Origin of the sequence: Ensifer sp. 4252 (assembly GCF_050434565.1) — a bacterium.
Classification (GTDB): domain Bacteria; phylum Pseudomonadota; class Alphaproteobacteria; order Rhizobiales; family Rhizobiaceae; genus Ensifer.
This window is the reverse complement of sequence record NZ_JBNDIU010000009.1, coordinates 115,344-173,014: the sequence shown is the minus strand read 5'-3', so window position 1 is coordinate 173,014 and position 57,671 is coordinate 115,344. Positions and strand designations below refer to the sequence as shown.

Here is a 57,671-nt window from a genome sequence, read left to right as displayed (position 1 = left end):
GGAAGAAGCGGAGAAAAAAAGCGCAGATGGTGCGTTCTATACGCCGATGTTCCTGGCCGACGTCGTCGTAAACCAATTGTGGGACGAGCTGTCGGACGAACAGCGAATGCGCGGCGTTTTCTGCGATCCGGCATGCGGGTCCGGGATTTTTCTCGTTCGGCTGTTCCAGCGCCTCGTTGCGCACCATTGCCGGACCGAGAATAAGCATCATGCGGCGTGGGGAGAGTTGAAGGCCATTGCTCGCCGGCTACATGGCAGAGACATCAACCCCTCGGCCGTTCGGGTTGCCGCTTTCTCCGTTTACATCGCGCTGCTCGAACAGTCCAATCCACCAGACCTGCCGGCGCTGCTTAAGGCCGGCAAGCTCCTGCCTTCGCTCTATGGCGATACGCTCCTGCCGGCCTCCGACTTTTTCGCAGCGGTGGACGAACCGCGGTATGACGCCGTCATCGGCAATCCGCCGTGGAAGGGCCGCAGCGGTCAGGTCACGACGGCTCAGACCTGGGCAAAGGGCAACGGATATCCCGATCCTGCGAAGGATATCGCGTGGGGCTTTGTCTGGAAGGCCTTGAAGGTCGTCAAAAACGACGGGCTCATCGCCTTTTTACTGCCGGCCATGGGCGTTCTTCACAACACCTCTAAAGAAGCGCAAGCAGCGCGACGGCGCCTCTTGCGGGAGACGCGGATAAGGCGGGTCATAAACCTGTCGGATCTTTGCTTCCAATTGTTCGATGGAGCGCAGCGGCCAACCACCTTCTTGCTCTACGCGCCGTCAAGCGCCGAGCAGCTGCCCTACCGCTTTGAATATTGGGTGCCAAAGGCAGATCTGAACCTGCGGCTCAAGCGCTTGATGACCTTGTCGCGGGCCGATCGCATTCGACTTCGTTCCGATCTGGTCGGCAAAGACCCGACACTGTTCAAGCGGCGACTGTGGACGCGAGGGCCAGAAGAAAAGCTCCTCCAATACCTGAGGACGATTCCTGCACTGAGTGCCTTCATCCGGGAATACAAAAGCGTCCAAAAGGCAAAGGCTACCATCAATCGCGCGACGGATTGGGTCATCGGGCAGGGGTTCAAGCCTGCGCAAGAGGATCGTATGGACGATCCCGAGTATGACACAAAAATCGCGCCGGTCGTTGAGCTCCATCCATATCTGAACGCGAACGCGTTTCGCGCCATTGCTCTTCGCGAGATCGAGACCGACCCTTGGCCAACATCTGTCGTCCATCGCGCCGGTTTCCCTGAAGGATTTAGCGCGCCGCATATTCTCATTCCGCAGGGTGTCGAGCGCTCCACCGGCCGCGCACGCGCGGCCTATAGCGAGCAGGGCCTGGTTTTCCAGGACTCTATCCAGGCTATCGCATTTCCGGAAAAGCAGACGCGTTCGGCAAAGGTTTTGACAGCTGTCCTAAATAGCAGTCTTGCCGCCTGGGTATACTTTCATGACACGGCCAACCTCGGCGCTGATCGCGCCAAGGTCCATCAGGCGGAATTGCTCAAGCTGCCGTTCGATGCGCCGGAGAACATGCCCGATCCCGCGAAAGCCGCAAAGGCAGAGGAAAAGATAGTCCAGTTGATCGATCGCGAAGTTGCAAACGCGAAAGCGTTGCTCTCGCTGCAAACCGACCCTCTTCGGGAAATCGACGAGCTGGTTTTCGAATATTATGGCCTCGACAAGCACGAAATCGCGCTGATCGACGATACTTTCCAGTACATCATTCCCGCGATGCAGCCGCGACGTAGCGCCGGAAGGCAAAAGATCTGGGACAACTGCAGGATCGAACACCGCTCAGAATACGCTGCAACGCTATGCGACGCGCTCCAGCCATATTTTCGGCAGCCGATCGAGGCTTCGCTCGCCGCCAAGTCGGGCGATGTCGGCGTCCTGAAATTGACGATAAACGCGCAATCAGGTCCCTACACCGAGGATGCCTTGGTTGACGTTGGGTCGTGTCTTCATTCTATACAGGCGAACCTGCCGGTTCGCCTGCCTGGGAATGTTCAGTTGGTGCCTGACCTCCGTTTCGTTATTGGAAGCGAGATGTATCTCGTGAAGCCCATGCAACTGCGCCATTGGCTCAGATCGACGGCCCTTGCCGATGCTGAACAGATTGCGGCTGAGTTCAGTGCAGCCGTCGCCCGCAACAGCCAGAATGGTGTTGAGCATGCTGGTCGGTAACTTGGATGCGTGGCTCCCCCAGTTTCGCGACCTGGAAGAGCGGATGGCCGTCGCGGTCGAGGCGGCGTGGCCGGTTTGCATCGCGCCGCTTCAAGCCATAAAAGATACGATGACTCACGAGGATCATATCACTGAGCACCTCGTCCGGTCGTTGATCCGAACAAAACTGGTGCCGGGGCGAATAGTCTATCAGTACACGCTGCTCGCCGAGGATGTGCACGGCAACGTTTCGATATCCGGCAACATCGATTTCGTCCTAACGATCGGCGATGACGAAGACGTCTACTTGGCTTGTGAATGCAAGCGATTGAACGTTCCCTACATGCGGGGAGTGCGGGGGCTCGTCGGTGAATATGTCGATGAAGGGTTGATGCGGTTCGTGACCGGTCAATATTCCAACGCCCTGCCGTCGGCGATGATGCTCGGATACGTTATGAATGCGAGGACGGATATCGCTCGCCGTGGGGTCAAGAGGGCTATGGCCGTGCGGAAAACCGCGATCGGGCTGCAGTCCGATCTGGACGCTCCTCTCGTCAACGGCCGACCGATCCGGTTTCATACCACGCACGACTGTCTGCCAGGTCATAGGATCGAGGTCGCTCATACGCTCCTCGCTTGGCCATAACAACTTCCAGCGTGCCTATACCCTCGGCGGCTACGGCGAGGATGCGCCTCTGTCGAGGTGGTATGCGAGACGCGGTTGGTCACCTTAATCCGGGCGCCATCGACCGCTTTTTGAGCGACGCATGGCCGTCCAACCGTCCAAAAAAGCTGCCTGAACGTTTAAGGCGCGGAATGCGCACATTCTCGTGAGAGGGCTACAAATTCCCGAAGCCTCTGTCATTATGTCCGGGTCTGTGAAGTCGAACGCTCAGACGCCGGGTCTCTTCCTGCTTGTTCGGGAAGAGGCCTTTTTCTTTCAAATACCCTTGTTGCTGACCTGTACTGCAACAGTGAACAAAACGGCTGCGAGGGTGACTGCGGCACCGTAGCGCGCAATCTTCATGCGGCGCCCCCGCACACCAGTCCAGTCATATCTCATCGAATACCTCCCCGCGATGAGCCTTGAACACAACTTGACCTACCCAACCGAGGCCGCAGACCAACCAGATTTCCGCTTTTAGTCTTGTGAAGCCCCGACATCTTGGAGCGGAAACCTGGAGCCTCATTGCCTATTGGCAAGTATGATGTGGAGCGCCCTGATAATATCAGCCGCATCGATCAGCGTGTCCCGGATGTCCTCATTCGACAGATCCCTCACGCGTGCGGACGCTACCCCCAAGTCTATCACCACGTCGTGCGCGCGCCTGGTTCCTACATCGCCAACCTGCTCGCGCATATCGCGGATCGTATCGACCGATCTGTCGAGGAGCCGACTAATTTCGTAAGGCGTCAGCTTCTCGATCTCATTGGCGGCTCTAATGAGCTCGACGATGAATGCGGTCGTTTGGGTCATTGTGGATCCGAGAAAACAATAAACGTATCGGCACGCGGCGTCTGTTTCGCACGTTGGGCCCTTCCTTAAAAGCATCATCAACAGAGCCGAGCAGCCAGGATTTTCCGACCCTCTTGCGCCATTGCTCGGCGTATAGAAAGAAACCCCGCCAATGAGGCGGGGCGAGCGACGCCTCCAGACGGCTCACTGGACGCGGGAAAGCTGCCTGACGAAGTTACTAAGGCGACACGGCATGAGGGAAGGTCTGTTTTGGCGATTCCGGTACAGTTTTGCATAAAATCTCGCCGGACCCGTGGATGGCGCCAAGCGTCGGACCATGATCAACCCGCCGTGGTCAAGGCCGAGAAAGCTGTCCCGGCGACCCGTTGCTCTTATCTCGTTTCCAGGTCGCCTGGTTCGGTCCTCTACGGTTGTTCCAGTAGACACCCATTGCGCCGCGCGAAGGCTTTATTGATTTCAAAAGAGGGCTCGCTGAAACGGATGCCCACTCGCTGCTCGAAAGAGCTTTCTCATTGCGCCACCTAAGTTTGGTGACATTAGAAAAAGCCCTGCCACTAAGGCGGGGCGAGCGCCGCATCCAGACGGCTCACTGGACGCGGGAAAGCTGCCTAAGGACGTTACTAAGGGGATAGGTCCGGAAGGAAGGTCTGTTTTCCCGATCCCGGTACGGCTTTGCATAAGATTTCGCCAGGCCCGTAGGGCGGCGCCAAGCGTCGGACCATGATCAATTCGTCCTGCTTCCCGTCATGGCCGATAAAGCCGTTCGGGACGCGACCGACCGTCAAGAAGCCTTGGTTTTCGTAGAAGCGTATTGCCGCTGCATTCTCCGCGTGCACGGCGAGCTCTAGCTGAAGAATGCCGTGCGCCAGCGCATGCTCGGTCACATCACGCAAGAGATTTGCGGCAATGCCAGTCCCACGGCTACATTTCTGGACATAGACGCTAACAAGCTTTGCGCGATGGGCCATTTTCCTGGGCGTCTCGAACTTGAGCCCCATCATACCGACGGGGCGGCCATCAACGAACGCCACAAAAACCGGTTGGCTCAAATGCTGGCGCCATTGGCGGTCGGAGAGATTGACCCAGTCCGCGAACACGCTCGCATAAGAAAAAGGTTCGTGTGACAGCGCCTCCAGGCGCAAGCGTCGAAACACATCGACGTCCCTGCCGGACAAGCGTCTGATGACCACTCTATCTTCTGTCGGCACGATCGACCTCCGAAAGACCGGTCGTAGTAGACGTAACCCATCCCCCGTACCGCTCTCATCCAGACAAACATTGCAATCACGATCCAGCCCACCGCCATTCGCTCGAGTGGGAGGGCGCGAGCCCATCGGCCAAATACTGCGATAGATGCGCCCAGTCCGGATCCCTGGTAAAGCTTGCGAGATCGCCGGCCGCCTGCACCAAAGGCGTCTCCGCATATTGCCTAAGGAGCCTGGTGGCATCGGTCAGTGCCGAAGTCTCAGCCGAAGGGTTGGTGCCCAAAGGCTTTAAGACGCGGTGCCCCCAAAGTCCGGGCCGATCGTCGCTTCGGAGGTCAGCCAGCAGGCCCAATTCACCCGATTGCGCAAAACCGATCGCAGCAAGGTGGCGCATCAGCGGGTAGTAAACGACTTGCCGGCATCCTCCAAGCACCCGCACACCGGGCAAGACGGAAGTCACCAGAAAGACGGTGTAAAGACTTGGAACCAACTCGCGCCGCCTCAGAGCCTCTGCGATCTCTTGCGGTATGTACCTGACCTCAAAGTTCGACGCGCTCTTCGCTTTGAGCACGCCGCTACAAAGGCGAAGCGGAACAATCCGGCCTTTGTCCAATCTCCAGAAGAAGTCAGTCGTTCGACGAACCCACCCCTTCCAGCACCCAGCATTCAGTCGATCCGTCGCCCCCAGAACACTCTCGGGAACCGCGCCATTCCCCACGAAATGGGCCGCCATCCATGACGACGTATCATCCAGGTGATCGGCAATCAGATCAGCGATGTCGAAATCATCGAGCTGCAGCAACTTGATGGGCGAGGGAAGGTCGCGACGCCACAGTATCTGATTGGCGTGCCTGATCGCATCTGCAGCCGATCGAAATTCGCCAGAGGGAAGCACGGCAAGCAACTGGCTTGCGGAACGGTTCGGCGCCGACACGCCCAGAGCATTCGAGAAAGCGAAGCGATAGGGGCCATTTGAACCGCACATGCTGAATGAATCCATCCGCCTTCGAGGCAGCCCGAATACGTTCAGGGCTTCTCCGTCCAATCGGACCCAGCCGGGGCCCTTCTTTGCCTTTTCCGAGAAGCTGACGGTCGATGAGTGGTAGGAGAGGTACCACTCGTGCTGATGAGCATTCAGACCCAAGACGCTGAACAAGTGCGTGTAGAAGGCGTCCGGCTCGATCAGTAACAGGCAATGCGGGCCGGTCTGAAGCACAGGCGCCGTCATCATTTGGCCTATTGCCCTTCGGCCTTCCTGAACGCTGTAACCGGACCTCCGGGCTGCCCGCTCCAGGCATCGGCAGAGCAGCTCCATCGCATGATGTCGGACGGAGCTCTTCGTCTGAAATGCACCCGCATCGTAGGCGGCTGCCGCGTAGTCCTTCAGCGGCCGTTCCCAATAGGGGACGAGATGCGGCATCAGCCCGGATAGCGCCTGGCGCACGTCCGTTGCCTTGCAAAACTGTCCGTCGGCCGGGGGAGCGCCCATCTCAGGATCCCAGGCCTTTTGGCACCGGCGGGATCATGGTGTTGGCGCTTCGCCACTTTAGATCGGGAGACAATGGTTCAAGGTCGGTGTCGATGATGGCCGCCGGCAAACTTTCGTAGCAGTAGCCGGGCGGGATCGCCGGTTTCGGCATGGACGAAACCAGCTCCAGGATGGCGGCTCGGGAGTTGGATGAGACGATGGTGTAGAAGTTTCCGCTGTTCCAGGTCATTACCGAGTAGCGAAAAAACATCCCGAGAGCGGCGACCGTCGTCGTCCGGTCGACTTGAAGTCCCGTCATCGTATTCAGGACTTCGTCCTTCTTCCTGGAAATGTCGGCCGTCGAGAAGAAGCGGGATTTGAAGAGTTCGTCCTTTTGGCGCTCTCTTTCTTCATAAGCTACGAGATCATCCTGCGCGAGCTTTTGGACCTGCACGAGGATGCCGCCTGGACGAATGCGGGGGACAACGAACTGCAGCTGTTTTGTCCGGTCACGATCGTACATCTGAAACGTCGTGTCCTCGAAGAGGAGGTCAAATCCCCCCCGGAAAGGAAACAGGTTCGGATCCGTCGCGTATCTCTCATCGGTGAGCTCGAAAAAGGGCCCATGGAAAAAATGCGCATGCTGACTTCCACGCTTTGCGTCAAACGAGATCCGATTGGCGGCCGTTGGACTGCAGCAAAGCGCATCAATGCGCCCATTCCCGAGTGTGGCAAGCGTGCGGGCAAGGCAGCCTGTTCCAGTGCCGAGTGTGTACAACGATGCCGGTGCGCCGTTTCGTGCCCAGGTCCGCAGGGCAAAGGCGAGTATCGCCGCTCCCAGACGGCATTCCTCTTCCAGCCTGTAAGGGATGCTCGCGAAGTAGTGGCTGTCGAAGTGTCCCCAAAGATGCCTATGGGTATCCGAAAACACGGTAGCATCGAGGTCGAAGTCGAGCAGACTGAGGTCGAGTTTTGGTTCAGAAAGGTCCGGGGCTCCGATCTCACCGCTTGCGGTTCTCTCAAAGAAACCGGCAAACGAGGTAAGCCGCGGCGCGTTGCGCCAGTGTTCTATCGTTGGCTGATCCACCATGGCCACCTCCATGACCGCGGACTGCGCGAGCTCTTGTCATTGCGCAGGTGCCGCTCGTGAGTTTCAGATGGCCATTTGTGAACCGGGGGGAGGGGACAGCCAATCTACCGATATCGGTAGGCGAAGGATTGCGGGAATGGGGCCAAGGCTGCGCTTGCGCCGGAACACGCTCAGACGTCGATCAGTTCCAAGAGGCTTGCCTTGGCCACGGCGTTGTGGCTGGTAACAGCGCCAAGCTTAAGCCTTGCCGATCGAAGGTACAGTTTGACGGCGTGTTCTGAAATTTGGAGATCCGCCGCTATCTGCTTGGAAATCCGACCCGTCGCAAGCAGTTGAAGACATTGGGTCTCGCGCCCCGAGAGTTTGCGATAGCGGTCAATCCTCCGATAACCCGTGACATGAAACACAGTCTCGTGAAGGTAGTGGGAAAGGACCTGCAACTCGTAAATGCTGGCATCGCGCAGCCGTGCCCATTCCCGTCTCGGTAGCGTCGAGGCCACGGAAAAGAGGCAGCGTTCGCCATTCGATCCTCGGATCGGGATCGTCAAGCCTTGAGAGCCCACTCCATGGGAACGTGCTTCATTAAACAATCGGTGGGCCTCACCTGACTTTCGGTCGAGAGATGACCAGTCGACCGGGAGAAAACCCCATCGGATGACATCAATGACCGGGTCTATGTCGAGATAACCGCTATCGAGGTATGTCGCGGTCCACGCATCAGGATATGTCGTGCAGTAATAGGGGAACGAACTCGAAGCGCCTCCGCTACGAACGACAAGGAAAGTCATATGTGACATGTCGTATCGAGAACAAAGTTCGTTCAATGCGGGGCGAACGTCTTCGCGATGCTTCGCGGAGCGCAACGCGCTTAACGACAGGGACAGTCTGCGATGATTGACTTTAGGCGGGCAGCTTCGGTCGTTTGGCATCTTGTACTGCGCTTTGGATCGGACGCTCAATCCTAGCGACAACATTTTCGCAGCGTAGTTGTAGGATTCACCAAAGAGGGGGCAAGCGATCGCAAGCGCAATGGCGACACACAGCCATCAGGGGCAACGACGCGCCGGGCTCAGCCCCATGAGTGCCAAACGCACCACAGCGCATGGCTGGTGCACGTCTCGATGCAGTCCACGTCTCTCGCGCCTGGCACCCGAGCTTAGTCTTACTCGCTTGATGTTGCCCCGAGTGTTTGCTTCGCCCGCTCTATGCAATGCTCGATCTCGACTATGCTTTTTCCCAGGAGAAGCGCGATTTCCCTGACGTCCTTGCCGCGTGAGAGCCACCAAAGACTTGCCCGCTCAAGTGGAGAAAGTACCCTGTTTTCCATAGCCACGTTCAATCTTTAATATCAGCCGCAAGCGCTTGCGAGCCGCTGGGCCCTTCGCAACCGTCTCATCCGCCGAATTCAACTTGGATACACGTTCGTGGAAGGGCAGTGGCGTGTTGCAATACACGCTTGCCCGGGGGAGACGTTCAATCAGGAAACGGTTCCCGGCCTCCAAAGGGCATGACCATTCCCCGCACAAACGTCGTCGCAAACCGTAACGCCCGTGTTGGGCTAATCCACCGCTATCCGATGGATTGCTCCATTCTTTCAGCCGCGGGCACTTCAACGACGCGAACGCACGCGCAAAAACGAGCACACGATTAAGCGTGCGAAGGGTTCAATCCCATAGGCCAAAAGGCGCCGTGGTTTGCCGCAGCATCGGAAACACCAAGCACTAGAACGCAATGGCTAGTTTGCCCGGATTGTCGACCCATTCCGCCGCACCAAGTTTCAGCCCGACAGCGGCTCCGCCTTCCAACTCCAAGGCGACGGCTTCGCCTTCATTGTGAAACCCATTGGCGAGTGCAATCGTACCGTGATTGTGATCTACGATTGCCAGTTCCGCAGCGTAGGAGAAGGGCCTGACCGTCGATGGGTCGGCAACAAGAACTCTGTCTCCTACAGCAACCAGGTCAATGGCCGACCAGATTGTCCACCATCTCCCTTCCCAGTGTTTCAGTCTTTCTGTTGGCGTTCCTGCTTCCTCAAAGCGATGCATTATGGAGACGATGCCCTCCGCCCAGTCGTCAGCAGGCCCATCGATCGCATTGGTGACGACCGAAATGCTGACGTCCCATTCGGGAACCAGCACCGTTCTGCTGATAAAACCGGGGAATGCGCCGCGATGGCCAACGATCGTGTGGCCGTCAACCTCCGCAATCGTGAGACCGTACCCGTAATATAGAGCTGCATTCGTGTGCTCAATTGATCGCTGCGGACGCAACATTTCACGGCGGCTTCCGACCGACAGCACGCTGTTCTTGGCCGAGGGCGACAGGCTTGCGAAAAAAATTGCAAGATCTCGGGCGGTACTGACGAACCCTGTCGCAGCAGACAGCGCATGTGTCGTGTGAGAGCCGTCGATGGCGCCACGTCCTTTGGCCAGCCGCCCGCTGTGTCCAGCGGCCAATGGGTGGCAACTGGTGGCGTCAATCAGATCCGGCGTAGTGTTCTCCAGACCCAGTGAACTTACAACTTCCCGGGCAGTCCAGGCGTTGTAGGTCTCTCCTGTGATCGCCTCTATCGCCATCCCAAGGAGCCCGAAACCCAGATTGGAGTACTTGAACTGAGTATTGAGTTCGATCGCAGGCGGCTGCGTGAGCTCAGCTGCCAGATCGACGGAGCTGAAAAACGGCGCGGCCACCTGCCAATGCGGCGCACGGCGACCATCCCGCATCAGCCCCGCGCCATGGGAGAGCAATTCCGCGATCGTGGCGTCGGCGACTTGCGGGTGCAGTCCCATGACATACGACCCTATCCGATCATCCAAATGAAGCCGGCCCGCTTCCCACAACTTCATTATTCCGACAGCCGTAAACGTCTTTGAGTGCGAGGCTACCCGAAACCGATGTTGAGGGGTGAGGGGTTCTTCTGTGCGTAAATTGGCAACTCCAAATGCGCAATCAAACACCACGCTTCCAGCGTGACAGACCGAAATCACACAGCCGGGCAGCGCCGTCTGCTGCATCTGGTAGCTCATCCACTTTTCAACGTATTGAAGAGCGGCCCCTAACCACTTTGTCATCTGAACATTCCTATTTCCGATTATCGGTATTGCAATGCGCGTTCATGCGCTGGCGGCAAAGCAGGCGACCGTGTGACCATGCGGAAACCTCACGTCCGCCGGTTCTTCCTCGGCGCATCGTGCTGTCGCGATCGGGCATCGGGTCCGGAAACGGCAACCAGATGGGAGCCGGGTTGGGTCGGGGGGGTCTCCGAGCTTTGGCAAGGGATCGTCACGCTGAGCCAAATCGATCGATGGAACAGCGGCCAGAAGTGCCTTTGTATACGGATGTTGAGGATTCTCAAATATAACGCGCGTAGGACCAGCCTCCACAACGCGGCCGTAGTACATAACAGCGACACGATCAGCGATGTACTCAACGACCGCCAGGTTATGAGATACAAAGATCATCGCGAGTTCAAACTCGTCTCTCAAGTCCTTCAGCAAATTGAGGATTTGTGCTTGAACCGATACATCCAGAGCCGAAACTGGTTCATCGCATACCAGAAGGCTTGGTCTCAAAATCAAGGCTCGCGCGATCGCAATCCGCTGCAACTGGCCGCCCGATAGCTCGTGTGGGTATCTCGAGCGATGTTCCGGCCGCAATCCCACCTTCAGAAAGATGTTCGCGACTGCTTCGTCGCGCATGCGCGGGTCAAGGTAATTCTGGATATCAAGTGCCATCCTCACCGACGAGCCTACGGTTCGACGAGGATCGAAGCACGTCCGAGGGTTCTGGAATACGAATTGCGCTGACCGACGTACGCGCTTCAGGTCGGGCCTCGACAAGCTGAAAAGGTCTTGACCTTGAAACAGCACACGGCCCCCATTTGCTTCCTGGAGAGCAAGCAGCGTACGCCCAAGCGTACTTTTCCCGCACCCAGACTCCCCAACCAACCCGAGCGTCTCGCCCCGGTTAAGGGCGAAGCTCACCCCATCGACGGCATTCACATAGCCCGTCCGTTTCCCGAACGGTCCTTCATACACCGGGTAGCGAACACGCAGATCGTCCACCTCAAGCAGCGCTTCCGGATTCATGCGGCCCCCCTTTCAATCCCTGTCGGCGTTGTGCCTCCCTCCGGGCGGCCCTCGTCCAATGGTCGCCAGCAGCGCGCATACTGATTGTCGCCAAGCGCATGCATGGGAGGCATCAATTCAGTGCACTCGGGTACCAGAAGTCGTACACGCCGTTCGCAACGCGGGGCAAATACACATCCCGGTGGGCTCTCGGCCAGGTTCGGAATGGTGCCAGGGATATCGCGCAATCGACTGCTTTTGCTCATGCCGAGATGAGGCGCGGCATTCAGCAGACCACGCGTATACGGATGTTGAGGATGGCGGAGTATTGCCTCGACCGGGCCATGTTCGACAATCTGGCCCGCATACATCACCGCGACCCTGTCCGCCAGGCGCGCGACAACTCCCAGATCATGGGTGACAAGCAACAATGATGTGCCATCGCGACGACAGCGATCACGAAGGAGATCGAGGATCTGAGCTTGAATTGTCACGTCTAGGGCTGTCGTTGGCTCGTCGGCAATCAACAGCTTGGGCTTTAGCGCCAACGCAATTGCAATCATCACTCGCTGCGCTTGTCCGCCTGACAGCTGGTGCGGATAGGCGAATGCCTTTTCCTCAGGTCCTGGAATGCCAACAGACTTCAACAGGGCCACTGCTTCGGTCCATGCTTCGCCTCGACGCATTCTCTTCTGCTGCATCAAAGGCTCCGCCACTTGCCAGCCGATCCGTTTCACCGGATTGAGACAACTCTGCGGTTGCTGAAATATGATGCTTATCGCCCTGCCGCGAATGTTCGCGAGGTTGCGTTCGGGCATCTGCAGCAGATCATTTCCTTCGAGTAGAATTTCACCCGCGACAATGCTGCCCGGCGACTGAACCAAGCGCAAAAGCGAAAGGGCCAGCACGGATTTTCCAGATCCGGATTCCCCAACTAAGCCAACGATCTCCCCTTCGCCGATAGTAAGATCTACACCGCGTACAGCATTTATCGTCTTGGCACCCGCCCGAAACTGCGTGTGCAATCCTCGAATTTCGAGCACCGGGCGTCCTGGCATCGAGCGGTTTACCTTCTGCGAAATTTGCATTTTTAACCTCAACCGCGTGGATCCAGTACGTCTCGCAAACCGTTCCCGAGCATGTTCATGCTGAAGATCGAGATGAACAACGCGATCCCCGGCGCGGCAACGGCCCACCAGGCGGAGAACAAATAGTTTCGAGAATTTACAAGCATAACCCCCCACTCAGGAGCAGGCGGCTGAGTACCAAGCCCCACAAATGAAAGCCCAGATGCAAGTAGCGCGGCCAGCGGCGTCGCGAACGAGAGATAAACTATCAACGGTGAAGATATATTGGGCAGAATGGTCCCAAACAGGATTTGGGTTTCGCTTGCCCCAAGCGCTCGCGCGCTCATGACATAGTCCTCTCCCTTCACCGTCATCGTGATGCTACGCACCAGTCTCGTGTATCCCGGGATTCCGGCTATGCCGACCGCGACCATCCCAGTCCAAAGGCTAGGGCCAAGGATGGCCACCACGACAAGCACAAGAAGTATGTATGGGAATGCGAGGAGGACATCGATGAACCGCATGATAATTCCGCTCCAGAGCGCGGAACCGAAACCGGCGATCAACCCAAGCAACGTCCCCACCGAGGCCGAAACCGCGGCGCTGACCGAACAAATCAAGAGAAAGTAACGTGTTCCGTAAATCACCCGGCTGAGCAGGTCTCTTCCCACTTCGTCCGTGCCAAGCCAATGTTGGAAACTTGGAGGTTTCAGGCGCTGTATCGGATTGATCTTGAATGGATCGAAAGGCGCGACTAATGGAGCGAAAATTGCGATGAGAACAATCGTCAATAATATTGTCCCGCCGATCAATATCGAAGGGCTCGATAATGCCTTCGACGCGCAATCCCTCCAGCGAACACGCACCAGTGCCTTGTCTTGGCTTAAGGTTGCCGCCGTCATGATTGTAACTCCACACGTGGGTCGAGCCAGGCGTAAAGGATGTCAGCGACAAGGTTGACCAGAAGATAGGTGGCTGCGCTGATCAGAATTATTGCTTGGGTGAGCGCGAAGTCCCGCCATTGTATGGCTTTGACGGCAAGCTCTCCGATCCCATGCCAGGAGAAGATCGATTCGATGATGAAGGCGCCACCCAGAAGGTTTCCGACTTGGAGTGCTAACATCGTCACTACGGCGATCAGGGCGTTTGGAAGCGCATGACGAAACACGAGTGCGCTTTCGCTGTTACCGCGCGCCCGAGCAGCCACAATGAAGTCTCGGCGCATGACATCCACCATGTTGCTCCGCACGATTTGTGAAATCGGAGCGGCCTCCACCAGCCCCAAGGCCAGTGCCGGCAATATGATGGCTGTGGGCCCTTGGGGTACAACTGGCAGAATTTTCAGCCAGACGGAGAAGAACAAGATCAGAAGAAGACCGAAGAAGAACGCAGGCATCGAGATACCGAACAGCCCGACGGTCGTCGCGGTCACATCCAACCATGAATTTCGCTTGAGCGCCGCCAGGATACCTGTCGTGAGCCCAACCGTGATCGCGATAAACAGGGCGGCGGCGGTCAAAAGGACTGTATTAAGGTATCTGTATCCGATCTCATCGATAACCGGCTTACGCAGGCGTATCGATTCACCTAGGTCACCTTGCACGAGGTCACCAATGTAGATGCCGAATTGTTGATACCAGGGCAGATCAAGATGGTACTTCGCACGAAGGGCGGCGATTGCCTGATCCGCGGCTTGCCCTGTCACCTGTCCCTGATAGATCGCGGTCACCGCATCCGTGGGGATCATCACCTTCATCAGGAAGGTGATAATGAGGATACCTGCTACCACCGGAACAAGCAGTGACAGCCGTTTCACTATGTAGCCCAGCACGTCAGTCAGCCTTCGAGCTTGAAATCGGAAGAGTAGACGAACCCAAGATAATCAAAGTGGTAACCTGAAAGATTACTCTGGACAAAAGTGATCGGCCAATCGGTTACCAGGGGGAGAATTACACGATCTTCGAGGATCGCCTTCTGGGCCTCACTTACGAGTGAAAAGCGTTTTGTTGGGTCGGACTCTGTGTCGGCCGCATCCAACAACCGATCGATCGCGGGGTTATCGGGCAAGAGTTGCCGGTGCCCGGGCGACCGAAATAGTTGCGACAAGACACTCGGGTCTGACCAGGTCCAACGGTTGAGAGCCATGTCCCAATCAGGTGTCAGAAGACCCGGGTAGAACGTGCCCCAGTCGCTCGTACTAACCTCGACAGCAATGCCGATGTCCGCCAAATTCGCCTGGATGACAGCAAGAGCTCTTTCCGTGACGCTGTCGGCGTAGCTGCGCACCGTGAACCTTGCTGGCTGCCCGTCCTTTTCTCGTTGCCCATTGTTGTCGTGCCAACCAATTGCATCCAGCAGCGACTTGGCCTTTTCCGGATCGTATGGCGTCCCATACTTGTTGGCCACCGCGTCGTCATACCCGGGAATCCCGCGCGACAGCGGGCTCAACGCGATTGCCCCATGACCACCAAAGGCTCCCGCCAGCACGGCTTCGCGATCGATCGCGTAGCTGATGGCCTCACGAAACGCTCGATCATTGAAGGGCGGTTTCTTATAATCGAACTCCAGGAACATGAGGTTCTTGGCGTGCTCGTTGGAGATCGTGACAAACTGCGGATTGTCCTGCAGAGGTGCTGCGGAATCAGCGGTGATGCCCGCCGCATCAAGTTCACCTGTCAGGAGAGCGGACGTAACAACCCCTTCCTCCGCAATGACGTTCAGCACGATTTTTTCGGCATAGGGAAGTGCTTTGTTTGTCGCGTCCGGCCGTTTCGGCTGGTACTTGTCAAACCGCTTCAATTCGATGCGCGTGCCAGGCATCCACTGATCAAAGAGAAATGGTCCCGTGCCGATGGGATGGCGACCATAGGCATCTCCTGAAGCCTTTACGGCCGTTGGCGAATTAAAGCCAAAATAGGGCTGCGCCAACAAATTGATGAACGGCGCATAAGGGCGTGAGAAACGGAAAACGACTGCGCCGGGTCCCGCCACCTCTACCTTCTCGAGCGGACCGACGATCGCCTTGGATGGAGAGACTTTGGCTGGATCAAGAACAGCGTCGAAGTGGAACTTCACTGCGTCCGCGTCGAACGGAGTGCCATCGTGAAAGACGATCCCATCCTTCAGCTTGAACGTCAGAACCTTGCCTTCTTCTGAATATTCCCAGCTATCGGCGAGCCAAGGCTGAGCCTTACCCTGCGGATCCAAATAGACCAGAGATTCAAGGATATAGCTTCCCAGCACGTCGCTTACATCAAGCGACATGGTCTGAACGTTGTAAAGGGTTTCGGGGTCAACGCTTAGTCTGAAGCGGCAAAGCTGTTGCGGTCCGGCAAAGGCCTGCCTTCCCCCCAGCGCAAGTACACTCACAGTGATCGCTGACGCAATCGTAAACTGACGGCGGTTGAGCATTGTCTGGTTCCCTCGGTTTTGTGGGGGCCTATTTACGCGCCTCTCTCCAGCGCCTGACCCCTTAATCCGAATGATTGCTCGGATTTGTGGCTTGCGCAATAGGGAATTTTTGAGATAGCTGATTATAGACCTGACCAACGGCACAAGAGGCATTGGAGACGACCTGATGGACGCAGCGAACCCCGCATCTAAGCGGACCCCCGTTCAGGAGCGGTCCCGCAAAATCAAATCGAAAATAAAAGCCAGCGCGCACCGCGTGATGCGTGAAAAGGGGATACGCGCAATAACGACGAATGCGGTCGCTGAAGCCGCTGGTGTCAAAGTCGGATCGATCTACGACTACTTTCCCAACAAAGAGGCCATTATTGCTGAGTTGTACGAGGAAAAGCTCGCCGCAGTTCGCAAATTTCTGGAGGACGGCTCAGAACAGATAACTTCCGACGAATGGCGCGAGGGGCTAGCCAGCCTTATACGCGATACGTGGAAGTACCAACTCGGGATCGGCCTCGACCTGACGATCGTTAACGCTGCCTACTATTACGAGAGTCTTTTCCCGATTGCGCAGGATCACGCAAGGCTGTTTGCCTCAAACTATGTGAGACTTCTGAAACGCTTAGGCTCACCATGGCAGGACGCGGAGCTCTTCGATCTGGGTATAACACTCTACACGCTGGTCAATGCAACGTGGAGTTACTGGCGACTTACGGAAAGCGCGAAAAATGTTGCGGTTGAGCGCCAAATCGCGCTGACAATCACGCTCATCGAACCCGCGCTACGGGCACCGGAAACGACATGATCTCTGCCGTCGGGAGTGATCGACACAAACTATCCGCCCAGGGCCGTCTGAGCTGATGATAGGTAATCACGGCGTTCTGAATGGTCTGTGCTCCGCGCGATGTGTTCCGAGCGATGCCGGGCAGACCTTCTGCGCAAAATGGGGCGCGCGCTAGGCGTGCGCCGCACCCCGCTGGCTTTGTCGCGCCTGCATGCCCTCCCACGGCGATATCTCCCGAAGTCTGAAGGCGCCCTCAAGTTGCCAAGCCGCCCCCCCAGGAATGCCGTTTGCCAGCAAAGGGAACCGCTGGCAAAAGGTTCGGCCATCAGATGAGACTGATGTAAGCTTTCGAAGCCCTTTCCACTGCGGCCGTGTTCAACTCAAATCCAAGCCCCGGACCGTTCGCTACGGATATCTTTCCCTCTACCGGTTCAAGGTTCGGTTCACGTACCAGATCCTCCTCCAGCAGCTGCGAGGTAATCTGGTTCGCATCGTCCAGGTTGGGAATACACGCGGCCGCCTGGATGAAGGCACAGCTGGTTATTCCACTTTCAAATACGGCGTGGTTACATATGTTTACTGTCGCTGCTTCCGCGATACTCGCTGATTTGATGAAGCCGTCGATACCGCCGGATTCATGAATGCCGAGAACAATGAGATCCGCCGCCTCGTTCCGCACAGTGCGGTAGATGTCACCAAGCGTAAAAACGGCCTGATCAGCGGCAATCGGGATAGGGGAGCCGCTACGCAATTGCCTTAGTCCCTCCGGTCCGGAAGCTGAGGAAATGGGTTGCTCCATCATTTCGATATCATAGGGCGCCAACAGCTTGATCATCCGGCTCGCCGTGAGCATGTCCCACTTCTCGTTCGCATCGAGACGGAGGCGGCGATTTCCAATCGCGTGACGCACCGCCTTGACGTTGCTGATATCGGCATTTTCCCCGCGACCCACTTTCAGATAGAGCGTTGAGTAACCTTTGTTGCAAAGGCTTTCAGCACAACGAGCAAGGTCATCGGTGGTGCTTCCCTGTATAAAGCCGAAGTAGGAAATTGACTCACGTAGTGCACCGCCAAGAAGTTTATGCGCAGCCACGCCATGCTGTTTGCCAAGCGCGTCCCAAAGAGCCATCTCGATGCCGGCAAAACACTGGGCAAAAAATCTCGGTGCGCTTCCGGCCCCTTGGGATATGAAACCCAATTGGTGACAAAGCGCGGATAAGCGCTTGATATCATATGCAGATGATCCGACCAAAAAAGTTCGCCAATAGTCGACAACCGCGATCTTCGTCGCATTGTTTGGAGTTCCGAGGATCTCCCCAAACCCCGTAACACCGGTGTCGGTCTCAATCTCGACAAGAACGATTTCCGCGCCTTCCTTGATGCCATGCGACCAGTGGTATGGCTCAGCCAGCCTGCAGTAGAGCGGGGTCGTGCGGATGCTTTTGATCTTCATGAAACGAACCTCATTGGTACAAACGAAAATGATACCGCGCCGCGTTGTTCACAAAGACCCGAATCCACTAACGGGCTAGCGAAAAGACCAAACGTGATACGGACATTGACCACAGGCGGAACTGGCGGACGCCGAGGCGCTCGCGCATCTCTCCCACGCCCGCTTACTGCGTCTCTCGTAAGTGAGCAATTCACCGCCACTCCACCGGCGGTCCACGGATGAATTTACATTTGTAATCCGGGAAAAGTCTCTTCTATCTTAGCGACACTTACCGCGAAGTTCGGTTAATTTTTCCCGATATCCTTTGAATATCGGCACTATCGACCGGTAAAGGCGGTTTCGTTGAGGCGGGCGGTTCTCCTCGAATATCAGCGAAAAGACGTGGGAACGAGTCGGCGCACTCGCATTGGGGTTGGCGGTGATCGTTTGAAGCAACGAAAGATGCACCGTCTCCTGATGCCTTCGACGAAACCACAATCAATGGGACGACGAAAAACGAAGGGCATCGGGGCTCCCGAAAAAGCCAGGCAATCCGCCGGTATGTAGGAAAACCGTGCGCTCTCCGGGCCGAACGACACCGTCGCGCACAGCTGCCATGAGGCCCGCGAAGGCGCGGCCCGTGTATGTTGGATCGAGAACGATTCCCGCCTGGCGTGCCACCATTTTCAACGCATGCTCCACTGGCTCTGTCAGGTGTTGGTAGCCTTGCCCAACCTGATCCAACACAATTCTCAATGGTGCGCTGAACTCCTCCTGCCTCATGTCCGAGAGCAGCCTCCTCACCCGGGTCTCCGGATCAGAAACGGCGCCCGTGTCTACTCCATGAACGCGATCCGAACCGAGGGCGTGAACAAGACCTGCCATTGTGCCACCCGATCCAAGCGCGACAAAAACGTGCTTCAGATCCGGCGCTTGTTGCATGAGTTCCTCCCCGCAATCCGCATAGCCCAAGGCAGCCACTGCGTTTGTCCCGCCGAACGGCACATACCCGACAGGCGAAGCACGCTTTTCAAGGCTGCGGATTTCCTCGCTCGCACGCTCTTCCAGTGCGGGAACATCGACGTCCCCGGCCCAGACGATTTCCGCTCCCAGCAGGCCGTCGAGCGCGAGGTTTCCGGTACTTTGAGGCGGTGGGTCTCCGGCTAGCACCAAACACACTTTCAAACCGAGCCTCGCCCCTGCCGCGGCGGTTAATCGCGCGTGATTGCTCTGGGCAGCTCCGACCGTTACGACAGTCTTGGCCCCGCGCGCGACTAAATCAGCGAGTGTATACTCTAGTTTGCGGATTTTGTTGCCGCCGCCAGCAAGGCCCGTCAAATCGTCTCTTTTGAACCACAGGTCGTCTTCGTCCAGGCCCAAGGCCAAAGAAAGCCTAGGTAACGGCTCGAGCGGAGTGGGCCAATCTTCGAGTTTGATCTTTGCAGGCTTCGACATTTTTCCTCACTTAGACAGTTTGCACGATTGAAACAAAAGCTCCAGATGGCTCCGCCCACCCCGGTCGCCCCTTGCTCGCGACACGACCCTTCAACTAAAAGGGCGTTGAATCTGCGCCTATGGAGGGAAGCCTCTCTGGCTCCCCTCCACGATGTGTGGCAGAGTTTTCGTTTGCCGCCTAAGCGGCAAACGACGTTTTTATCTGCTCCCCAATGATTTCGGCCGTAGCGCACGATAGGGTCCAACCCAAATGTCCGTGCCCGGTGTTGTAAAACACATAGGAACGCCGGCCTTGGCCGACATGAGGGAGCATGTTGGGCATCATCGGCCGCAAGCCGCTCCAGGGAACGACCCGACTCGTATCTATTGCGGGAAAGTGCCGGCGCGTCCAACGAACGAGGGGCTCTATCCGATCGGCGCGGATGTCGAGATTCAGGCCATTGATTTCCGCTGTTCCCGCGACACGGAAGCGATCTGGACCAAGTCGGCTGGTTACAATCTTCGCATTGTCATCAAGAAGGCTGACCCAGGGCGCATTTTCTCGGCTTTTCGGGCCATCCAGGTGCACCGTGATCGAGTAACCCTTTACCGGATAAACGCTCACCCTATCGCCCAGCATTGACGCGAATTGCCGGCTGGCGACACCGGCGCAAATGACAACCCCGTCAACAGCTATCTCCTGCAGACCTGCTCCTCCTTGGCTTCCAACTGAGGACGACCACCGAACGGTGGTACCGCTTCCATGCGGCCGAAAACCCACGACATTCGCATCAAACTGGAAAGTCGCACCCTTCCCCAGGCAAACCTTCGCGAGCCCGCGGCTGAACTTATGTATGTCTCCAGAAAAGTCTGACGGAGTGAAGAAGCCACCATAAAAGTCGCCCGTAAGTGCGGGTTCAATGTCGCTAATTTCGGAAGGCGTCACCGACCTACGATCGAGCCCGGCCGCGGTGAGGAGACCGTTGACCTCCTGTGCGTGGCGAAAGCTTTTTTCGTCACGATAGAAGTGGAGAATACCGCGCTTCTCCAGATCGAATTCAATGCCCTCTTTCTCCGCGATATCGCGCATATGGCGCCGGGCCTCGATCGCCAATTTTGCAGTATCTATAGTATTCGCTTTATAGTTTGGTACAGCCGCTATGAACTTAGCGATCCAGCTGTACTTTGCCCAGGATGGTTTGGGGTTGAGCAGAAGCGGAGCATCCTTTGATAGCATCCATTTCATACCCTTGAACAAGGTGGACCAGTGATTCCAAACCTCTGCGTTGCTGGCCGAAAGCTGGCCGCCGTTAGCAAATGAGGTTTCCATCGCAGGGTAGCTTTGACGGTCGAATACTGTGACCTTGTACCCCCTTTTCAACAGGGAATACGCCGTTGTTATGCCAGTAATACCGGCGCCAATTATGGCTACGTGAGGCATGCTATGTCTCCTTGGACAGTTTCGTGAGGCCATCCGGCCTGTTACGTCCCCATCTGTCCTCGGTACCTGAGAGCTTCCCGTATTAACGGTATCCCCTTCGGTGGGCATTGCTGCCACTCTCCAGATTTTCCAGCCACACGGTCCTTTTGCCTGAGAGTTTCTTGGGGAATTGCTCCGTCGGCGCCGTCCCCGGTCTCTCCCGAGTGGCTTATAGGAAATTCATTGTTCTCCTCTGCGGACGCGGCATCGGCGTCTACACTTCTCCCAATGGCATTTGCTAACACAGGGGATGGTAAAGTAAAGCTGCTTTCTCAAGCTCCCGGCTACCAAATTCGAGGCGCGGCTCAATGCGTGGGTGGGAAGGACGCCCTCGGCCTTGTACTGGCGGAACTATGGCGAAACCGGAGCATCAGGCGGAAAGCGCTTGCCCAGGCTCGCCACGATTTTGAAATCGTCTATCCCAAACCCACGAGTGATATGGCCTCACTGGAGTGCTTGTTGAGAAACACAGGAGGCGTCCTAGCGGATGTGTTTATAGACTGTGGTTCGCGACAGTTTGAGTATGCGCGCGGTTTTTGAGATGTTCTCGCCGGTCATGCGAAAAGTTGAGCGGATCTCGCGGCATTTGTTGCTATCAAGGGGGTGGGATTGGCAGCTGACACAGGTATCCTCGTCCCGAGTTGCGCCTGAGGCGATGTTATCGAATGAATGCTCATCAACATAGTCCATGTGGCGGCGAACGAGCGCACGCTGCAATGTCGCCTTCAGTTCACGGATATTGCCCGGCCAGGAATGCATGGAGAGACGCATAATAGCCGCGTCGGTGATTGGCGTGTCGGGTGCCAACTCATGCATTAAGTGCCTGACGATACCAGCGAAGTCCGCGCGCGCCTTCAGCGCCGGCAGGCGAACTGTATAGGCGTTGAGGCGATACAGTAGATCGGCTCGAAACAGCTTGGCTGTCACCATTTCTTGCAGGTCACGGTTTGTTGCCGACACGATCTGAACATCGACTTTGCCGGTCTTCTGTCCGCCAATCGATCGCACCTCCATACTGTCGAGAAAGCGCAGGAGCGAGGTCTGGGCAGCGAGCGGGATGTCCGCGACCTCGTCGAAAAACAGCGTTCCTTTGTCGGCGGCGCGCGCCAGGCCAGGCGAGCCATCGTTGCGTGCATTGGTGAATGCCCCGCGCTCATGGCCGAAGATTTCGGCAATGAAAAGGCTCTCTGGCAACGCACCGCAATTGACCGCAACAAACTCGCCTTTCCGGTTGCTCAAAGTGTGCACATGCCGCGCCATGAGTTCTTTTCCGGTCCCTGTTTCACCGGTAATGTGAACCGGCATTCTCAGAGTTGTCGCATCGGCAATTTCCGACATGGATCGCTTGATCACCGGGTCGTCGCATACGAATTCGGGAGCGCCCACAGGGCGCACAAGAGAAGGCAGTCTGGCAGCGGGCTTCGCGTCGATCACCGCCTTGCGCAGACCAATCTGGCGGCAGACCATGAAGACGCCGCTTCCAGCTTTGTCCCGGATGCGGATCACGCCTCCATTGAGGAGCCCATCCATCGCCGCACCAAAGCCTGCTTCAAACAGATCGTCGAAGTGATTGCCAATGATTGCCGGAAGGCCAGCCAATAGTGCCGTCCCGGGCCGATTGAGCGAAATTACGGCCCCCTCCCGCGATACGGACAGCAGGCCGGCCGATAAAGTATCGAGATACTCCACGCGTGGGTGGAAAGCGAAGATGAAGCTCTCGGCGCACTCCTGGTAGATGAGCCCGTTTTCGATCTGCGCTGCCGCCATGCGTACGAGCGCGTGCGTATGCTCCTGCCTCGCTTCATTGGCGCAGGAGGCATCCAGGAGGCCGATCGTCACCCCGCGGGAGTTGAGGATCGGGGCGGCCATGCAGCTCAAGTGACCATGGCAACTGAAATAGTGCTCGCGACCGTAGATGGCGACGGGTTTGTGACTTGCCGCAGCCAGTCCGAGCGCATTGGTGCCGCGCAGGCGTTCGTCCCAAAGACTGCCCGGTATGATCGCGCGCCCTGCAGCACTTTCCGCGAAACGCTCGTCGCTGATTGTGTCGAGCACGACGCCCTCGGCGTCGCCAAGGGCAATCATGAAGTTTGAACCAGCAATCTGCGAATGAAGAAGCTGCATTTCGGCAAGCGCCAGCCGACGCAGTGCCGCAGTCTTCTCGCGGCGAACGTTGACATCGGCGAATGGAATAACGCTGCTGCGCGGCTGCGAGCGTGGATCAAGCCCCAGATCCCGGCATCGCTGCCAGCTGTCGGCCACGACAGCCGGCAAGCTGCCCACCGGTAAACGGCTGCCACCTTCGAGCGCGCTGCGAGCACGATCGATCCCTGAAAGATGCTGCATGTCTCCTCCTCATGCGCTTCCGTCCCGATACATAGGGGTGGCCCGCCGAAGATTGCAATAGACAGAAACTGAACAGTTTGCGACGGACACACGTCCACCACATGTACATTTTTTCCGGCACACCATCCAAATAACCAATTGATTTTACTAGATTATGTTATCTGGCACGCGCCTTGCTCTTCATAGACCGGAATGCGGACGAGTGGTTCGCAAGTGCACGGAGAGAACGCATGAAGGCACAAGTGCTGACGCAATATGACGACAACCTCAAAGCGGACCAGTGGGTGTCGCTGCAGGACGTTCCCGATCCAAAGATCACCAAATCGAGCGATGTGATCGTGCGGATTGGTGGCGCAGGCGTTTGCAGGACCGATCTTCACATTATCGAAGGCGTATGGCGCCCGCACATGGATCCTGACGGAAACAACCTCCTACCGCTCATCATGGGCCACGAAAACGCAGGCTGGGTGGAAGCGGTCGGCAAGGAAGTCGAGGGAATCAAGGTCGGCGACCCGGTCATCGTCCATCCCAAGATTTCCGGTGGCACATGCCTTGCCTGCCGACGCGGCTTCGATATGCACGGTCCAGGCAAATTTCCAGGCCTCGACTGCGACGGCGGCTATTCCGAGTACCTCTGCACGTCTGAGCGCAACATCGTGCCGCTGCCAAAAACGCTCGCGCCCAAGGAAGTTGCCCCTTACGCCGACGCGGGCCTGACCGCCTATCGCGCCGTCAAGAAGGCAACAAGGCATCTGCTGCCCGGAGAAAGCTGCGTCGTGATCGGTGCTGGCGGCCTCGGCCACATTGGCATCCAGTGCCTGAAGGCGATGTGCGCAGCCGACGTCATCGTGGTCGACATTTCTGACGCATCGCTCGCACTTGCCGGCAAGATCGGGGCGGACAAGCTCGTCAAGGCAGACGGCAACGAGGTCGAGGCCGTGCTGGAACTGACCGGCGGGCAGGGGGCGGAAGCCGTGATCGACTTCGTCGGGGAAAAGGGAACGACGCTGAAAGGCCTCGCCATGACCCGCCCGATGGGGAGCTATTACGTCGTCGGCTACGGCGAGGATATTCGCATCCCGACCGTCGATATGGTCATCACCGAAAAGAACATCATCGGCAACCTGGTGGGCACCTGGGCGGAACTGACCGAGCTGATGGCGCTTGCCGATCGCGGTCTCGTGGATCTTACCACCGTCGAATACCGGCTGGCTGACGCCAATCAGGCTCTTCGGGATCTTCGGGATGGAAAGATTCATGGGCGCGCCGTGCTGATCCCCTGACGCTAATTCCGCCGTGCGTTGATACAGCGCACACGGGACGCTCTACCGCTCTGATTCTAGGACATTTTTCTGCCCTCAAGTGATCCCGTCTGAAGGCGGGATGCTCTCGGTCGGGAGACCAGAACCTGGTCTCCCGAACCGCTCATTCAAACAAGCTTTGATCTCAGCAACCTGTGGGAGGAGACCACTCATGAGACACAAGAACTTCTTGTACGCGACGGTTTGCGCCTTGGCGACAACGATCGCATCGGGCGCGCAAGCGGCTGAAATCGACTACAGCCAGTTTGGCGACTACGCGAAATATGGAAAGGCCGAGGACGTACGGGGCGCATGCTCTTATGAGACGATCGACAAGAAGGACTATTCCGGACGCACGCTGAAGATCATCAGCCATGCCGTTCCTGTGATCGGAGAGCCGACCGACCTGCACGCCAAGCAGTTCGAAGCTCTGACAGGTGCAACGGTGGATGTCGTCCATATCCCCTTCGGCGACCTTTACCAGCGCATCATGATCCCGTTCCAGACGCAACAGGCCGCCTACGACGTGCTCTTCTACCCGTCTCTTTGGATCGGGGACCTTCACAACTTCCTCGCCCCCGTTCCCGCATCCTACCAGGAGCTCAGCGGTCTGGATGACGTGACGACAAACTACAAGGACGTTGCGACCTGGGGCAACGAAATGGTGCAGTATCCGGTCGATGGCGACCGGCACTACATGAAGTACCGTTCGGACATCTTCGACAATCCCGAGATGCAGGCAAAGTATAAGGCCGAAACCGGACAGGATCTGAAGGTTCCGGAGACCTGGGAAGAATATAACGCGATTGCGAAGTTCTTCTCGGGGTGGGATTGGGCCGGCGACGGCCAGCCGCATTTCGGCAGCGCCGAGGTGACCAAACGCGACGACCTGATGTTCTCCGCATTTATCAGCCGTGCCGCCGCCTATGCGAAGAACCCGAACGTCAAGGGTGGGTTCTTCTTCGATCTCGAAACCATGGAGCCGCAGATCAACAATCCGGGCTGGGTGAAGGCTCTCGAAATGTTCATTGATGCGCAGAAGGCGTTCCCGCCCGGCGGCGCGAATTTCGGCCTCGGCGACGAAATCTTCTCGTTCGGTGGCGGTCAGACTCTGATGAGCTATTCCTGGGATGACGCCTTCATCCAGGCACAGGAAAAAGACAGTCCGATCCGCAACAAGGTCGCCGCCGCTCCGCTTCCCGGCGCAAACGAAGTTTGGAACCGCACGACCAAGACCTGGGACAAGTTCGAAATGCCGAATGCACCGCCGTACATCACGTGGGGATGGACCTCCGCCGTCGCAAAAGCATCGAAAAACCAGGACATGGCCTTCGACTATCTCTGCTTCTTTTCGAATGAGGCGAACACAACCCTCGACCTACAGATCGGCCGTTTCGGCGTTAACCCCTATCGCAGGACCCATTTCGATCCAAAGTTCTGGCAGGACAAGCTCGGCTGGGAACGGAAAGTGGCCGAAACCTACGTCCAAACACTCAGTGGCATGGATGAGAGCACCAACCGCGTCTTCGATTTGCGCGTGCCTGGCGTCAATCAGTTCATGTCGACGCTCGCCAACGGTGTGTCTGAAGCCATGGCCGGACAAAAGAGTGCGCAGGAAGCGCTCGACGGTGTGGCTGTGAAATGGACGGAGATCGTTGACAGGGTTGGCGTGGACAAGGTGCGCGAGGCCTACGCCAACGTCGTCGCACTCGAAGACCGCGGTCGCTGATCCACTTCGGTTGGATGTGACACGACAGGCGGGGCGGCGTGCCGCCCTGCCTGTTTTCGAATGCCTGAAAATCTATGGGGACAAGGCGCATCATGGTTCACACCGGGTTTCGCTTCTACAAGCTATCCTTCCTGCTGCCGGGGCTGCTCGTGCTGCTGGCGATTATTCTCTTTCCACTGCTCTTCACCGTCCGCGTATCGCTGTCTGGCTGGGACGCGATCTCGCCCGGACTTGGCTGGGCGGGGATCAAAAACTACACAAACGTTATTGGCGACCGACGCTTCTGGGAGGCAATGTTGCGTCTGTCGGGCATGGCCGTCGGTTCCGTCTTGGTCCAATACACACTCGGCTTCGCGCTGGCACTTCTGGTTTGGCGAGAGATTGCCCTGCGGCGCTTCTTCCGCGTCCTTTTCCTGGTCCCGATGATGACGACCCCCGTCATCATGTCGGTGATCTGGCGCACGATCTTTCACGAGTCTCTTGGTCCCGCCAACGATGTGCTCGGGGTGATCGGCCTTGGGCCCTATCCTTGGTTGACGTCTGCCAACTACGCGATGGCGGCAGTCATGATCGTTGAAATCTGGCAGTGGACGCCATTCATGTTCCTGCTCCTCCTTGCCGGCCTTCTCAGTCTTCCCCGTGAGCCGTTCCTCGCAGCCGCCATCGACGGTGCTGGTCCGATCCGGACCTTCTTCAATGTGACCTTTCCGCTCCTGGTTCCCGTCTCGATCGGCGCCGTCGTGATCCGATTGATCGAGGCGTCGAAGATCATGGAGACTGTCTACGTACTGACCTCTGGCGGACCGGGAACGGCCACGGAAACAGCGGGCTACTACATTTACATCAAGGGTTTGCGCGATTTTGAGATTGGTTATGCCGCATCGCTGTCGATCACGTACCTGGTCATCATGATCGTGCTACTGACGATCATCGCCAAGCTCCTCGTTCGTATTTTCATTGGAAGGAGCGCCTGATGCTCTCGATCCTCAAGTATCTGGCCGTGACGCTATGGAGCACGTTCGTCGTGGCGCCGTTGCTCTGGGCACTGACCACAAGCTTCAAGACGGCCAACGGCGTCACCGGCGGTCCAACCTATCTTCCCTATGTCGGGTTTGAGCCTTCGCTTGACGGCTGGCGCAGCCTGTTCGGCGGGTCGGGTGGCATCGATATCGTCAAACCGTACATGGACAGCCTGATCGTGACCGGCAGCGCCAGCCTGATCTCGATCATTCTCGGCACGCTCGCGGCCTATGGCCTTTCGCGGTTCGACTATCGCGCCGGCATCGTGAAAAACACCGACATCATCTTCTTCTTTATTTCCCAGCGCATCATGCCGCCGATCGTTCTGGCGATCCCGTTCTTCCTGATGCTGCAGTTTCTGGGATTGCTCGACACCAGGATCGGGCTGATCCTCGTCTATGTGGCACTGTTGCTGCCGATCGCTGTGTGGATCATGGTCGATTTCTTCGATGGCGTGCCACGCCAGATCGATGAAATGGCGATGCTTGATGGTTGCACACCATTCGAGGCTTTCTGGCGTATCGTATTGCCGAACTCCAAGCCCGGCATTTTGGTGGCGAGCATGTTCTGCCTGATCTTCGGGTGGAACGACTTCTTCTTCGCTTTCACGTTGACCTTCACGGACACACAGCTTCTGCCTGTTGCCGTGGTTTCGTTGAATTCTTCGGTGACGCCGTGGTGGAGTCTATCGGCCTCGGCGCTCGTTTCCGTAGCACCGCTCATCCTCATTGCCATTTTCGTCGAGCGGCTCCTTTCGCGCGGCACGCTTGCCGGCGCGATCCGGTAGGGAGACAGAGATGACCCTTGTTCTCGATAACCTTCGCATTGCCCGCAATGACGAGATCCATCTTGATAACCTGTCAGCGAGTTTTGCTCGCGGCAGCCTGACGACGGTGCTTGGCCGCACACTGGCCGGCAAGACGACCTTGCTCAGGGCGATAGCCGGCCTCCAGCCGATAGATAGCGGCAAGATGGAGCGGGATGGACAGGAATTCGGCATGCTGCCCGCATGGCAACGGGATGTTGCCATGGTCTACCAGCAGTTCATCAACTATCCACATCTAACCGTCTTCGAAAATGTCGCGTTTCCGCTGCGCAAGCGCCGTGTGCCGGAAGCCGACATACGCAGTCGCGCCAACGCGGCTCTTAGCATGGTTGGGCTTTCGAATTTTGCGGCACGCAGGCCGTCCGCGTTATCGGGGGGACAGCAGCAACGTGTGGCGCTCGCGCGCGCGCTGGTCCGGCGCGCTGATATCCTCCTGCTCGATGAACCGTTGGTCAATCTCGACTACAAGCTGCGCGAACAATTGCGGGAGGAATTCCGCGGACTGCTAACGAGCCAGAGCGAAGGCACGGTGATCTACAACACCACCGAACCGGCAGAGGCAATGATGTTGGCCGACCGGATCATCGTCATGCACGAAGGTCGCATCCTGCAGACGGGAGCGCCAGCGGATGTCTTTGAAAGGCCCGCCAATGTCGCTGTCGCCGGCATCATCAACGATCCGCCCATGACTATCCTTTCGGGACGGTTGGACGCGGGCCGGATGATCTTCGACGGTGGCGTAAATCTTCCTGTGTCCCAGCACCTGGAAAAGTTGCCTCCCGGCTCCTATCGCTTCGGCATCCGCGCGACTGAAATCGAACCCATCGAGACCGGCGGCGTCGCCGGGCGTGTGACATTCTCCGAAGTCTCGGGATCTGAGACGTTCCTTCATGTGGAGACGTCGTTGGGGGAGGCGGTTTTGCAGCTCGAAGGTATTCATCAGCTTGCCAACGGATCGGAAATTGGCCTGTCCTTCAGCCCTGAACGGCTTTTCGCTTTTGCCCCTGACGGTGATGGCAAACTGGTTCGCGCACCTGGAAGAGGAGAAAATTGATGGCTGCTATCCATCTCGATCAGATTGGTCATTCCTATGGCACGGCCGTCTATGCACTGGAGAAGACTGACCTTCACTTCGACGACGGCAAGACCTTTGCGTTGCTTGGTCCATCCGGGTGTGGCAAGACGACGATGCTGAACATTATCTCCGGATTGCTCACGCCCTCGGACGGTAGAGTGCTACTCGGAGGGACGGACGTGACCCGCGTCAAAACCGCGGAGCGCAACATAGCCCAGGTCTTTCAGTTCCCTGTTGTCTATCAATCGAAAACCGTCTTTGAGAACCTCGCTTTTCCGCTTCACTGCCGTGGCTGGGACAAGCCCCGCATTACACGCCGGGTAGGGGAGATCGCGGAACTCCTCGGCCTGTGTTCGCGCCTCGATCAATCCGCACGAAGACTTACAGCTGACGAGAAGCAGTTGATTTCGCTCGGGCGAGGGCTCGTGCGCGACGATGTGGCCGCGCTCCTTATGGACGAGCCTTTGACGGTCATCGACCCGCACATGAAATTCGACCTTCGCCGCAGGATCAAACAGGCAAATGATCAAACGCGTCACACCGTCGTCTACGTCACACATGACCAGAACGAAGCAATGACGTTTGCGGACGAAATCCTCGTCATGAATGCTGGCCGCGTCGTCCAGCGTGGCACGCCGCAGGAATTGTTCGAAAGGCCGCGCGACCTCTATGTCGCAAACTTCATCGGTTCACCCGGGATGAACTTCGTGCAGGCAGAACGCGGTGATGGCGACCTCAGACTCGCCGGTGTGCCAGTCGTGGCGGGCAGCCGTTGCGAGGTAATCGCGCCGCGTGACGAGGTGGTCCTTGGTATCCGACCTGAGCACATTGTGTTCGCAAAGGGAGAGGAACGAGGCATCCCCGCATCAATTGTCTCTGTCGAGGATCACGGCAGTTTGAGGGTTGTGGACGTCACCGTCGGATCGAACCGGTTGCGAATGAAGGTTGGCCGCGACGTTGCTCTGCCGTCAGAGCAAGTGCGTATCCGCGCGGCCGCCGCCCGGATCCGTCTTTATGTCGGTGGCCTCATGGTTAGCTAACGACGGTTCATCCTTCGTTCGCAAGGCTGCTTCCACGAGCAATCCCAACGCGGTAACAACGCGCTTCAATATTGATGGGTGCTGCGCAAGCCGTGGCACCCACTCAGATCATAAACGTGCGGTTGCATCCACTGGAACGTTGGAAAAGCGACCATGATAGCGTCCGGTCAAATCTCCAGATCAATCTGACGGGCGGCGCTCGGCGATTACTTAGAGCTGGCTCGGTTTGTCTTGGCCCTCGATCAGCAGTATCCGCTAAGGAGCATAGGACGGACCGGACGCAAGTTGTCGAACTGATGAGCGCGCTGAAGCTCTACGGCATGCGCAGCGCTTACGACGAGGTCATGGGCAACGGCATCAAACGGCAGCCCGAACCGCCGCGCATTGTCGGCGATCTCTTGCAATCGTAGATTGCCGAGAAGCAGCCATGCTCCATTCGCTACCAACTCAGCATCGCCACGCTGCCCCTCGCCAAAGACATCGACGACTTCGACTTCGCCGATATGGTCTAGCGGGCGAGGCTGTCTCGCGTAACAAGCAGGGGGTCGCCCGGCTTTAGCTCCTTCTTTCGATACCGGATCAATACTCCCCAGAAGCGGAATGTTCATCGGCCGATGACAGATTTTGACCCGGTGGGTGATGCGATCGAGCAGAGCACATCTCGCCGTCCTCTTTGTCCTGTGGCCTACCCCACATCATCTTGGCACATTGCGATGCCGTTGGGGAGGACGGGTCCACCCCATCTGCTCTTGTCCTGACCCCTGGTTGCCGCCCTGACGCGACGCGTAAAGGGCACACTGATTTGCCGGGACGGGCAGCCCCGAGAGGATACAAAATATCAGAAGCGCCGAAATTAAGAATCAACTAAAATATTGGTTTTGCTTGCGAAATATTGCGTCGTTAACATTTCATTATCCAGTATGGCGGCTTAATGCTCGCAACCTTATGGCCCATGAGGGGCACCCCAATCAATTTTTCAGTGTGCTAAGATGACCAGGATTCTTACGAATGTGGGAGCAATTTCTGCGCTCCAAACTCTGCGTTCGATAAATTCCGATATGTCAATGACACAGGGTCGCGTGTCGTCCGGGTTCCGTGTTCAAACTGCTGCTGACAACGCCGCTTATTGGTCGATCTCAACTACAATGCGCTCCGATAGCAAGGCGATCTCGGCGGTTTCCGATGCACTTGGTTTAGGCGCAGCGAAGGTCGATGTCGCCTACTCTGGTATGGAAGCAGTGATAGCTGTTCTCTCGGAGTTCAAGGCTAAACTAGTCGCATCGAAGGAACCTGGCGTAGATCAAGAAAAAATTCAAAAAGAACTTGATCACTTGAAGCAGCAGATTGTGAGCATAACCAAATCGTCGGCTTTTAATGGCGAAAACTGGTTAGATGTTGATGTTGACCTCCACACCTCGAAAACCTCTTTAGTTTCGGCTTTCGTCAGGAAAAGCGATGGCACCGTTTCGACGGAAATGATGACAGCCTTGTCCTCCGAGTTTGCACTTTTCAATCGAACCGGCGGCGCGATTTTGCAGGCGCGATACGATGTGGGCGATCCGGGAGGAAACCCCATCCGGTCATCACTGGGGGATGTAGGCGGGCTGCTAAACTCGTCGATAATGGCGTTCGCACATAGCAGCATTCGTTATCCTGGCGTTTTTGTCACTTGGCCAGTCACGTTTAGTTCGGCGGATAGTTTGTCTTTTGAAGTCACCGCGAACGCGAGCATCTATGGTCCCGGCCGCACTGAGACAATTGTCATTGATCAGGCGACAATCAACGCCACGCTCGGCCGAAGTGACGGATCCATTGATAACCGTAACGCACTTAAGTCAGTCATTGATGCTGCGCTTCAGGCGAAGTCACTTCCGATAGCTAGCAACGCAGCCGAGTATAATGGGACGGTTAGCCTAGATTTTATCTCTACGTCGTCGACAGATGTTGGGGAGAGCATCGCGATAAACAATGTTTCATCAACCCTAGCGGCGGGCTTTTCTTTTGGTTTGGACTATTCTCCAATCAAGGAGAATAACAACTCCTACGCAAAGGAGAAATTTAATTTCACCGGACCATTTATGGTGGTTGATGGTGCTAGTTTTAATTTCGACCTGAGTGCGCCGATGATCGGCACGAATATGATAACCTACCATAACTACTCGGTGACACATGCTGATGTCATTGCCGCTCTAGGTGGTTCTAGTGGGGTTATTTCTAGTTCAACTGCCTTCGCATCTGTTTTGAACTACGTAACTGCGGGAGAAGGGCTTAATTTTACTGCTCAAGGAAACTCGATTGAAATAACCCCGGATGTCGCGATTAGGCCTCATCAGGGCATTAACTCATGGTTTTCTATCGACAACGTACATAAGGTCGAAGCCGGGACATCGCCCTCTTTACCGTCTGACGACACGACGACATTTGATTTTTTGGGAATCGATGTCACGGCTGGTGTGGCATCGCCTGATGCTTACATAGCAAGCATTGAAGACATGTTGTCTAGATCCACAGACGCCGCCGCAACGCTCGGGAGCCTGCAGTCACGTGTTTCCTTGCAGTCTGATTTCGCCCAAAACCTCATGGATGTAATCGACAAGGGTGTTGGGCGTTTGGTTGACGCGGATATGAATGAAGAGTCCACCCGTCTCAAAGCACTCCAAACGCAGCAGCAACTGGGGATTCAAGCACTCCAAATTGCGAACTCCAACTCGGAAAACGTAATGGCGCTGTTCCGGTAGATAGTTCGCTGGTCACGGTTGCTTAGCTGAGGAAGGCAGAAAATGCGGCGCCGAAGTCAAAGGCTTTGGAGACGCGTGTCTTCGACGGCTGAAGATCGTGCACGTTCCGGTGTGCGGGCGTGCCTACCAAGGCCGTCAACGGGCAAGTGGCAACGGACAAAGCCATTTCCGGTTTCATGAACGGGCGGACGTGTGTCCGCGCAGACGCTGCCGGGCTGGCGCGGACAGCGCCCAGCAAAGGGACAGCCGATCCCAGGAACTGCCTTAAAGGTGGGCGCTGCCGGCGGCCGGGAGACGTGCCCATCCTTTCTAAGACCAGGGGCCGCCTCCAGCAACATTTCCGTATACGGGTGGAGGGGCGTGCCCAACAGTGTGTTGGTATCGGCCAGTTGCATCAGTTCGCCGCGATAAAGCACCGCGACCCGGTCGGCGAGCTTCTGTACGACGGCGAGGTCGTGCGAGATGAAGAGCATCGCGACGGCGTGTTCTTCCTTGAGGGAGCGCAGAAGTTCGACAATTCGAGCCTGCACCGATACATCGAGCGCCGACAGGATTTCATCACAGATCAAGACCTTGGGATTAACTAGTAGCGCGCGAGCAATGGCGATGCGCTGGCGTTCGCCGCCCGAAAGCTGCTCCGGAAATCGATCGAGATATCCGGCATGCAGGCCGACGTGTTCCAGCACAGTTTCGAGCGTCTTTTCATTCACTTGGCGCCCGAAATGATCCAGCGGTCGAGCGAGGGTTACACGGATGCGACGACGGGGGTTCAGCGACGCGTCGGGGTTCTGGAAAATGTACTGGATCTGCCGCAATTGCTCGACGGTGCGGTCTTTTAGCGCCGGAGCGAGTAGGCTGCCGTCAAGACTAATCAGACCGGCGAGCGGCGGCAAACGGCCGCTGATCGCCCGAGCAATGGTCGATTTGCCACTTCCGGATTCCCCGACGAGCGCAACCACCTCACCAAACCGCAGTTCGAGGTCAATGTCGCGTACGACGGGCGGGGGCGTTTTGCGGAAGAACCGATCAAAAATGCCGGGTGACCTATAGGATAGATTGAGGTCGGCGATCGAGAGCAGCCTCTCGGGCTTTGCCGCAAATTTGGGGTTCGGCCTTGTCTGGTTATCAGCCGCTTGATGAGCCGCAGCTACTTGCCATCTCATGCACGCGACCGCTCGCCTGTCCTCAAGCGGTTCTAGCAGCTGCGGAGTGGTGCGGCAGGTGGTGGTTGCCAAGTCGCAGCGCGGCTCAAACTTGCAGCCGGTAGGCATCTGGTCGCGGCGCAACACGCCGCGCAATCCCTGGGTCCGCCTATTGGTATCATCCACGGTCGGGATCGAAGCGATGAGACCGCGCGAATAGGGATGGGCTGGGGCAGCCAGCAATTGATCACACGGCGCGACCTCGACGAGCTGGCCGGCATACATGACGCCGACCCGGTCCGCGATCTGGGCGAGCAGCGCAAGATCGTGCGTTACGTAGAGCATCGCCATGCCGATGCGGGCTCTGAGATCGGAAAGAAGCTGGATGATCTGGCGCTGAGTGGTGACATCGAGGCCGGTCGTCGGTTCGTCGAGCACTAGCAGGTCCGGATTGCAGGCGACTGCCATGGCGATTGCCACGCGCTGCTGCTGGCCGCCGGACAGTTCGTGCGGATATCGGCGGCCGACATCAGGCAATCCGACGAGGGAGAAGAGCTCGACGATGCGGCGCTCCATCGTCATGCCGTCCGGCAGCGCCTTGTGCGTCGCAATCATCTCGCGGATCTGTGATCCCACCCTCATGCTGGGGCTGAGTGAGGTCGTCGGATTTTGTGGCACGACAGCGATGCGGTTGCCGCGCAGACGCCTCAGCGAGGTCGCGTCAAGCTTGAGCAGGTCCGTGCCGTCGAACAGCACCTCGCCGGTCTGCACCAGGCTGTTGATGGTGCCATAGCCGAGCAGGCGGTAGGCGACTGTAGATTTGCCGCAGCCGGACTCCCCGACGAGCCCGAACGCCTCGCCCCTGGCAATCTCGAAGCAGACGCTCTGTACGACATTGGTCCAGCCGGACGGGCCGCCATAGGCGATGTTAAGATTGCGGATCTCGATGAGCTTTTTCATATTACGCTCCGGCGACGGGCCGCTGGCCGAGCATGCGCGACAGGCCATCGGTGAACAGGTTGAATCCGATGACAAGTGAGGCAAGGCCGAGGCCCGGCCCGAACACCGTCACGGGTGAGGCGATCAGAAGATTGCGGTTCTCGCTGATCATAAGGCCCCATTCCGGCGTCGGCGGACGGATGCCGAAACCCAGGAAGCCGAGCGCGCCGATCAGGATCGGCGCATAGCTGAGGCGCAGGGAGAACTCGACGAGCAGCACGTTTGCGGCATTGGGAAGGATCTCACGGAAGACGATGGACCAGGTGCCTTCGCCGCGCAGCTCCGCCACCGCAACATATTCGCGCGTGGCAATTTCCATGGCTGCGACGCGTGCGATGCGGGCGATGCGCGGGGCATAGACGAGGCCGACGACGAAGACGATGAGCACCGGCTCGCCGGCAAACGCCGGACCTGCGGCGATGATCATCACGAGGGCCAGCGCCAGGAAGGGAATGCTGATCATCGCCTCGACGATGCGCTGAACAATCTCGTCGAACCAGCCGCCGATATAGCCCGAGAGCAGCCCGAGCGTGGTGCCGGCAACCATGCCCAGCATAGTGCCGGTGAAGGAGAGCAGCAGCACGATATGTGCGCCATGCATGACGCGGCTGAAGACGTCACGGCCGATCTGGTCGAGACCCATCGGATGCTGAAAGGACGCGCCGGAAAGCGGCAGGCCGGCGCCCATTTCAGCAAAACCATAGGGCGTCCAGAAGGCGCCCGCGATCGCGAACAGCACATGGGCGACGAGAATGATCGCTCCGACCTTGAAGGGGCCGGGCGTCGCACGCCAGAGCGCCTTGTCGAACCAAGCGGATCGTGCAGGCAGATTGGACGTGGTCATGGTCATCGGTTTGTCCTCAGGCGGGGTTGAAGCAGGACGGCCAGGACGTCCGCTACCAGGTTGGCGGCTACATAGACGGCCGCGCTGATCATCACCGTCGCCTTGATGAGAGGAATGTCGCGCAATTGAAGCGCATCGATCAGCAACGTACCGAAACCCGGATAGGAGAATACCCGCTCGACGATGACCACGCCGCCGATCAGGAAGCCGAGGTTCAGCGCGGTCACGTTGAGCGCCGGAACAATGGCGTTTGGAAGAGCGTGGCGAAAGAGCACGGCGCTCGGGCGGAGGCCTTTCAGCTCGGCGAGGCGCACATAGTCGGAGCGTAGAACTTCGATCAGGCTGTCGCGCAGCACGCGGATCGCATAGACGGCCATTATGATCGCGAGCGTCACTGCGGGCAGAACCATGGCGCGCAACGTCTCCTGCCAGGTGCTGGTCTCGGAGATCGTCGCAAGCGCCGGTAGGATCGGCACGGCGACTGCGAACAGGAAGAGCAGGATCGTCGCGAGCAGGAAGTCCGGCAACGAGAGCAGGAGCAGCGTGATCACGGAGATGACGTTGTCGATGGCCTTACCGCGGTTGACCGCCTGGATGACGGCCGGAACGAGCGCCAGCACCAGGTAGATCGCAAACGCGAGGAGCGAGAGAGCTAGCGTGTTGAGGATGCGGGGCGCGAGAACGTCGGCGATGGGCCGGCCGGTTGCGATCGACACACCGAGATCGCCGCGCATAAAATCGCCGAACCATTGGAAATAGCGCACGAGTGCGGGCTGATCGAGGTTTAGTTGGCTGCGCAACACCTCCAGCGCTTTGGAGGTTGCGTCGCGTCCGAGAATACGGGTAGCAACGTCTCCCGGCAGGGCCTCGAGGATCAGAAAGATCAGGATCGAGACCAGAAGCAGGGTGAGGGCCGAAAACAGGATCCGGCTAAAAAGAAGGCGGGCTACACTCATTTCGGGTTCGCTCCGACTGAGACGAGGGCCGCCTTGGCGGTCAGCGGATCGGGAATGAAGGCCGCATCCGTCTCCAGATCGCCTTCCCAAATGTACAGAAGAACCAACGACCTGTCGGCCGAGAGCGTAGCATGCGGCACCCATGGTGCATGATGGATGGTTTCGGCGATGCCACGCATCTCCCAGTCGGCATCTCCCGCCCGCCAGAACGAGGGGCCGGTGACCGTGTAGTACAGTTCATCTGCGGGATGGTGGTGAAGCGGATAGTGGGTTTCCGGTCCCAGGAACATTAGCCCGAACGCGATCTCCGGATCCTGGATCAGGGCCGGCACGCCATTGTCCGGTCCGCAGATCACGCCGTATCCGTAGTTTTCGCCGAAATCGTCGCTTGGTGGATTGGCCAGATAGCTCTTGCTGCGGGTGATATGGATGGCAGGCAGCAGGGCGCCAAGTGCGCGTGCAAGCGCGGAAGTCTCGCCATAGGCGGCGAGTTCGTGCTCGCAAGCCGCCTGGATCGGCACGCGCCCCTCCGGCACGGTGGCGACCGGTGGCAGGTGTTCGGCAATCCGGCGCAACCGGGCGGCATGTGATCGAGATACGGCTCGCAGATCGCGATCCAGCGCATCGGCAAAGCAATTCACAAACGTCATCAGGGCGGAAATCGTCATGCAGCTATCCTCTTCCACGGCACGGGGCGTGCCGCGGACGGTTTGTCCCGTGGATGGGTTGTCGTGAGAGGTGGGGCGGCGGCTTTAGTCGCCGCAGGTCAATTCCGCATAATCGATGCGGTTCACATCGACATTCGGCCGGTAGCCCGAGCAGCCCTTGCGCAGGCCTGCGACGACCGAGGTGAAGACCGGGAGGATCATGCCGCCTTCATCGGCGACGATCCGCTGGGCGTCGCGATAGAGCTTGTTGCGCTCCGTTTCGTCCGCCGTCTGCCCGGCCTTGACGACGAGCGCATCGAAATCGTCACGCTTCCAGTGCGTCTCGTTCCATTCGGACTTGCTGTTCAGCGAAAGCGTCAGGGCTTCCGCCGCCGGACGGGCGCTGGTGTAGGAGATGACCGCCGGCTTCTTCAGCCAAACAGTATCCCAGTATCCCTCGGCCGGAGACGTGATGACATTGACGCGGATGCCGGCTTCGGCGGCCATCTGGGCATAGACCTGCGCCAGCAGCATCATGCCCGGATAGGAATCCGACGTATAGAGATCGAAGTCGATACCGTCAGGGTGGCCGGCTTCGGCGAGAAGTACCTTGGCCTTCTCGACATCGGCCGCCTTTGCCGGCACACCGAGGCCGACCGGCGAGGAAAGCGGGATCGGTGTATCGCCGCCAACCTCGCCATAGCCGAGCAGCACAGTATCGAGAATCTTCTGCCGGTCCATCACCAGCCGCAGGGCTTCGCGCACTTTGACGTTGTCGAAGGGCGGCGTGTCGGTCCAGACGGCGAGATAAAGCGAGGTCGCACCCGGTGTGGCGACGAGTTCGACTGCCGGATTATCCTTGAGCGTGATCAGGCTCGGCGGATCCACGGTCAGCGATAGATCGACCGTGCCTGACAGGAGTGCGGAAAGCCGCGAGGTCGATTCCAGACTGGTGGTGATCTCAAGGCACTCGGCCTTCGGCAAGCCGGAACGCCAATAGTTCGGATTGCGCCGCATCACCCGGACCGCACCGTTGATGGCGAAGGTCTCCTGCACGAAGGGGCCGGTGCCGTTGCCTTTGGTGCGTAGATCCTCGGACTTAGCGCCATCTGTTACCATCAATGCATATTTGGTTGCGATCAACATCGGTAGTTCGACGACCGGTTCCTTCACCTTGAAGAGCACGGTGTAATCGTCAATAGCGGTGATACCGTTTGCATCGAGGAAAGCGAGGGTTGAGAAGCCGCCGGGCGAGATCGCCGGGTCAAGCAGGCGCCGATAGGAGTAGACCACGTCCTTGGCGTCGAAGTCGGAGCCGTCGTGGAACTTTACGCCTTTGCGCAGGTGAAACGTCCATTCCGTGGCATCGGCATTGGACTGCCAGGATTCGGCCAACACAGGTACGGGCTGCATCGTGTTGCTGCGATCGACAAGCGGTTCGTAGACCGAACGGATGTGGTAGACGCTGTCGGTGCCGATCAAGGCTGCCGGATCCATCGTCTGCTTCTCGCCGTCGGATTCATAGCCGAGCACGCGCACGCAAGCTGGCTCAGCGGATACGGCGGTTGTGAAAAGCGAACAGCCGGCCATTGCCACGGCAAGGGCCGTGGTTTTCATAAGATCCCGTTTCATTTCGGTTCCCCATTTTTAGGTTATTTAGGGAGTATGAAAATGGGGCCAGCTCCTTGCAAACGATTAGAATTAACGTCTACATGAGCAAAATTCATGTGGGTTCAGAGCATGGTCCGACGCACGTTGCCTCCCTTGACGACGCTCCGGGCATTCGAGGCTGCGGCGCGGTTGCTGAGCTTCAAGGCGGCGGCAGAAGAGCTGCGCGTTACCCAATCGGCGATCAGCCATCAGGTGGCTTCGCTCGAGCGCAATCTCGGCACACCGCTGTTTCTCAGGCTTCCCGGTCGCGTGGAACTCAGCCAGGACGGAGCGGTCTACTTTCCCGTCGTGCAGGATGCACTCGACAAGGTCGCGCTCGCCACCGATCTCATTCGTCAGACGAACACGCCAACCTCTCTGACGCTGCAGGTCTATGTCACCGTTGCCGTCCGATGGCTGATACCGCGCCTGCAGACCTTCAAGGCGTCCTCGCCAGAGATCGCGGTCAATCTCGACGCGAGCCTTCTCGATTGGGAGTTCAACGCGGACCGGGCCGATATCGGCCTCATCTATACGCGAGCACCGAATCGTCCGAACCAAACATACACGCTCCTTCGCCGCGAGCGACTGGTCGGCGTCTGCTCACCGGCCATAGCCAAGGTCATCAAAACGCCCGAAGACCTAAGACATTTCTCATTTCTGTCGGTCAGCGGGACAACTGAGGATGCCGCAATCTGGGCCTCCAGCGTCGGGGCGAGCAACCTCTCGCAAAAATCCTCGCCGCTGTTCGACAGCAACCTGCTTGCGATCGAGGCGGCGGCCAACGGACAGGGGGTGGTCGTCGTGCCGCAGTTCCTGGTCGAGTCAGACATGGCAAACGGTACCCTCGTGGCCCCACTTCCATCAGACGTCATGCAACCCGGCGGGTGGTACTTCGTCCACCTGGAACGGCGCGCGAGTGAGAAGGCGATCCGCAAGTTCCTGCAGTGGATCCAGGACCAGGTGAAATGACGCTCCTGCGAACGTAGAAAAGCAACGATCACGTCGTGTGCAAGGAAGCCGGAGATATCGCCCAGGCGGACCAATCGGTCAGCGCTCGGGACATCGAGGCGAACTGCCGCAAGGCGGAGGCGGCCAAGCACCACGGGCTCGTCTTCCGGAAATCCAACCACGAAGGCACGCTCATCGACTGGATTCACGAGGCCGGCCAGGAGGCTTCGGCGATCGTCATCAATGCCGGCGCGCTCACCCACACCTCGATCGCGATACACGATGCACTCAAGGCCTTTGTTGGGCCCATCTGTCATCGAACTACACATCACGAATGTTCACCGCCGGGAAGAGTTTCGCCACCATTCCCACATTTCCTTCGCCGCGACCGCCATTATCTGCGGGCTTGGCCCCCAGAGATACGATGTCGCGGTGGAACAGGCGGCGCGGCTCGTTGCTTTTTGATGATCGGTTCGGTTAATTCGTAACGGGTCGACAACTGTCGCATCTCTATCCGGCTCATATGTCGCACTACGAATTAGAGTGTATCCCCAGTTTCTACGTGCCGAAGGCTGCCATCGCTTGTTCCTGCAAAAGGTCATCGAAACGCCAACAGTCAATCGCCTTGTCGTGAAGTGCGAGACGGTCGACCATCATATGGTCAGCTACCGGAAATCCGACGACCTCCACCGGTGGCGCAGGCTCGTCGGGCCCCACTTCGATCGCGCTTCTGCCGTCACCCATTCACACACCGTCGCATCTTATGCCTGATAGTCCGTAAAGAACGCGCTACTACCGAAAGCTTCGCCCTAACGCTCTCGCTTGCCGCTGCAGGTGGCTGGATCATGTGACACTTCCAGATGCCGCTTGCCTGATTGTTCTTGGGTGCGATGATTGCGACAGGATTGGTTGCATTGCTAGGCCTCCCGGTTTCTATGCCAGCCCTTGCGAGACCGCCAATGACGGCCCTGATCGGTGCGCTGGGAACATCCCATTCGCCGGAGTTGTTCCGGGCGGCTAATCCTTATGCCAACTTCAATTGCAATGAAGGTGCTTTGATGTACGGCTATAATTCATGAGATTAATTCATGGAGTTGGCGATGCCTTCAGACGATATCGACCTTAATCTTATCCGAGTTTTCGATGTGTTGATGCAGGAAGGGAGCGTAACGCGGGCAGCCGAGACCTTGGGACGCACGCAGTCTGCTGTCAGCCACTCCCTCGCTAAGCTGCGGATTCTTTTCAAAGATGAACTTTTTATTCGGGATGGCGGCGTTATGCGGCCCACTCCCCGAGCCCTTGAGCTCGCTACAGACCTATCAGATGCACTCGGAAGAATTCGCGCAACGATTGGGCGATACAAGATTTTCGATCCAGCGACTACCGAGCGGAAGTTCCGGGTTGGGCTAACAGATTATCATGCGATCATATTCATCCCCGGACTGATCAAGGAATTCTCAAAGCAAGCGCCCCGCGCCACGCTCAATGTGATCCCTGCGAACCGAGTGGAGGGGGAGAGTACCGACTACTTTCGGCAGGTGGATTGCACGTTGACCGGCGCAAACGTTAAGGACGATCCGAGCCTGCTTAAGGTAGAACTTGGGCAAGATCGCTTGCTTTGTGCAGTCTGGAGCGGGAGCCAAATTGCCAGAAATCCGCTGAGCTTGGAGACCTACCTGTCTGCTCCCCATCTGCAGATCTCGGCCGATGGCTTGTCCGAAGGTCTAGCCGACCCTGCACTGAGCGAGCGAGGACTTCGACGAAACGTTGTCGCCACCATCTCAAATTATCTTGTCATGCCATGGGCTTTGCGCGGCACGGAACTCATCACGCATTGTGGGGACGGGATCCTTCAGATGCTGGATGAGACAAGTGAGGTTTCGCTCCTCCCCCCCCCAATCCCCATTTCATCTGTGAGTGCCAACCTCGTCATCCATCGCCAGATGGCAGCCGATCAGGGAACGCTTTGGTTGCGCCGCCTAATAACCGAACTTTACCATGCCGCCCAGATAAGGAAAAACGAGGTCATATTATCGAAAAAAAGGTAGGCGACAGTAAACCAATCATGAACTAGGCTCATTTTCTTCATGACGACAATAAATTTGACAAATTAACGCATGCGACGGCACGCTCCCTATGCAATGTCCAAACAAAAAAGGGGATTCTCAATGCGTAAATTTGTGACTGGACTTCTCGTCGCGGCGTGTGCCACGTATTCATCCAATCTATGGGCAGGAACATTGGATAATGTGAAGTCCAAGGGAATCTTGACGTGTGGCACGAACCCGGCGACGGCCGGTTTCAGCGTTCCTGACAACGATGGAAAGTGGACCGGCTTCGTAGTCGATTACTGCCGTGCTGTGGCTGCCGGCGTCCTCGGCGATGCAACCAAAGTGAAGTTCATCCCCCTCAACGCTAAAGATCGATTTACCGCGCTCCAGTCCGGGGAAATCGATATTCTGGCTCATAACGCGACCTGGACGTCCTCGCGCGATACCTCACTCGGTATAATCTTCGCAGGTACTTACTTCTATGATGGTCAGGGCTTCATGGTGCGCAAGTCCGAAAACATCCAATCGGCGAAGGACCTCGATGGTGCATCGATCTGCGTCTCCCAGGGTACAACGGCCGAGCTAAACCTCGCTGACTATTTCCGCTCCAACGACATGACTTTTAGCGCGGTCGGCTTTGCCGACGAAGAGGCTGTCATCAAGGCGTATGAAGAGGGGCGTTGCGACGTCTTTTCTGCAGACACTTCGAGTTTGAACGCCGCGCGTATCCGCATGGCAAACCCCGATGACAACGTCGTTCTCCCTGATGTCATCTCGAAGGAGCCTCTTGGGCCTGCCGTTCGCCAGGGCGATGACCAGTGGCTGAATATCGCCAAGTGGACCCTCAACGTGATGTTAGCGGCCGAGGAGTCCGGCGTCACCTCGAAGAATCTCGATGAGATGAAGAATTCCGACAATCCCAATATCCGCCGCCTTCTCGGCGTGGAGGGAAGCTTAAGCAAGGATGTAGGCCTCGGCGCATCCTGGTCGCAGGATATTATCAAGCAGGTTGGCAACTACTCTGAGATTTTCGAGCGCTCGATTGGCAAAGACTCGCCGTTGAAGATCGCGCGCGGCGCTAATGCGCTTTGGAACGCCGGCGGCCTTCAGTACGCGCCTCCCATCCGGTGATGAGTAGCGGAGGCCGCTACCCTTAGTGGCCTCCTCGAACGTTGGGAGGAATCAATGGCTGACATTTTTCAGCATGCGCATATGCGCAGGACTATCTCGATCCATGACAAGAAGGTTCGTGGGATCATATACCAGGTCGCACTGGCTTTAAGTCTGGCGACAATCGTAGCGGGCGTCGCAATCCAGACGGTCTCCAACATGAGACAACGCGGCATCCCGCTGACGTTCGACTTCTGGAAGCAGACAGCCGGCTTCCAGATAAACCAGACCCTCATTCCCTACGACACACTGTCCACCTATGGTCAGGCGTTTTGGGTAGGTGTGGCTAATACACTTCTTGTTAGCGCGTTCGGTATCGTTCTGGCTACAGCGCTCGGTTTCCTCGTCGGCATCTCGCGTCTTTCCAACAATTGGATCGTCGCCAAGGTTGCGACTTCGTACGTCGAGGTCATCCGCAACATCCCGCTGCTACTTCAGCTTCTCTTTTGGTACAATGCCGTCCTTAAACCGCTGCCGGCGCCGAAGTCTTCCATCGCCCTTCCCGGCGGAATTTTCTTGAATAACCGCGGGATTATCTTGCCTGCTGTCGAGTTTCAGGCTGGAGCGAGCTTGGTTGGCGTCGCATTAGCTGCGGCCGTGGCTCTCGTTGTCGCATTCGGTGTCTATGCGCGGAGTGTTCAAAGGCGAACTGGCAAGCAACTCCCCATTTTGATCGTCAGCATCTTTCTGCTCATAGGGCTACCTTTGATGGCCTGTGTCGCAACGGGAAGCCCGATGTCTTTCACCTATCCCGAACTCAAAGGTTTCAACTTTAGAGGCGGCCAGCAGATCTACCCTGAATTCGCGGCGCTCCTTATCGGCCTTTTCGTGTACACGGCATCGTTCATCGCTGAGATCGTTCGCGGCGGTATACAGGCAGTGTCAAAGGGACAAACCGAGGCGGCTCACGCTCTCGGAATCCCGCAGAGCAAGACGTTGCGTCTGGTGGTGGTTCCTCAGGCCATGCGGATCATCATTCCGCCCTTGACCAGCCAATATCTGAATTTGATCAAGAACTCCTCGCTAGCGGTGTTTATTGGATACCCAGATCTCGTTCAGGTCTTTGCGGGGTCGGTGCTTAACCAGACGGGCGCAGCAGTACAGGTTATGGCGATAACGCTCGCGGTATACCTCGTCATCTCCCTCCTTACATCAGCAGCAATGAACGCGTTCAATCAGCGCTTTGCGCTCCTGGAGAGATAAAATGGAGACAGCTCCTCTCCTCGAGCCCGCCTTCCACCATGAGTACATCGCGGCTGCCGCGCCCCCAGCCGACATCCGGCCTGGCCCGGCCACTTGGGCGCGAAAGAATCTCTTTTCAAGCCCTTGCTCCAGCCTTTTGACGATATGTTTCACTGCAGTGGCGGTTTGGCTTGTCTCTCAGTTCGTAAGTTTCGCGTTTATCAACGCCGTCTGGAGCGGTGACAGCGAGGCCTGCCGTGCCAATCCCGATGGTGCGTGCTGGTCTTTCATCAGCGCAAAGCTGAACTACCTGCAATACGGAGCATATCCCGCCACTGAACGCTGGCGCGTCAACCTTACCCAAGCAATCGGAGCTGCTCTAGTCGCATGGCTTCTTTGGCGGAATGCGCCTCACCGAAACTTGGCGGCCTTTTTGTTCTTTGGCGTGTTTCCCATCGTCGGCTTCATTCTGCTCCGGGGTGTCGAAACACTTGGCCTGCCAATCATCGACACCACCCTGTGGGGCGGGATGATGATTACGCTTTTGATGTCGGTCGTCGGAATCGTGTTCTCGCTGCCGTTGGGCGTCCTCCTCGCGTTAGGCAGGCGATCGGAATTGCCAATCGTCAAGGCTGTCTGCGTGTTTTATATCGAGGTCGTCCGCGGTGTGCCTTTCATCACCGTCTTGTTTATGGCGAACTTCATGATGCCTCTCTTCGTACCCGAGGCACTGACACCAGACCGATTGTTGCGTCCTATGATCGGCACCGCACTCTTCTCTGCCGCATACATGGCAGAAGTCGTTCGAGCCGGGTTGCAGGCGATCCCCAAAGGTCAATACGAAGGCGCTCAGGCACTCGGGGTCGGATATTTCACGATGATGAGGCTCATCATCCTACCCCAGGCGCTCACGATCGTTATTCCCGGCATTGTTTCGACGTTCATCGGACTATTCAAGGATACGACGCTTGTGGCGATTGTCGGCATTGCAGATTTCCTGCGCGCAGTCGAAACCGCCCGCATTGATCCCAACTGGGCGGGGCCAACGATCTCCTCCACCGGATATCTATTCGCCGCGATCGTCTATTGGGTCTTCTGCTTCGGGATGTCCCGCTATTCGCAGTCTGTCGAACGTCACTTCGCCCGCGGTCACAAATCATAGGAATTGGCGATGCTCAACATAGCAAATCATGCACTCGGCGTCTCGTCACCAGCCCACTTCGAAGCGGCGGTTGAGCTGCAAGGTGTAAACAAATGGTATGGTGCATTTCATGTGCTAAAGGACGTCAGTCTTTCCATAAAGCAAAAGGAACGTGTCGTAATTTGCGGCCCCTCCGGATCGGGCAAGTCTACAATGATCCGTTGCATAAACCGGCTGGAAGAGCATCAGACCGGCAGCATCAGCGTAAACGGAACCGTGTTGACCGCGGACTTGCGAAACATCGACAGTGTCCGTGGAAATGCGGGCATGGTGTTTCAGCACTTCAATCTATTCCCGCATCTGACAGTGCTGGAGAACTGCACGCTGGCCCCAATCTGGGTGAAGAAGTTGCCCAGATGGCAGGCCGAAGAAGTCGCGATGGATTATCTGCGGCGGGTTCGGATCGACGACAAGGCCGGAAGCTTTCCAGATCAGCTTTCCGGCGGCCAACAGCAGAGGGCTGCTATCGCGCGTGCTTTATGCATGAAGCCCAAGGTCATGCTCTTCGATGAGCCGACGTCGGCTCTCGATCCGGAAATGGTCAAAGAGGTCCTGGACACGATGACATCGCTGGCCTCCGAGGGCATGACAATGCTGTGCGTCACACATGAAATGGGCTTTGCCCGAGAAGTGGCCGACAGCGTCGTCTTCATGGATCGTGGGGAGATTGTCGAGGCATCGACGCCGAACGACTTCTTCACGAGTCCCCGATCGGAACGCGCACAGCAGTTCTTGCGACAGATCTTGAGGTGACTGTTCCGGTCCCGCACAAACGCGCCACACGCAGTCGTAGTTATTAGGAACCTAAAAAAATGACGTACTTACAGTCAGGCGTGCCGACGACCAGTAAACTGGTCGCGGAGGGGTTGGATTTTGACATTGTGCACGATCGCAGTCAGTTCGGATCCGCGAAATGGGCCAATCAATGGGACGAGTTTTCCCCGCGCGTCGAAGGTGAGGGGCTTATGTCGCTCTGGACCGCCGACATGGACTTTCGTTCCCCGGCACCGGTAATTGCGCGACTGCGCGAGGCTGTCGATCATGGGATCTACGGTTACACCATGCGCGACCCTCATCACTACCAAATCGTCAAATCATGGTTTGAGCGCCGGCACTCTTGGGCCGTAGACGCAGAAACGCTGTTACCTGCTCCAGCCATCATGCCTTCCGTCGCTGCAATCCTGCGGACATTCACCCAGCCAGGAGACGGCGTCATTGTGCAGGCGCCGGTCTACTCGCCCTATTTTCAAGTCATCAGCGACAACCACAGGACTGTCCTTATCAACAGCCTGAAGCTTGTAGACGGTCGCTATGAACTCGACTTGGACGATTTTGAGCGCCAAGCGGCGAATGGCGCGCGCGCATTTCTGTTGTGCAACCCCCACAACCCGGTCGGAAAGGCGTGGACCCGCGAGGAACTTGAGGGCCTTGACGCGATTTGTGAGCGTCACGGCATTCTGGTCATCTCCGACGATATTCACTGCGATATCCGGCTTAACGAACGCCGTCACATTGTCTTCTCGTCGATCAGCGAAGCTGCAGCAGCGAAATCCTTCATCTGCACTGCTCCTACTAAGACATTCAACTTGGCTGGTGTACCAGCAGCGACGCTCTCTGTTGCTGACCCTAAGCGCCGAGAGAAGTTGTTCAACGTTATGCAGGCCTCGTTCATGTTGAACGCAAACTTCTTCGGACGACTGGCTCTGGAGGTCGCATACACTTCAGGTGATGATTGGCTCGACATGCTGACCCTGTATGTCCGTGACAACATAGATTTCGTTTTAAACACGGCCGCGACGGCGCTTCCTGGCATAAACCCAATGCGACCAGACGCTTCGTTTCTGGTGTGGTTGGACGCCCGAGAACTGGATGCAAGGGTCGGAGGTATTCACCGCTTCTTCGTCGAGCGTGGTGGCGTCAACCTTTACGATGGACGCGTTTACGGCCCGGGCGGAGAAGGTTTCATCCGCCTGAATGTTGGTTGCCCGCGTTCGGTCCTCAGGGAAGCGCTGGGACGTATGGCAAGCGCACTAGCATCGCTATAACCGCACTGATTTCCCCCCCCAAAAAAGGACCGTTTCCATGATCCGTTTGCTTGTGATCAACCCGAACACCTCAACACAGGTTAGTCAGAAAATTAAAACGCTCGTACAGGACGAAGTCGGTCAAGACGTCGAGATACATGTTGTCACGGCCGACTTTGGCTTCGACTACATTTCAACCCGATGCGGCGTTGCCATTGCCACACACGCGGTTCTGGATGCAGCAGCCAAATTTATCGTTGATCAATTCGTGCCGGACGCGGTTCTTCTAGCATGTTTCGGCGATCCTGGACGAGAGGCGCTCGAAGAACTGACAGGCCTTCCTGTCGTAGGCTTTGCCGAAGGTGGTCTGCGCGCGGCGGCGGCCGAACCTGGTACAACTCTGGTAGCGACCAGCGGTAGCCTATGGTGCACGATGCTAGATGAACTAATCCAAAATCTAGGAATCGCAGATAAGATCGCGGGCGTGCGATCTGTTGAACATGTCGACGGCAGTAACAGGTCGATAGCCGAGTTTTTGACAAAATCTGCACGGGCATTGGGTGCAAGCCGTATTTTGCTTGGGGGCGCCGGGCTGATCGACAAAATTCCGGAGGTCATGGCAACTTCCAGACTTCCTGTGCTTGACCCCCATCGCACCGCAATCAGGAAGGCTGTTGAGTTGGCCAGCGTAGCACGAAGCCGCGCCGCCGGACTACCGAACTCACCCGCACCGGTCGGGTTGTCCCGTTCACTCTGCAATCTGCTGGAGCCGCAGTAAGCCTGATATAGCAGATCGCGGTATAGCGAGGCGCGGATTGCATCTTTTCGCCTGGGAACACATAACTCGGGACAGCTCCGGTACCCGTGCCTTCGCCGCAAAACTAAAGAAATCCGTTATCAGGAGCACTGAGATGACCGGACAAATTGTCACTGATAATGTACCCGGTTCAATCGGTCCGCAGCCTTTAAGACGATACCGGTGAAGCCCGACGAGAATGACGCACGGGGCATTGCGCAGTTTATGCGGCTTGGCTGGTTCAAACCCGCCCGATGCAAATCTCTTGCCGCCCAGGGGGTGCATGCTTTGCTGCCCCCGCGCATCGTCCCATCGGGCGAGACGTTCCGCGCGGTGGAGAAGCTTCCGATTTCGCTCCTGCGGCTGCCTGATACCAACCCTCACTGATCAGAACCCATGTGCCCATTGCCGCCGACCGATGGACATGATCTTCCAGGGGCGGTCCTGCAGCAGTGGTCAACGATATCCTCGGAGGATTTGAAGACGCGGTTCGAGAGCCAGTTTTCACGCATGAACTGCCAGATGTTCTCGACTGATGGTGTGGATGGCTCCTGCTTCCGCCGGCGAATTCCCGCATAGTTTGGGTGTCGTTGTCCCGAATGGAGGAGCCTTCCATGTCTGAGCTTGCAACAGTTGGAACAGACCTGGCAAAGAACGTTTTTCAAATCCACGGTGTCGACAATGGTGGACGAGTTCTTTTCCGTCGCCAGCTCCGCCGCAGCCAGTTGCTCGGCTTCTTGACGTTTTCCACCGCACCTTTCTGCCACGGCGCACTGGGGTCGCAAAACCAGCTCCGCGCGCCGATGCCATCTTCCAAAGCCCTGAATCCGGCAAACTCCGTGCCACGATCAAAGGTGAAGCTCTGCCGGGCAAAGGCTGGCAAGGGAGAGAACGTTTCGATGATCTTGTCCATGATCGGTCGTGAGTGCCGGCTCTGGTTCTTGATCATGACGGTGTAGCGGCTCTTGCGTTCGATCAGTGAGGTCACGTTGGCGTTGCCCAGGTCACGTTGGAAGATCAACAAGTCGCCCTCCCAATGCCCGAACTGCGAACGATCATCAATGAAATCAGGACGTTGCGATATCCTGCAGGCAGCAGGAAAAGTGCCGTCGCGCGGTTTCCTCGAGCCGCGGGGGCGGCGTTTGCGGCGACCTTCCGTCAGATGCTGATAGAGTTCCAGCGCCTGATCTTCCTTGCCGTAGATGAAGCGATAGATCGTCTCGGTGCAGACCCGCACGGCGCTCACGCCATCGGCGAGCAGACGACCGGCGATCTGTTCCGGGGACCAAAGTGCCTTCAGCTGCGCGATCACCAGTTCGCGTAATTGCGGGTGCCGCACAAGCTTCCTCAAACGCTGCCGCCGCTCTTTGCGGATATCGTCAGCAACCGTTGGGAAGTAGCCGCTATAGTCGGGCAGCTCGCGATCGTGGAAGGTGTTGCGCCGGATCTCACGATAGATCGTCGATCGATGACGACCAAGTTCGCGCGCCATTTCTTTGATCGGCAGTTTGCGTTCGACGAAATGGAAGAGGCGGCGTCGATCGGCCAGATTCAGCTGCGAATAGCGTCGGAACATGCCAAAATCTCCAAGGTGAAGCCATTGAAATCATTGGCATGTCGCACTTGAGAATAGAATGTACCCGGCTACACACACTGTGGCGGGGAAGTTGGAATGTCCGCTTTTGTGCAGAGTAGAAATGTCACTTTGGGCGCGTCTTCAGCCATTTAGAAATGCGACACTCGACATGTCCACTTGCACTGAGGCAAGCCCCCGACCGGACCGGCTGGGCCGGGTTGCGAGGGAAGGGAGGGGGCGGGTGAGACGCACCCCTTCGGCTTTAGCTTTGAGACTATGCGATCGACCATTCACTCCGCAGCAGGTCGCGATAACGCCTTCGTGCGCCGCATAATCACCGCCGGATCGTTCATGAAATCCGTCTTTGGCCCAGGCTTGCGGCCACGCGGCGTATAGTCATTCTTGGCACTGTTGGTCTTCACCTTCGGCTGCGGCTGCGGCTGATCCTGGCGTTCCTTGATATAGGCCAGCACATCGCCAAGCCGCTTGTTCTCGGTAATCGCCGCATGTGTCACTCGCTGGTCCTTGTCGAACACCGTGTAGGGCAGGCAATACCCCTTCCAGCGCACATCCAGGCGTCCGTCAGCATAGGCATAGGTCTCGACATAACGTCCGACCAGACCACGCGTCACCTCAGTCTCCTCCAGCATGATCCGCTTGCGCTCGAACGAAAACGTCAACTGCGATCCGACATAACGCTGTTCGCGCTTGCACAGGATCTCGTGTAGTCGATCCGGTGCCAGATTCATCGGCCGGTGCAGGTCATCGGGCCGGGCAGGGGCAATGGCAAACCGCGCATTGTAGTGCTTCATGAAGCCGGGCAAAAACGCATTGCCTGCCTCCATGTTGTCGATGCCAGCCAGTCGCAGTTCTTTGACCAATCGGTCCTGCAGTGTTCGATTCATCCGTTCGACACGCCCCTTGGCCTGACTCGAATTTGCGCAAAGAATCTCGATATTTAGTTCCGAGAGTGCACGTCCGAACTGGGTCATGCCCTGGCCACCCTTGGCATCCTTCTTCGCCACCCGGAACACCGAATGCTTATCGGAGTAAAAGGCGACCGGTGCCCCGTGATCGCGCAGATACAGCGCCAGCGCTTCAAAGTAAGTGAAGGCGCTCTCCGAACGCACAAAGCGCAACTGCATCAATCGACCAGTCGCATCATCGACAAATACCAGCAGCGAACAAGGCGGCCCGCGATCCTCAAACCAACGATGCTCGGACCCATCGATCTGCACCAGCTCGCCATAGGCCTCGCGTCGCAGCCGCGGCTGATGAAACGTGCGACGCTGCTTGCGCGACAGCCAAAGCCCGGCCTCCGACATCCAGCCGCGCAACGTCTCGCGCGACACACGCAATCCATCGCGCTCGGCAAGCTTCTCGGCCGCCAGCGTCGGACCGAAGTCCGCATAACGTTCACGAACCAGCGTCACCGCGTAATCCCGAACACCGTCGCTGATCCGATTGTTCGACGGCCGGCCGATTGCCTTGTGCCGGATCGACGCCGCACCGCCGGTACGCATCCGCTCCAGAAGACGGCGGACCTGGCGCGTGCTCAGATCAAGCACATGCGAAGCCGACACCAGCGTCATCCGGCCGGCCATCACTTTCGATAGAATCTCGATCCGCTGCAGGTCGCGCTCGCTCATCGCTATCAATCCCATCCGCAATCTCCCAGGTCATCAAAACCCGGGGAGAGTGACATTCTTACTTTGCAGAAACAGGACACTTCAACTTTGCGGCTACACACACATGTCAGATAATATACCTTATGGAACTTTTACCACCTGTCCTTCGTCATCGCCTCATCCACGACGCCGACGGTTATGAAGCTTGTGGTGGGTTTCGCAGCGGCATTAAGGAAGCCGGTCGATGACCAGTCACAATCTTGGCAGGCGTCGCGACGTGCTGGCGGGAACGCCTCCGGTAAGCGATCGGTTCTCGAGGTCAATCCAGCCCGTCAATTCAGTCCGGCACGGGCAAGTCCCTCGATCAGGCGCGCCCGATCCTCGCCGCGGACGAAGGAAGATGTTGCTCTGACCGCGTCCCGAGAGATATCAGGAACTAGCGACTTGAGCCGTCCGAGCAAGTCTGTGGCAGCCTCATGGTTGTCCAGAAGTCCGGCACAGGCTGTGCCGATGACCAGCGGAACCGCGTGGCCAGAACGCAAGCGATGCGCCTCCCGCGCGTAACTCAATCCAAGTTCGTAGTTCGCGCCCTGGAAATAGGCCATGGCGTAGTAAAACTGAAAGTCGCCAAGAAAAGCCTCGCGCGGGCTCAGTCTGAGGGCGTAGTCGATGCAAGGAATGGCGTCAGCCGCGCGACCTCCGTTGGCATGCGCAAGTCCCAACTGGCCATGTGCAAACGCGGAGTTGGGGTTGATCGCGTCAGCCTGGGTGATCGCTGCCATAGCCAGGACATTGTCACGCGTCGCAAAAGCTATCATCGCCTGCGCAAGGTACGTCCACGGTTCCTTATCGTCCGCGGCAATGGCTTGTTGGACGAAATCCCTGGCAAGCGTCAGGGCATGTCCCATGTCCTCCCACCCCTGGAACGCGCGCCACATGGTAATCCAACCTTTCATGGCGAGCGCCTGCGCATAACCGGGTGCCAGTCCGATTGCCCGATCGAGCAGGGGGAGCATCTTGCCGCTGCTCTCCTCAGACAACTGGGAACACAGGAACACCGCCCGCACGACACACTCCCAGGCATCAAGGCCATGATGCGGCTTGGGGCTTTCGCGGGCATGCTCTGCCGCCAGGAGTTCCGGCCCAATGCGACCGACGACACTTGCGGTGATTTCGTCCTGAATGACGAAGATGTCCCCGAGGTCGCCGTCATACTTCTCGGCCCAGAGATGGACTTCGGAGGCCGCATCGATGAGCTGTGCAGTCACCCTCACCCGGTTACCGGACTTGCGGACACTCCCCTCAAGGATATAGCAGATCCCGAGTTCGCGCGCGATGGCGCGCACATCCACGGGCATTCCCTTGTAGGTAAACATCGTGTTGCGGGCTATCACGAAGAAGCCCTTGAGCTTGGACAGCGCGGTGGTGATGTCCTCGGTGAGCCCATCGCTGAAGAAGTCCTGCTCCGGGTCGGCGCCCATGGCGTTGAATGGCAGCACGCCAATGGATGGTCGTTCCGGAAGTGCGGGACTGGGCGATGCCGTTCCTGCGGTCGTCCTTTCCAGAAGAAGGCGGTACAGTCGCACTGGCCGCTCCATGTTCTTTAGCGCGCGTTCGCCGAGGTACTCGTAGCCGCAGTCAAGCTTGCCCGGGAGGTGATCGTACGCAGTGCCGGAAATGAAAATGCCGCCTGGATCCGCCAAGGTCTGGAGGCGGGCCGCGATGTTGACGCCATCGCCATAGAGATCCCCATCATCCTCGTGGATCACGTCACTGAGATTGACGCCGATCCGGAAGGTGATGCGTCGCTCCGCCGAGATATCGGCCTGGTTCTCGGTAACCCCCTTCTGGATGGCGACCGCACAAGCGACGGCATCGACGACCGAGCCGAACTCCACGAGCGCACCGTCGCCCATCAACTTGACAACACGGCCCTGATGCTCGGCCAGAAGCGGATCGATCACCTCCCGGCGCAGAGCCTTGAGGGCCGACAACGTCCCAGCCTCGTCATGTTCGACGAGGCGGGAATAGCCGACGACGTCAGCGGCCAAGATCGCGGCCAGCCGCCGCTCTGCTCTTGCAGTTGCCATGGCTGTCTCCCCCTCAGGAGATTCGCCGGATGAAGCCAGGCAATTGAGGTGCCTGACACCGCGACCGTGCGGGGTCATTCTATCACTGAAGCGCTCATATGGCGACGCTTCACGAGAGTGGCATCGTCAACAGGTACAGGATCCGCGAAGCGGTCAGTGCAACGGCATGTTGCGCTCAAATAGAAGAGCGGCGTCAGATCATGTCGCGATGGACCATTTTCCAGATTGCCGTGACACCGAAATCCAACTGACCGGAGTCAGCAAATCGTGACATCGCTTTTGCCTCGTGATGACCTTTCAGGCACTTTCCTCGTAAAAGTCCTCTGGCTGATGCTTTCTCGCGCTACATCGACGTGCATCGAAGCCCAGCGAGAAAACATGCCAGTTAATCTCGGTTCGAAATCGATGCCGCCATCGGCGGCTGGTTGGGTCAGCGTCAGTCCGTAGGGATCCCCCGGTTTTTGTCGACGATCTGCAGCGACGTGATAAAGACGTCGTTGGAGCCACCGAACCATCAACTCGGCCCAGCGCGCGCGCTGAGCGGAGGATTGCGCCCCTGCGGAAGAGCCACCACCCCTCGTCAGAGCCTTCGATCCGTTCGCGATGAGCGCCACGTGCCATATTCAAATCTCACCACAAACCGCCCTCTCTATCGATAGGTAGTGTCTTGACTCGCGCCGCCTCCTTCACTATCTGGCGGTAACCAACCTATCGATAGATAGTGACGGCGCACCTGATCTCATCCACAGGACGTTAAAAGTGACGGATAACCTCCCCTCTTCAGCCATCAAGCCCGGTCAACAGACGGTCAATGACGCCAACAATCCCATCAAGAAACGTAGTGCCACGACCTGGACCGTATCGCTGATCGCGATCGCCGTCGTCACAGGCGTTGTATTCCTTGGACCTCAGTTCCTTGCTGAACCCACCGAGGCCGCGGTCGCCGTTACGCCTCCAACTGTCGCCGTCAGCGCGCCGGTTCAACGCGACATCAACAAGCGACTTACTCTTCTTGGCCAGTTTTCCGCCGCCCAGCAGGTAGAGTTGCGCGCTCAGGTAGGCGGCACGCTCACAAAGATCGCTTTCAAAGATGGCGATGTTGTTCAAAAAGGCGATCTCTTGTTCCAGATCGACCCAACGCCCTATCAAAACCACTTCATCAAGACGAATGCCGCGCTTGCAATTGCACGCACACGTCTGGAACTCGCCACTATTGAAGCAGCGCGTGCCACCGCACTGAAAAAAAATGGCGGTGGAACCGCACAAAACGCCGACCAGAAGGTCGCCGAACAGCGCGCGGCGCAGGCTGCGGTCGATGCTGCGAAGGCCGATATTGGTGATGCCCAATTCGACCTTGACCGGACACGTATCACCGCGCCATTTACCGGACGCATAGGCACGCACCAAGTGTCCGAAGGCAACCTGATTGCCGGCAGTCGTGCGGCCACTAGCCCGACCACCCTGCTTGCGACGATCGTATCTACCGACTCGCTATATCTGAACTTCGACATGAGCGAGTCTGACTATCTGATCTTCCAGCGCGAGCGCCAGAAGCGCAACAATACGCTTGAAGCCAGGGTCAAGATCGCCCTCGCCGATGAAAAGGAGTTCAACCATGTCGGCACGCTCGATTTTATCGACAACGCGCTCGATTCCTCGAGCGGCACGATCCACGCTCGCGCGACCGTGTCGAACGCTGACGGTCTGCTGACGCCCGGCGGATTTGCCCGCGTCCTCGTTCCCATCGCTCCCGCGTCTCCTGCCCTTCTCGTGCCTGACGCCTCTGTCCTACCCGATCAGTCTGAGCATGTCGTCCTGACGGTCGGAAAGGACAATATCGTCACCCCGAAACAGGTCGAGATCGGTGATCTGCGAGACGGTCTGCGCGTAATCCATTCTGGGTTGGAGCCCTCCGACCGCATCATCGTCTCCGGCATTCCTATCGCTCGGGCCGGCGCCACTGTCACTCCACAAGACCAGAAGATCCAGACCGCGACAAACTGAGCACTGAGGAGGACTGGAGCCGACTGATGTCAGAAAGGGTTACTGACTATGGTTAGATGAAGATCGACAAGGGATTTTCCTTTTGCGTGCTTAGCTGTATATCTAACGATAGATAGGCAGCCGAGATTGCTGGAACTTTGAAGCGAGGACAGAAAAGGTTATGAGAGATACAGCAAGCCTCCTTATGAACCTCGCCGAAGACCACATTCGGGACGCAGGCTACGCGGGATTCAGCTTTCGCGATTTGGCCGCCGAGGCTGGCATTAAGAGCGCGAGCGTTCACCATCATTTCGCGACGAAGTCTGCGATGACGGCTGCTGTGGCGAAGCGCTACGCGGACCGCTTCTTCCTGAGCGTCGCCCCAAAGCCAGGCGAAAGCGCGAGTGAGGCGATTGCCGCCTATCGTGAAGCCTTCAGGTCGTCGTTCAGCAGAGATGGCCGGATGTGTCTCTTTGGTGTACTCGGCGCCGAAGCCGGAGGCCTCGCGCCCGAAGTCGCAAGCGTGATCCTTGCATTCTTCCAACGCTGCATTGAGGATTTGTCGCAAAGGATTGGGGGTACGGACGCCCAGGCGCGCGCCTTCCAGGTGATGGCCACCTTAGAGGGTGGAATGATCCTTGCCCGCATCTACAAAGATGTCGCCGCGTTCGACCAAGCGGTAGCCGCTTTGGCGTAGTCCCGAAATAGTCACAAGCTAACAGACGCGGCTCGCTCGATCCATTGGGGGAAGCGGGACTGTGATATCTCGAACGCTCGCGGTCCGCTGACGTGGCGGCGGTTCTGTCGCCCACGCTAACCTTGTCGTTCGCGACGCCTCCGTCCGTGCTCATCCGGCCGAACACATCGTCCTGAGAGATGGAGCGATGCCGCACCTCGAAACAGATTGAGGATCTACGGATCCGCGTGACGGCCAGCACTCGTCGCGCGCCGGTGTGATTGTCACACAGCAGCATCTGCAAATCCAAACCGCGTCAAACTGACAGCTAAGGCAAAATTGAGCTATGAGACTTTCCCACTTCTTTATTGAGCACCCGCGGTTCGCCGCAGTGATCAACATCTTCCTTGTGGTGTTCGGGCTTGCCGCCGCGACGTTTCTGCCGGTCGCCCAATACCCGGATATCGTACCCACGACCATTCAAGTGGTAACCAGGCTCCCGGGTGCGTCCGCTGAAGTTGTCGCTCGCACAGTTGCGACGCCGCTCGAACAGGCCATCAACGGCGTCGAGGGAATGGACTACATCAGCAGCCAGTCGACGGGCAATGGCCAACTCACCATCACGGTGATCTTCAAGGTTGGCACGGATCCGAATACCGCTCTGCTTTTGACGCAGAGCCGTGTGCAGGACACGTTGTCGAGGCTCCCGGTCGAAGTTCAGGCGCAGGGCGTGCAGGTGAAAAAGACCATCCAGGCTCTCCTTCTCGGCGTCCATTTTTACTCCCCGAACGGCACACGCAGTGTCGAATACATGTCCAACTACATGCTGAAAGTTCGCGACCAGATTGCGCGTCTTCCTGGTGTAGCGGACATTCAGGTCTTCGGGGAGCGCCGGTACGCCATGCGGATTTGGGTGGATCCTGACAAGGCAGCGGCAGTCGGTGTTAGCTCCAATGAGATCCTTGC

46 protein-coding genes, 6 pseudogenes and 1 riboswitch (2 of these 53 cut by a window edge) are annotated in these 57,671 nt (G+C 57.5%); of the genes and pseudogenes, 26 read left to right on the top strand and 26 right to left on the bottom strand.

All coding sequences use genetic code 11. The features are described from left to right. Positions 1 to 2,179, top strand: partial view of an HsdM family class I SAM-dependent methyltransferase gene (locus tag ABIE33_RS18630; RefSeq protein ID WP_429127815.1) — the 3' portion only. 851 nt of this gene lie to the left of the window's left edge; only the last 2,179 of its 3,030 coding nucleotides appear in the window; its start codon lies off the left edge, out of view; the stop codon is at positions 2,177 to 2,179. After that, the gene (locus tag ABIE33_RS18625) at positions 2,166 to 2,804 is read left to right on the top strand and encodes a hypothetical protein (RefSeq protein ID WP_429127812.1); all 639 of its coding nucleotides are present in this window, start codon (positions 2,166 to 2,168) and stop codon (positions 2,802 to 2,804) included. The genes ABIE33_RS18630 and ABIE33_RS18625 overlap by 14 nt, the downstream gene beginning before the upstream one ends. A 294-nt stretch (positions 2,805 to 3,098) precedes the next feature. Here the strand turns inward: ABIE33_RS18625 and ABIE33_RS18620 are convergent, their stop codons facing one another. The 12 genes from ABIE33_RS18620 to ABIE33_RS18565 form a co-directional block, all read right to left on the bottom strand. After that, a complete protein-coding gene (locus ABIE33_RS18620) occupies positions 3,099 to 3,221 on the bottom strand; it encodes a hypothetical protein (RefSeq protein WP_429127810.1) in 123 nt (40 codons plus the stop codon). A 123-nt stretch (positions 3,222 to 3,344) separates the two neighbouring features. Continuing rightward, a complete protein-coding gene (locus ABIE33_RS18615) occupies positions 3,345 to 3,635 on the bottom strand; it encodes a hypothetical protein (protein ID WP_429127808.1) in 291 nt (96 codons plus the stop codon). Between the two features lie 620 nt (positions 3,636 to 4,255). Next, positions 4,256 to 4,843, bottom strand: coding sequence for an N-acetyltransferase family protein (locus ABIE33_RS18610; RefSeq protein ID WP_429127805.1), 588 nt, complete (start codon positions 4,841 to 4,843; stop codon positions 4,256 to 4,258). 76 nt (positions 4,844 to 4,919) lie between these two features. Then, the gene (locus tag ABIE33_RS18605; RefSeq protein ID WP_429127971.1) at positions 4,920 to 6,155 is read right to left on the bottom strand and encodes a hypothetical protein; all 1,236 of its coding nucleotides are present in this window, start codon (positions 6,153 to 6,155) and stop codon (positions 4,920 to 4,922) included. Between the two features lie 175 nt (positions 6,156 to 6,330). After that, entirely contained in the window at positions 6,331 to 7,398 is a 1,068-nt protein-coding gene (locus ABIE33_RS18600) for a class I SAM-dependent methyltransferase (protein WP_429127803.1), read from the bottom strand. A 170-nt stretch (positions 7,399 to 7,568) separates the two neighbouring features. Next, the gene (locus ABIE33_RS18595; protein ID WP_429127801.1) at positions 7,569 to 8,327 is read right to left on the bottom strand and encodes a helix-turn-helix transcriptional regulator; all 759 of its coding nucleotides are present in this window, start codon (positions 8,325 to 8,327) and stop codon (positions 7,569 to 7,571) included. A 792-nt stretch (positions 8,328 to 9,119) separates the two neighbouring features. Then, positions 9,120 to 10,424, bottom strand: a complete 1,305-nt coding sequence (locus ABIE33_RS18590; RefSeq protein WP_429127799.1) for a serine hydrolase domain-containing protein — start codon at positions 10,422 to 10,424, stop codon at positions 9,120 to 9,122. Between the two features lie 87 nt (positions 10,425 to 10,511). Beyond that, a complete protein-coding gene (locus ABIE33_RS18585; RefSeq protein WP_429127796.1) occupies positions 10,512 to 11,486 on the bottom strand; it encodes an ABC transporter ATP-binding protein in 975 nt (324 codons plus the stop codon). Continuing rightward, positions 11,483 to 12,553, bottom strand: a complete 1,071-nt coding sequence (locus tag ABIE33_RS18580; protein WP_429127793.1) for an ABC transporter ATP-binding protein — start codon at positions 12,551 to 12,553, stop codon at positions 11,483 to 11,485. The genes ABIE33_RS18585 and ABIE33_RS18580 overlap by 4 nt, the downstream gene beginning before the upstream one ends. A gap of 8 nt (positions 12,554 to 12,561) precedes the next feature. Then, positions 12,562 to 13,434 carry an ABC transporter permease gene (locus tag ABIE33_RS18575; protein ID WP_429127791.1) on the bottom strand — a complete coding sequence of 291 codons (873 nt, stop codon included), beginning with the start codon at positions 13,432 to 13,434 and terminating at the stop codon, positions 12,562 to 12,564. Then, positions 13,431 to 14,363: an ABC transporter permease gene (locus ABIE33_RS18570; protein ID WP_429127788.1), complete on the bottom strand. Its 933-nt coding sequence runs from the start codon at positions 14,361 to 14,363 to the stop codon at positions 13,431 to 13,433. Before ABIE33_RS18570 ends, ABIE33_RS18575 begins: the two co-directional genes overlap by 4 nt. Positions 14,364 to 14,368: 5 nt before the next feature. Beyond that, the gene (locus ABIE33_RS18565) at positions 14,369 to 15,943 is read right to left on the bottom strand and encodes an ABC transporter substrate-binding protein (protein ID WP_429127785.1); all 1,575 of its coding nucleotides are present in this window, start codon (positions 15,941 to 15,943) and stop codon (positions 14,369 to 14,371) included. A gap of 166 nt (positions 15,944 to 16,109) precedes the next feature. On the opposite strand from ABIE33_RS18565, the gene ABIE33_RS18560 reads away from it, so the two are divergent. After that, positions 16,110 to 16,739: a TetR/AcrR family transcriptional regulator gene (locus tag ABIE33_RS18560; protein ID WP_429127782.1), complete on the top strand. Its 630-nt coding sequence runs from the start codon at positions 16,110 to 16,112 to the stop codon at positions 16,737 to 16,739. Positions 16,740 to 17,043: 304 nt separating this feature from the next. Here the strand turns inward: ABIE33_RS18560 and ABIE33_RS18555 are convergent, their stop codons facing one another. The 4 genes from ABIE33_RS18555 to ABIE33_RS18540 all read right to left on the bottom strand — a co-directional run bounded on the left by ABIE33_RS18555 (position 17,044) and on the right by ABIE33_RS18540 (position 23,410). Beyond that, positions 17,044 to 18,171 (bottom strand): mandelate racemase/muconate lactonizing enzyme family protein, encoded by a 1,128-nt coding sequence (locus ABIE33_RS18555; RefSeq protein ID WP_429127780.1) that lies wholly within the window; start codon positions 18,169 to 18,171, stop codon positions 17,044 to 17,046. Between the two features lie 477 nt (positions 18,172 to 18,648). Continuing rightward, positions 18,649 to 19,605, bottom strand: coding sequence for a D-cysteine desulfhydrase family protein (locus tag ABIE33_RS18550; protein ID WP_429127777.1), 957 nt, complete (start codon positions 19,603 to 19,605; stop codon positions 18,649 to 18,651). Positions 19,606 to 19,783: 178 nt separating this feature from the next. Then, positions 19,784 to 21,025 carry a D-amino acid dehydrogenase gene (locus ABIE33_RS18545; RefSeq protein WP_429127774.1) on the bottom strand — a complete coding sequence of 414 codons (1,242 nt, stop codon included), beginning with the start codon at positions 21,023 to 21,025 and terminating at the stop codon, positions 19,784 to 19,786. Positions 21,026 to 21,153: 128 nt separating this feature from the next. Beyond that, positions 21,154 to 21,237, bottom strand: a riboswitch (glycine riboswitch). Between the two features lie 307 nt (positions 21,238 to 21,544). Further along, positions 21,545 to 23,410, bottom strand: coding sequence for a sigma-54-dependent Fis family transcriptional regulator (locus tag ABIE33_RS18540; RefSeq protein ID WP_429127771.1), 1,866 nt, complete (start codon positions 23,408 to 23,410; stop codon positions 21,545 to 21,547). A 230-nt stretch (positions 23,411 to 23,640) separates the two neighbouring features. On the opposite strand from ABIE33_RS18540, the gene ABIE33_RS18535 reads away from it, so the two are divergent. The 8 genes and pseudogenes from ABIE33_RS18535 to ABIE33_RS18500 all read left to right on the top strand — a co-directional run bounded on the left by ABIE33_RS18535 (position 23,641) and on the right by ABIE33_RS18500 (position 33,139). After that, positions 23,641 to 24,693 carry an NAD(P)-dependent alcohol dehydrogenase gene (locus tag ABIE33_RS18535; RefSeq protein WP_429127768.1) on the top strand — a complete coding sequence of 351 codons (1,053 nt, stop codon included), beginning with the start codon at positions 23,641 to 23,643 and terminating at the stop codon, positions 24,691 to 24,693. 190 nt (positions 24,694 to 24,883) lie between these two features. Next, a complete protein-coding gene (locus tag ABIE33_RS18530; RefSeq protein ID WP_429127766.1) occupies positions 24,884 to 26,440 on the top strand; it encodes an ABC transporter substrate-binding protein in 1,557 nt (518 codons plus the stop codon). Between the two features lie 92 nt (positions 26,441 to 26,532). Beyond that, on the top strand, positions 26,533 to 27,414 hold the full coding sequence (locus ABIE33_RS18525; RefSeq protein WP_429127763.1) for a carbohydrate ABC transporter permease: 882 nt from the start codon (positions 26,533 to 26,535) through the stop codon (positions 27,412 to 27,414). Beyond that, positions 27,414 to 28,247 carry a carbohydrate ABC transporter permease gene (locus ABIE33_RS18520; RefSeq protein WP_429127760.1) on the top strand — a complete coding sequence of 278 codons (834 nt, stop codon included), beginning with the start codon at positions 27,414 to 27,416 and terminating at the stop codon, positions 28,245 to 28,247. The genes ABIE33_RS18525 and ABIE33_RS18520 overlap by 1 nt, the downstream gene beginning before the upstream one ends. Before the next feature lie 10 nt (positions 28,248 to 28,257). Then, the gene (locus ABIE33_RS18515) at positions 28,258 to 29,340 is read left to right on the top strand and encodes an ABC transporter ATP-binding protein (RefSeq protein WP_429127757.1); all 1,083 of its coding nucleotides are present in this window, start codon (positions 28,258 to 28,260) and stop codon (positions 29,338 to 29,340) included. Beyond that, positions 29,340 to 30,401 (top strand): ABC transporter ATP-binding protein, encoded by a 1,062-nt coding sequence (locus ABIE33_RS18510; RefSeq protein ID WP_429127754.1) that lies wholly within the window; start codon positions 29,340 to 29,342, stop codon positions 30,399 to 30,401. Before ABIE33_RS18515 ends, ABIE33_RS18510 begins: the two co-directional genes overlap by 1 nt. A gap of 296 nt (positions 30,402 to 30,697) precedes the next feature. Then, positions 30,698 to 30,901: pseudogene (locus ABIE33_RS18505) on the top strand (ATP-binding protein); the annotation flags it as partial. A 489-nt stretch (positions 30,902 to 31,390) separates the two neighbouring features. Then, positions 31,391 to 33,139 (top strand): flagellin, encoded by a 1,749-nt coding sequence (locus tag ABIE33_RS18500; RefSeq protein ID WP_429127752.1) that lies wholly within the window; start codon positions 31,391 to 31,393, stop codon positions 33,137 to 33,139. A 56-nt stretch (positions 33,140 to 33,195) separates the two neighbouring features. Here ABIE33_RS18500 and ABIE33_RS18495 read toward each other — a convergent pair whose 3' ends face one another. The 5 genes from ABIE33_RS18495 to ABIE33_RS18475 form a co-directional block, all read right to left on the bottom strand. Then, positions 33,196 to 35,241 carry a dipeptide ABC transporter ATP-binding protein gene (locus tag ABIE33_RS18495; RefSeq protein WP_429127749.1) on the bottom strand — a complete coding sequence of 682 codons (2,046 nt, stop codon included), beginning with the start codon at positions 35,239 to 35,241 and terminating at the stop codon, positions 33,196 to 33,198. Position 35,242: 1 nt separating this feature from the next. After that, a complete protein-coding gene (locus tag ABIE33_RS18490) occupies positions 35,243 to 36,130 on the bottom strand; it encodes an ABC transporter permease (RefSeq protein ID WP_429127748.1) in 888 nt (295 codons plus the stop codon). Further along, positions 36,127 to 37,080 carry an ABC transporter permease gene (locus ABIE33_RS18485; RefSeq protein WP_429127745.1) on the bottom strand — a complete coding sequence of 318 codons (954 nt, stop codon included), beginning with the start codon at positions 37,078 to 37,080 and terminating at the stop codon, positions 36,127 to 36,129. The genes ABIE33_RS18490 and ABIE33_RS18485 overlap by 4 nt, the downstream gene beginning before the upstream one ends. Beyond that, positions 37,077 to 37,748: a dimethylsulfonioproprionate lyase family protein gene (locus ABIE33_RS18480; protein WP_429127743.1), complete on the bottom strand. Its 672-nt coding sequence runs from the start codon at positions 37,746 to 37,748 to the stop codon at positions 37,077 to 37,079. The genes ABIE33_RS18485 and ABIE33_RS18480 overlap by 4 nt, the downstream gene beginning before the upstream one ends. Positions 37,749 to 37,832: 84 nt before the next feature. Continuing rightward, positions 37,833 to 39,359, bottom strand: coding sequence for an ABC transporter substrate-binding protein (locus ABIE33_RS18475; protein ID WP_429127741.1), 1,527 nt, complete (start codon positions 39,357 to 39,359; stop codon positions 37,833 to 37,835). A 108-nt stretch (positions 39,360 to 39,467) separates the two neighbouring features. Here ABIE33_RS18475 and ABIE33_RS18470 point away from each other — a divergent pair, with 108 nt between their 5' ends. The 3 genes and pseudogenes from ABIE33_RS18470 to ABIE33_RS18460 all read left to right on the top strand — a co-directional run bounded on the left by ABIE33_RS18470 (position 39,468) and on the right by ABIE33_RS18460 (position 40,793). Next, positions 39,468 to 40,349, top strand: coding sequence for a LysR substrate-binding domain-containing protein (locus ABIE33_RS18470; RefSeq protein WP_429127739.1), 882 nt, complete (start codon positions 39,468 to 39,470; stop codon positions 40,347 to 40,349). Positions 40,350 to 40,384: 35 nt separating this feature from the next. Then, a pseudogene (locus tag ABIE33_RS18465) lies at positions 40,385 to 40,579 on the top strand (type II 3-dehydroquinate dehydratase); the annotation flags it as partial. Beyond that, positions 40,572 to 40,793 (top strand): type II 3-dehydroquinate dehydratase, encoded by a 222-nt coding sequence (locus ABIE33_RS18460; RefSeq protein ID WP_429127969.1) that lies wholly within the window; start codon positions 40,572 to 40,574, stop codon positions 40,791 to 40,793. The pseudogene ABIE33_RS18465 and the gene ABIE33_RS18460, both read left to right, overlap by 8 nt. 93 nt (positions 40,794 to 40,886) lie before the next feature. Here the strand turns inward: ABIE33_RS18460 and ABIE33_RS18455 are convergent, their stop codons facing one another. After that, entirely contained in the window at positions 40,887 to 41,072 is a 186-nt protein-coding gene (locus ABIE33_RS18455; protein WP_429127736.1) for a hypothetical protein, read from the bottom strand. Positions 41,073 to 41,416: 344 nt separating this feature from the next. Here ABIE33_RS18455 and ABIE33_RS18450 point away from each other — a divergent pair, with 344 nt between their 5' ends. From ABIE33_RS18450 to ABIE33_RS18415, 8 genes and pseudogenes are all read left to right on the top strand, one after another. Next, positions 41,417 to 42,376 carry a LysR family transcriptional regulator gene (locus tag ABIE33_RS18450; protein WP_429127734.1) on the top strand — a complete coding sequence of 320 codons (960 nt, stop codon included), beginning with the start codon at positions 41,417 to 41,419 and terminating at the stop codon, positions 42,374 to 42,376. Positions 42,377 to 42,496: 120 nt separating this feature from the next. Further along, a complete protein-coding gene (locus ABIE33_RS18445) occupies positions 42,497 to 43,510 on the top strand; it encodes an amino acid ABC transporter substrate-binding protein (RefSeq protein ID WP_429127732.1) in 1,014 nt (337 codons plus the stop codon). A gap of 54 nt (positions 43,511 to 43,564) precedes the next feature. After that, positions 43,565 to 44,752, top strand: a complete 1,188-nt coding sequence (locus ABIE33_RS18440) for an amino acid ABC transporter permease (protein WP_429127730.1) — start codon at positions 43,565 to 43,567, stop codon at positions 44,750 to 44,752. Position 44,753: 1 nt separating this feature from the next. Continuing rightward, positions 44,754 to 45,893, top strand: a complete 1,140-nt coding sequence (locus tag ABIE33_RS18435; protein WP_429127728.1) for an amino acid ABC transporter permease — start codon at positions 44,754 to 44,756, stop codon at positions 45,891 to 45,893. 9 nt (positions 45,894 to 45,902) lie between these two features. Continuing rightward, positions 45,903 to 46,685, top strand: coding sequence for an amino acid ABC transporter ATP-binding protein (locus tag ABIE33_RS18430; protein ID WP_429127726.1), 783 nt, complete (start codon positions 45,903 to 45,905; stop codon positions 46,683 to 46,685). A 59-nt stretch (positions 46,686 to 46,744) separates the two neighbouring features. Further along, positions 46,745 to 47,977: a MalY/PatB family protein gene (locus ABIE33_RS18425; protein WP_429127724.1), complete on the top strand. Its 1,233-nt coding sequence runs from the start codon at positions 46,745 to 46,747 to the stop codon at positions 47,975 to 47,977. 37 nt (positions 47,978 to 48,014) lie between these two features. Beyond that, positions 48,015 to 48,734, top strand: coding sequence for an aspartate/glutamate racemase family protein (locus ABIE33_RS18420; protein ID WP_429127721.1), 720 nt, complete (start codon positions 48,015 to 48,017; stop codon positions 48,732 to 48,734). A gap of 201 nt (positions 48,735 to 48,935) precedes the next feature. Continuing rightward, a pseudogene (locus ABIE33_RS18415) lies at positions 48,936 to 49,055 on the top strand (IS110 family transposase); the annotation flags it as partial. Between the two features lie 84 nt (positions 49,056 to 49,139). Here ABIE33_RS18415 and ABIE33_RS18410 read toward each other — a convergent pair. Beyond that, positions 49,140 to 49,291, bottom strand: a pseudogene (locus ABIE33_RS18410) (IS630 family transposase); the annotation flags it as partial. A gap of 75 nt (positions 49,292 to 49,366) precedes the next feature. On the opposite strand from ABIE33_RS18410, the pseudogene ABIE33_RS18405 reads away from it, so the two are divergent. Then, a pseudogene (locus tag ABIE33_RS18405) lies at positions 49,367 to 49,516 on the top strand (IS110 family transposase); the annotation flags it as partial. On the opposite strand, the pseudogene ABIE33_RS18400 reads toward ABIE33_RS18405, so the two are convergent. The 3 genes and pseudogenes from ABIE33_RS18400 to ABIE33_RS18390 all read right to left on the bottom strand — a co-directional run. Further along, positions 49,486 to 50,328 (bottom strand): annotated as a pseudogene (locus tag ABIE33_RS18400) (IS30 family transposase); the annotation flags it as partial. The pseudogenes ABIE33_RS18405 and ABIE33_RS18400 overlap by 31 nt on opposite strands. Positions 50,329 to 50,618: 290 nt before the next feature. Next, complete coding sequence (locus ABIE33_RS18395) at positions 50,619 to 51,992, bottom strand: ISNCY family transposase (RefSeq protein WP_429127718.1); 1,374 nt, start codon at positions 51,990 to 51,992, stop codon at positions 50,619 to 50,621. A 296-nt stretch (positions 51,993 to 52,288) separates the two neighbouring features. After that, positions 52,289 to 54,046, bottom strand: coding sequence for an adenylate/guanylate cyclase domain-containing protein (locus ABIE33_RS18390; RefSeq protein WP_429127715.1), 1,758 nt, complete (start codon positions 54,044 to 54,046; stop codon positions 52,289 to 52,291). A gap of 759 nt (positions 54,047 to 54,805) precedes the next feature. Between ABIE33_RS18390 and ABIE33_RS18385 the strand changes: the two genes are divergently transcribed. The 3 genes from ABIE33_RS18385 to ABIE33_RS18375 all read left to right on the top strand — a co-directional run. Beyond that, positions 54,806 to 56,050, top strand: coding sequence for an efflux RND transporter periplasmic adaptor subunit (locus tag ABIE33_RS18385; RefSeq protein ID WP_429127712.1), 1,245 nt, complete (start codon positions 54,806 to 54,808; stop codon positions 56,048 to 56,050). A 184-nt stretch (positions 56,051 to 56,234) separates the two neighbouring features. After that, complete coding sequence (locus ABIE33_RS18380) at positions 56,235 to 56,726, top strand: TetR/AcrR family transcriptional regulator (RefSeq protein ID WP_429127709.1); 492 nt, start codon at positions 56,235 to 56,237, stop codon at positions 56,724 to 56,726. A 325-nt stretch (positions 56,727 to 57,051) separates the two neighbouring features. Continuing rightward, a protein-coding gene (locus ABIE33_RS18375) for an efflux RND transporter permease subunit (protein WP_429127707.1) crosses the window boundary here: on the top strand, positions 57,052 to 57,671 show its 5' end (the start). It continues 2,539 nt past the right edge of the window; only the first 620 of its 3,159 coding nucleotides appear in the window; its start codon is at positions 57,052 to 57,054; its stop codon lies beyond the right edge, outside the window.

Coding starts and splice junctions, on each gene's coding strand:
- ABIE33_RS18625 (WP_429127812.1), top strand. CDS start 2,166: ATGCTGGTCGGTAACTTGGATGCGTGGCTCCCCCAGTTTCGCGACCTG.
- ABIE33_RS18620 (WP_429127810.1), bottom strand. CDS start 3,221: ATGAGATATGACTGGACTGGTGTGCGGGGGCGCCGCATGAAGATTGCG.
- ABIE33_RS18615 (WP_429127808.1), bottom strand. CDS start 3,635: ATGACCCAAACGACCGCATTCATCGTCGAGCTCATTAGAGCCGCCAAT.
- ABIE33_RS18605 (WP_429127971.1), bottom strand. CDS start 6,155: ATGGAGCTGCTCTGCCGATGCCTGGAGCGGGCAGCCCGGAGGTCCGGT.
- ABIE33_RS18600 (WP_429127803.1), bottom strand. CDS start 7,398: ATGGTGGATCAGCCAACGATAGAACACTGGCGCAACGCGCCGCGGCTT.
- ABIE33_RS18595 (WP_429127801.1), bottom strand. CDS start 8,327: ATGCCAAACGACCGAAGCTGCCCGCCTAAAGTCAATCATCGCAGACTG.
- ABIE33_RS18590 (WP_429127799.1), bottom strand. CDS start 10,424: ATGAGCTACCAGATGCAGCAGACGGCGCTGCCCGGCTGTGTGATTTCG.
- ABIE33_RS18585 (WP_429127796.1), bottom strand. CDS start 11,486: ATGAATCCGGAAGCGCTGCTTGAGGTGGACGATCTGCGTGTTCGCTAC.
- ABIE33_RS18580 (WP_429127793.1), bottom strand. CDS start 12,553: ATGCAAATTTCGCAGAAGGTAAACCGCTCGATGCCAGGACGCCCGGTG.
- ABIE33_RS18575 (WP_429127791.1), bottom strand. CDS start 13,434: ATGACGGCGGCAACCTTAAGCCAAGACAAGGCACTGGTGCGTGTTCGC.
- ABIE33_RS18565 (WP_429127785.1), bottom strand. CDS start 15,943: ATGCTCAACCGCCGTCAGTTTACGATTGCGTCAGCGATCACTGTGAGT.
- ABIE33_RS18560 (WP_429127782.1), top strand. CDS start 16,110: ATGGACGCAGCGAACCCCGCATCTAAGCGGACCCCCGTTCAGGAGCGG.
- ABIE33_RS18555 (WP_429127780.1), bottom strand. CDS start 18,171: ATGAAGATCAAAAGCATCCGCACGACCCCGCTCTACTGCAGGCTGGCT.
- ABIE33_RS18550 (WP_429127777.1), bottom strand. CDS start 19,605: ATGTCGAAGCCTGCAAAGATCAAACTCGAAGATTGGCCCACTCCGCTC.
- ABIE33_RS18545 (WP_429127774.1), bottom strand. CDS start 21,025: ATGCCTCACGTAGCCATAATTGGCGCCGGTATTACTGGCATAACAACG.
- ABIE33_RS18540 (WP_429127771.1), bottom strand. CDS start 23,410: ATGCAGCATCTTTCAGGGATCGATCGTGCTCGCAGCGCGCTCGAAGGT.
- ABIE33_RS18535 (WP_429127768.1), top strand. CDS start 23,641: ATGAAGGCACAAGTGCTGACGCAATATGACGACAACCTCAAAGCGGAC.
- ABIE33_RS18530 (WP_429127766.1), top strand. CDS start 24,884: ATGAGACACAAGAACTTCTTGTACGCGACGGTTTGCGCCTTGGCGACA.
- ABIE33_RS18525 (WP_429127763.1), top strand. CDS start 26,533: ATGGTTCACACCGGGTTTCGCTTCTACAAGCTATCCTTCCTGCTGCCG.
- ABIE33_RS18520 (WP_429127760.1), top strand. CDS start 27,414: ATGCTCTCGATCCTCAAGTATCTGGCCGTGACGCTATGGAGCACGTTC.
- ABIE33_RS18515 (WP_429127757.1), top strand. CDS start 28,258: ATGACCCTTGTTCTCGATAACCTTCGCATTGCCCGCAATGACGAGATC.
- ABIE33_RS18510 (WP_429127754.1), top strand. CDS start 29,340: ATGGCTGCTATCCATCTCGATCAGATTGGTCATTCCTATGGCACGGCC.
- ABIE33_RS18500 (WP_429127752.1), top strand. CDS start 31,391: ATGACCAGGATTCTTACGAATGTGGGAGCAATTTCTGCGCTCCAAACT.
- ABIE33_RS18495 (WP_429127749.1), bottom strand. CDS start 35,241: ATGAAAAAGCTCATCGAGATCCGCAATCTTAACATCGCCTATGGCGGC.
- ABIE33_RS18490 (WP_429127748.1), bottom strand. CDS start 36,130: ATGACCATGACCACGTCCAATCTGCCTGCACGATCCGCTTGGTTCGAC.
- ABIE33_RS18485 (WP_429127745.1), bottom strand. CDS start 37,080: ATGAGTGTAGCCCGCCTTCTTTTTAGCCGGATCCTGTTTTCGGCCCTC.
- ABIE33_RS18480 (WP_429127743.1), bottom strand. CDS start 37,748: ATGACGATTTCCGCCCTGATGACGTTTGTGAATTGCTTTGCCGATGCG.
- ABIE33_RS18475 (WP_429127741.1), bottom strand. CDS start 39,359: ATGAAACGGGATCTTATGAAAACCACGGCCCTTGCCGTGGCAATGGCC.
- ABIE33_RS18470 (WP_429127739.1), top strand. CDS start 39,468: ATGGTCCGACGCACGTTGCCTCCCTTGACGACGCTCCGGGCATTCGAG.
- ABIE33_RS18460 (WP_429127969.1), top strand. CDS start 40,572: ATGCCGGCGCGCTCACCCACACCTCGATCGCGATACACGATGCACTCA.
- ABIE33_RS18455 (WP_429127736.1), bottom strand. CDS start 41,072: ATGGGTGACGGCAGAAGCGCGATCGAAGTGGGGCCCGACGAGCCTGCG.
- ABIE33_RS18450 (WP_429127734.1), top strand. CDS start 41,417: ATGGAGTTGGCGATGCCTTCAGACGATATCGACCTTAATCTTATCCGA.
- ABIE33_RS18445 (WP_429127732.1), top strand. CDS start 42,497: ATGCGTAAATTTGTGACTGGACTTCTCGTCGCGGCGTGTGCCACGTAT.
- ABIE33_RS18440 (WP_429127730.1), top strand. CDS start 43,565: ATGGCTGACATTTTTCAGCATGCGCATATGCGCAGGACTATCTCGATC.
- ABIE33_RS18435 (WP_429127728.1), top strand. CDS start 44,754: ATGGAGACAGCTCCTCTCCTCGAGCCCGCCTTCCACCATGAGTACATC.
- ABIE33_RS18430 (WP_429127726.1), top strand. CDS start 45,903: ATGCTCAACATAGCAAATCATGCACTCGGCGTCTCGTCACCAGCCCAC.
- ABIE33_RS18425 (WP_429127724.1), top strand. CDS start 46,745: ATGACGTACTTACAGTCAGGCGTGCCGACGACCAGTAAACTGGTCGCG.
- ABIE33_RS18420 (WP_429127721.1), top strand. CDS start 48,015: ATGATCCGTTTGCTTGTGATCAACCCGAACACCTCAACACAGGTTAGT.
- ABIE33_RS18395 (WP_429127718.1), bottom strand. CDS start 51,992: ATGGGATTGATAGCGATGAGCGAGCGCGACCTGCAGCGGATCGAGATT.
- ABIE33_RS18390 (WP_429127715.1), bottom strand. CDS start 54,046: ATGGCAACTGCAAGAGCAGAGCGGCGGCTGGCCGCGATCTTGGCCGCT.
- ABIE33_RS18380 (WP_429127709.1), top strand. CDS start 56,235: ATGAACCTCGCCGAAGACCACATTCGGGACGCAGGCTACGCGGGATTC.